43 protein-coding genes and 3 pseudogenes (2 of these 46 running past the window's edge) are annotated in these 57,671 nt (G+C 66.5%); 17 read left to right on the top strand and 29 right to left on the bottom strand.

Features of this window, described 5'->3' with window-relative positions; translation table 11 throughout:
- Window positions 1–1,872, top strand: partial view of a M3 family metallopeptidase gene (locus L0C21_RS16490; protein WP_259279551.1) — the 3' portion only. 180 nt of this gene lie to the left of the window's left edge; only the last 1,872 of its 2,052 coding nucleotides appear in the window; the start codon falls outside the window, past its left edge; it ends in the stop codon at window positions 1,870–1,872.
- 243 nt (window positions 1,873–2,115) lie between these two features.
- Here the strand turns inward: L0C21_RS16490 and L0C21_RS16485 are convergent, their stop codons facing one another.
- The 8 genes and pseudogenes from L0C21_RS16485 to L0C21_RS16450 form a co-directional block, all read right to left on the bottom strand.
- A complete protein-coding gene (locus L0C21_RS16485; protein ID WP_259279550.1) occupies window positions 2,116–2,409 on the bottom strand; it encodes a TonB-dependent receptor in 294 nt (97 codons plus the stop codon).
- A 179-nt stretch (window positions 2,410–2,588) separates the two neighbouring features.
- A pseudogene (locus L0C21_RS16480) lies at window positions 2,589–4,001 on the bottom strand (TonB-dependent receptor); the annotation flags it as partial.
- A 179-nt stretch (window positions 4,002–4,180) separates the two neighbouring features.
- The gene (locus L0C21_RS16475) at window positions 4,181–4,810 is read right to left on the bottom strand and encodes an SCO family protein (protein ID WP_259279487.1); all 630 of its coding nucleotides are present in this window, start codon (window positions 4,808–4,810) and stop codon (window positions 4,181–4,183) included.
- The gene (locus L0C21_RS16470) at window positions 4,797–5,315 is read right to left on the bottom strand and encodes a copper chaperone PCu(A)C (protein ID WP_259279486.1); all 519 of its coding nucleotides are present in this window, start codon (window positions 5,313–5,315) and stop codon (window positions 4,797–4,799) included. The genes L0C21_RS16475 and L0C21_RS16470 overlap by 14 nt, the downstream gene beginning before the upstream one ends.
- A gap of 65 nt (window positions 5,316–5,380) precedes the next feature.
- Window positions 5,381–5,806: a hypothetical protein gene (locus tag L0C21_RS16465; protein WP_259279485.1), complete on the bottom strand. Its 426-nt coding sequence runs from the start codon at window positions 5,804–5,806 to the stop codon at window positions 5,381–5,383.
- Window positions 5,807–5,874: 68 nt separating this feature from the next.
- Entirely contained in the window at window positions 5,875–6,006 is a 132-nt protein-coding gene (locus tag L0C21_RS16460) for a DUF2474 family protein (protein WP_259279484.1), read from the bottom strand.
- Window positions 6,006–7,013: a cytochrome d ubiquinol oxidase subunit II gene (gene cydB / locus L0C21_RS16455; protein ID WP_259279483.1), complete on the bottom strand. Its 1,008-nt coding sequence runs from the start codon at window positions 7,011–7,013 to the stop codon at window positions 6,006–6,008. The genes L0C21_RS16460 and cydB overlap by 1 nt, the downstream gene beginning before the upstream one ends.
- Before the next feature lie 7 nt (window positions 7,014–7,020).
- Window positions 7,021–8,466, bottom strand: a complete 1,446-nt coding sequence (locus tag L0C21_RS16450; RefSeq protein WP_259279482.1) for a cytochrome ubiquinol oxidase subunit I — start codon at window positions 8,464–8,466, stop codon at window positions 7,021–7,023.
- 293 nt (window positions 8,467–8,759) lie between these two features.
- Between L0C21_RS16450 and L0C21_RS16445 the strand changes: the two genes are divergently transcribed.
- From L0C21_RS16445 to L0C21_RS16425, 5 genes are all read left to right on the top strand, one after another.
- Window positions 8,760–9,485 (top strand): GntR family transcriptional regulator, encoded by a 726-nt coding sequence (locus L0C21_RS16445; protein ID WP_259279481.1) that lies wholly within the window; start codon window positions 8,760–8,762, stop codon window positions 9,483–9,485.
- A gap of 1,186 nt (window positions 9,486–10,671) precedes the next feature.
- Window positions 10,672–11,694 (top strand): autotransporter assembly complex protein TamA, encoded by a 1,023-nt coding sequence (locus L0C21_RS16440; protein WP_259279480.1) that lies wholly within the window; start codon window positions 10,672–10,674, stop codon window positions 11,692–11,694.
- Window positions 11,694–12,941: a translocation/assembly module TamB domain-containing protein gene (locus tag L0C21_RS16435; protein WP_259279479.1), complete on the top strand. Its 1,248-nt coding sequence runs from the start codon at window positions 11,694–11,696 to the stop codon at window positions 12,939–12,941. Before L0C21_RS16440 ends, L0C21_RS16435 begins: the two co-directional genes overlap by 1 nt.
- A complete protein-coding gene (locus tag L0C21_RS16430) occupies window positions 12,938–15,925 on the top strand; it encodes a translocation/assembly module TamB domain-containing protein (protein ID WP_259279478.1) in 2,988 nt (995 codons plus the stop codon). The genes L0C21_RS16435 and L0C21_RS16430 overlap by 4 nt, the downstream gene beginning before the upstream one ends.
- Window positions 15,926–16,657: 732 nt before the next feature.
- Window positions 16,658–16,942, top strand: coding sequence for an SWIB/MDM2 domain-containing protein (locus L0C21_RS16425; RefSeq protein WP_259279477.1), 285 nt, complete (start codon window positions 16,658–16,660; stop codon window positions 16,940–16,942).
- A 250-nt stretch (window positions 16,943–17,192) separates the two neighbouring features.
- On the opposite strand, the gene L0C21_RS16420 is transcribed toward L0C21_RS16425, so the two are convergent.
- The 3 genes from L0C21_RS16420 to L0C21_RS16410 form a co-directional block, all read right to left on the bottom strand.
- Window positions 17,193–18,452: a mechanosensitive ion channel family protein gene (locus tag L0C21_RS16420; RefSeq protein WP_259279476.1), complete on the bottom strand. Its 1,260-nt coding sequence runs from the start codon at window positions 18,450–18,452 to the stop codon at window positions 17,193–17,195.
- Between the two features lie 123 nt (window positions 18,453–18,575).
- Entirely contained in the window at window positions 18,576–19,091 is a 516-nt protein-coding gene (locus L0C21_RS16415; RefSeq protein WP_259279475.1) for a YidH family protein, read from the bottom strand.
- Between the two features lie 57 nt (window positions 19,092–19,148).
- Window positions 19,149–20,132 carry a sterol desaturase family protein gene (locus L0C21_RS16410; protein ID WP_259279474.1) on the bottom strand — a complete coding sequence of 328 codons (984 nt, stop codon included), beginning with the start codon at window positions 20,130–20,132 and terminating at the stop codon, window positions 19,149–19,151.
- A gap of 347 nt (window positions 20,133–20,479) precedes the next feature.
- Here L0C21_RS16410 and L0C21_RS16405 point away from each other — a divergent pair, with 347 nt between their 5' ends.
- Window positions 20,480–20,743 (top strand): DUF3297 family protein, encoded by a 264-nt coding sequence (locus tag L0C21_RS16405; protein WP_259279473.1) that lies wholly within the window; start codon window positions 20,480–20,482, stop codon window positions 20,741–20,743.
- A gap of 151 nt (window positions 20,744–20,894) precedes the next feature.
- Here L0C21_RS16405 and L0C21_RS16400 read toward each other — a convergent pair whose 3' ends face one another.
- Window positions 20,895–23,162: an NADP-dependent malic enzyme gene (locus L0C21_RS16400; protein ID WP_259279472.1), complete on the bottom strand. Its 2,268-nt coding sequence runs from the start codon at window positions 23,160–23,162 to the stop codon at window positions 20,895–20,897.
- 519 nt (window positions 23,163–23,681) lie between these two features.
- Here L0C21_RS16400 and ybaL point away from each other — a divergent pair.
- A complete protein-coding gene (ybaL, locus tag L0C21_RS16395) occupies window positions 23,682–25,475 on the top strand; it encodes a YbaL family putative K(+) efflux transporter (protein WP_259279471.1) in 1,794 nt (597 codons plus the stop codon).
- Window positions 25,476–25,534: 59 nt separating this feature from the next.
- Here ybaL and L0C21_RS16390 read toward each other — a convergent pair whose 3' ends face one another.
- Window positions 25,535–28,060 carry a vitamin K epoxide reductase family protein gene (locus tag L0C21_RS16390; protein WP_259279470.1) on the bottom strand — a complete coding sequence of 842 codons (2,526 nt, stop codon included), beginning with the start codon at window positions 28,058–28,060 and terminating at the stop codon, window positions 25,535–25,537.
- A 183-nt stretch (window positions 28,061–28,243) separates the two neighbouring features.
- On the opposite strand from L0C21_RS16390, the gene L0C21_RS16385 reads away from it, so the two are divergent.
- Both L0C21_RS16385 and L0C21_RS16380 read left to right on the top strand, forming a co-directional pair.
- A complete protein-coding gene (locus L0C21_RS16385; protein WP_259279469.1) occupies window positions 28,244–28,606 on the top strand; it encodes a copper-binding protein in 363 nt (120 codons plus the stop codon).
- Window positions 28,607–28,717: 111 nt separating this feature from the next.
- On the top strand, window positions 28,718–29,221 hold the full coding sequence (locus tag L0C21_RS16380; protein ID WP_259279468.1) for a YybH family protein: 504 nt from the start codon (window positions 28,718–28,720) through the stop codon (window positions 29,219–29,221).
- A 94-nt stretch (window positions 29,222–29,315) separates the two neighbouring features.
- Here the strand turns inward: L0C21_RS16380 and L0C21_RS16375 are convergent, their stop codons facing one another.
- The 4 genes and pseudogenes from L0C21_RS16375 to L0C21_RS16360 form a co-directional block, all read right to left on the bottom strand.
- The gene (locus L0C21_RS16375; protein ID WP_259279467.1) at window positions 29,316–30,131 is read right to left on the bottom strand and encodes a DODA-type extradiol aromatic ring-opening family dioxygenase; all 816 of its coding nucleotides are present in this window, start codon (window positions 30,129–30,131) and stop codon (window positions 29,316–29,318) included.
- Between the two features lie 149 nt (window positions 30,132–30,280).
- Window positions 30,281–31,697, bottom strand: a pseudogene (locus L0C21_RS16370) (efflux transporter outer membrane subunit).
- Window positions 31,694–34,834, bottom strand: coding sequence for an efflux RND transporter permease subunit (locus L0C21_RS16365; protein WP_259279466.1), 3,141 nt, complete (start codon window positions 34,832–34,834; stop codon window positions 31,694–31,696). The pseudogene L0C21_RS16370 and the gene L0C21_RS16365 overlap by 4 nt, the downstream one beginning before the upstream one ends.
- Window positions 34,835–34,844: 10 nt before the next feature.
- Window positions 34,845–35,978: an efflux RND transporter periplasmic adaptor subunit gene (locus L0C21_RS16360; protein WP_259279465.1), complete on the bottom strand. Its 1,134-nt coding sequence runs from the start codon at window positions 35,976–35,978 to the stop codon at window positions 34,845–34,847.
- Window positions 35,979–36,441: 463 nt separating this feature from the next.
- Between L0C21_RS16360 and L0C21_RS16355 the strand changes: the two genes are divergently transcribed.
- Window positions 36,442–37,170, top strand: coding sequence for a response regulator transcription factor (locus tag L0C21_RS16355; protein ID WP_259279464.1), 729 nt, complete (start codon window positions 36,442–36,444; stop codon window positions 37,168–37,170).
- A gap of 10 nt (window positions 37,171–37,180) precedes the next feature.
- Window positions 37,181–38,552: pseudogene (locus L0C21_RS16350) on the top strand (ATP-binding protein).
- A 214-nt stretch (window positions 38,553–38,766) separates the two neighbouring features.
- Here the strand turns inward: L0C21_RS16350 and L0C21_RS16345 are convergent.
- From L0C21_RS16345 to L0C21_RS16320, 5 genes are all read right to left on the bottom strand, one after another.
- Window positions 38,767–40,152 carry an efflux transporter outer membrane subunit gene (locus tag L0C21_RS16345; protein ID WP_259279463.1) on the bottom strand — a complete coding sequence of 462 codons (1,386 nt, stop codon included), beginning with the start codon at window positions 40,150–40,152 and terminating at the stop codon, window positions 38,767–38,769.
- Window positions 40,149–41,348 (bottom strand): HlyD family secretion protein, encoded by a 1,200-nt coding sequence (locus tag L0C21_RS16775; protein ID WP_310593410.1) that lies wholly within the window; start codon window positions 41,346–41,348, stop codon window positions 40,149–40,151. Before L0C21_RS16775 ends, L0C21_RS16345 begins: the two co-directional genes overlap by 4 nt.
- A complete protein-coding gene (locus L0C21_RS16330) occupies window positions 41,345–43,033 on the bottom strand; it encodes an MFS transporter (protein ID WP_259279462.1) in 1,689 nt (562 codons plus the stop codon). The genes L0C21_RS16775 and L0C21_RS16330 overlap by 4 nt, the downstream gene beginning before the upstream one ends.
- A 114-nt stretch (window positions 43,034–43,147) precedes the next feature.
- A complete protein-coding gene (locus L0C21_RS16325) occupies window positions 43,148–44,686 on the bottom strand; it encodes an alkaline phosphatase D family protein (protein WP_259279461.1) in 1,539 nt (512 codons plus the stop codon).
- 88 nt (window positions 44,687–44,774) lie between these two features.
- Complete coding sequence (locus L0C21_RS16320) at window positions 44,775–47,426, bottom strand: TonB-dependent receptor (protein ID WP_259279460.1); 2,652 nt, start codon at window positions 47,424–47,426, stop codon at window positions 44,775–44,777.
- Between the two features lie 720 nt (window positions 47,427–48,146).
- Here L0C21_RS16320 and ahpC point away from each other — a divergent pair.
- Both ahpC and ahpF read left to right on the top strand, forming a co-directional pair.
- The gene (gene ahpC / locus L0C21_RS16315; RefSeq protein ID WP_259279459.1) at window positions 48,147–48,710 is read left to right on the top strand and encodes an alkyl hydroperoxide reductase subunit C; all 564 of its coding nucleotides are present in this window, start codon (window positions 48,147–48,149) and stop codon (window positions 48,708–48,710) included.
- A gap of 89 nt (window positions 48,711–48,799) precedes the next feature.
- Complete coding sequence (gene ahpF, locus L0C21_RS16310) at window positions 48,800–50,383, top strand: alkyl hydroperoxide reductase subunit F (RefSeq protein WP_259279458.1); 1,584 nt, start codon at window positions 48,800–48,802, stop codon at window positions 50,381–50,383.
- Between the two features lie 93 nt (window positions 50,384–50,476).
- On the opposite strand, the gene L0C21_RS16305 is transcribed toward ahpF, so the two are convergent.
- Window positions 50,477–50,944 carry an alkyl sulfatase C-terminal domain-containing protein gene (locus L0C21_RS16305; RefSeq protein WP_310593409.1) on the bottom strand — a complete coding sequence of 156 codons (468 nt, stop codon included), beginning with the start codon at window positions 50,942–50,944 and terminating at the stop codon, window positions 50,477–50,479.
- A complete protein-coding gene (locus L0C21_RS16770; protein ID WP_310593408.1) occupies window positions 50,896–51,183 on the bottom strand; it encodes a winged helix-turn-helix transcriptional regulator in 288 nt (95 codons plus the stop codon). The genes L0C21_RS16305 and L0C21_RS16770 overlap by 49 nt, the downstream gene beginning before the upstream one ends.
- Window positions 51,184–51,236: 53 nt before the next feature.
- Here L0C21_RS16770 and L0C21_RS16300 point away from each other — a divergent pair, with 53 nt between their 5' ends.
- Complete coding sequence (locus L0C21_RS16300) at window positions 51,237–51,686, top strand: VOC family protein (RefSeq protein WP_259279457.1); 450 nt, start codon at window positions 51,237–51,239, stop codon at window positions 51,684–51,686.
- Window positions 51,687–51,775: 89 nt separating this feature from the next.
- Window positions 51,776–52,267: a VOC family protein gene (locus L0C21_RS16295; RefSeq protein WP_259279456.1), complete on the top strand. Its 492-nt coding sequence runs from the start codon at window positions 51,776–51,778 to the stop codon at window positions 52,265–52,267.
- 12 nt (window positions 52,268–52,279) lie between these two features.
- Here L0C21_RS16295 and L0C21_RS16290 read toward each other — a convergent pair whose 3' ends face one another.
- The 5 genes from L0C21_RS16290 to hmgA form a co-directional block, all read right to left on the bottom strand.
- The gene (locus tag L0C21_RS16290) at window positions 52,280–53,200 is read right to left on the bottom strand and encodes an NAD(P)/FAD-dependent oxidoreductase (protein WP_259279455.1); all 921 of its coding nucleotides are present in this window, start codon (window positions 53,198–53,200) and stop codon (window positions 52,280–52,282) included.
- Window positions 53,201–53,204: 4 nt separating this feature from the next.
- Complete coding sequence (locus L0C21_RS16285) at window positions 53,205–53,645, bottom strand: Rrf2 family transcriptional regulator (RefSeq protein WP_259279454.1); 441 nt, start codon at window positions 53,643–53,645, stop codon at window positions 53,205–53,207.
- Between the two features lie 64 nt (window positions 53,646–53,709).
- Entirely contained in the window at window positions 53,710–54,348 is a 639-nt protein-coding gene (maiA, locus tag L0C21_RS16280; RefSeq protein ID WP_259279453.1) for a maleylacetoacetate isomerase, read from the bottom strand.
- A gap of 11 nt (window positions 54,349–54,359) precedes the next feature.
- The gene (gene fahA / locus L0C21_RS16275; protein ID WP_259279452.1) at window positions 54,360–55,676 is read right to left on the bottom strand and encodes a fumarylacetoacetase; all 1,317 of its coding nucleotides are present in this window, start codon (window positions 55,674–55,676) and stop codon (window positions 54,360–54,362) included.
- A 2-nt stretch (window positions 55,677–55,678) separates the two neighbouring features.
- Entirely contained in the window at window positions 55,679–56,950 is a 1,272-nt protein-coding gene (hmgA, locus tag L0C21_RS16270) for a homogentisate 1,2-dioxygenase (protein ID WP_259279548.1), read from the bottom strand.
- A gap of 544 nt (window positions 56,951–57,494) precedes the next feature.
- Between hmgA and L0C21_RS16265 the strand changes: the two genes are divergently transcribed.
- Window positions 57,495–57,671, top strand: partial view of a 2Fe-2S iron-sulfur cluster-binding protein gene (locus L0C21_RS16265; protein ID WP_259279451.1) — the 5' end (the start) only. 324 nt of this gene lie beyond the right edge of the window; 177 of the gene's 501 nt are visible here — the first part of the coding sequence; the start codon lies at window positions 57,495–57,497; its stop codon lies off the right edge, out of view.

The following is a 57,671-nucleotide window of genomic DNA, read 5'->3' as shown; positions in this document are numbered from 1 at the left end:
GAGCGGGCGGACTTTGCCGTCAGCCGCGCCTGGGCCCCGGTCTCCCACCTGCACAGCGTCGCCGACACGCCCGAGTTGCGCGCCGCCTATGGCGAGGCCCAGCCCAAGCTCACCGCCCATTATCTGGAGGTGGGCCAGAACCGCGCGCTTTACGCCGCCATTCGCGCCGTGGCGGAGATGGGTAGCCTGAACACCCTTCCGCCCGCCGCGCGCGCCCTGGTGGACCATTCCTTGCGTGACTTTCGCCTCTCCGGCGTCGCGCTGGAGGAGCCGGAGCGCACCCGCTTTCGCGAGATCGGCATTGAGCTCAGCAAGCTTTCCACCGAATTTTCCAACGCCGTGCTTGATGCCACCGAGGCGTGGTCCGAGCACATTACGGACGAGGCGGCCCTCAGGGGTCTTCCTGCGTCGGACAAGGGCGTGCTCGCTGCCTACGCCAAGGCCAAGGAGAAGGACGGCTGGCTGGTGACGCTCCATCAGCCGAGCGTGCAGGCCATCCTCACCTATGCCGACGATCGCAAACTGCGCGAACGCGTCTATCACGCCTTCAACACCCGCGCCTCCGACCAGGGACCGAACGCCGGGGAATATGATAACAGCGCGCGCATCGAGCGTATCGTCGCGCTGCGCCACGAAGCGGCAAGGCTGCTCGGCTTCGCCAACAGCGCGGCGCTGTCGCTGGAACCCAAGATGGCCCGCACCCCGCAGGAGGTGATCGCTTTCCTCCGCGACCTTGCCGCCAAGGCCCGCCCCGTCGCGCAGCAGGACCTGGATGACCTGCGCGCTTTTGCGGCCAGTGAACTGGGGATCAAGGATCTCCAGCCGTGGGATGTGGGCTATGCTTCCGAGAAGCTGCGCCTTGCCCGCTTCGCGGTGAACGAGGAGCAGATCAAGCCCTATTTCCCGCTGCCGAAAGTCCTCTCCGGCGCCTTCGCCCTGTTCGAGCGGCTGTTCGGCATCACGCTCCACCGCCGTACGGACGTGGAGACCTGGCACCCGGATGCGGCCTTTTACGAGTTGCACAATGGGCAAGGCGAGGCGTTTGCGGGCATCTACATCGACCTCTTCGCCCGGTCGGCCAAGCGTGGCGGGGCGTGGATGGGCGTATGCCGCTCCCGCTTCCGCGAGGCGGACAAGGTGCACTGGCCTGTGGCCTATCTCACCTGCAATTTCGCGCCGCCCACGGCCGATACGCCCGCGCTCCTCACCCACCGGGACGTGCTGACCCTGCTGCATGAGTTCGGCCACGCCCTGCACCATCTGCTGACGGAAGTAGACCTGCCCTCCGTCGGCGGCATCACCGGCTTCGAGTGGGACGCGGTCGAACTCCCCAGCCAGCTGATGGAAAACTTCGCCTGGAACAAGGAAGCCCTCGGCCTGCTCTCCGGCCACTACCAGACAGGCGAGCCGCTGCCCGACGAGCTCCTTGAAAAAATGCTCGCCGCCCGCCGTTTCCAGGCGGGGCTGTTCCTGGTGCGCCAGCTGGAGTTCGGCCTGTTCGATTTGCGCCTGCACCTCGAATATGAGCCCGAAAAGCCGGTGCGCGTGCTCGACCTCCTCAACGAAGTGCGGCAGGAGGTGGCGGTCATCATCCCGCCCGAGTGGCACCGCTTCCCCCACGCCTTCAGCCACATTTTTGCCGGCGGCTATGCGGCAGGCTACTACAGCTACCTGTGGGCCGAACTCCTCTCCGCCGACGCCTTCGAGCGGTTCGAGGAAGTGGGCGTGCTCAGCAGCGAGGCAGGCCTTGCCTTCCGCGAACACATCCTCGCCAAAGGCGCATCCCGCCCCGCACTCGACAGCTTCATCGCCTTCCGTGGCCGGGAGCCCAAGCCGGACGCCCTGCTGCGGTCCTACGGGCTGGCGGGGTGATTATTGGGTAGTTTTTTGCAGGAGGGGCTTGCCCCTCCTGCACCTCCCATTTGTATTTCAGGCTGAGCCCGGTCGTTCGGTCAGGGCGCGAATAATCAAAACAAGAGGGACGCGCCCGGTCAAACCCAGGTGCGTCCCTTTTTCCATTTTCCAGTGTGCGCCGGAAACACGCCCCGATAAAACGAATGGGAGGCGCAGGAGGGACCGAGTCCCTCTGCAAAAAAACCTCTCACAAATAAATCATCACAGCCGCACGCGGATCGCTCCATACACGGCCCGCTTCGGCGCGGGGGCGAAGAGGCGCTGCGTGCCGTCGTACCACACGTAGGCGTAATCTTCGCTGGCGAGGTTGTTCACCTGCGCGGAGACCTCGACGGCGGGGGTCAGCTGGTAGGCGGCCTCGAAATTGAGGACCACATAGTCGCCGTAGCGGCCTGCATCGTTGGCGGGGTCCAGTTCGTAGCTGGACTGGCCGTTGCCCCAGAGGGAGAGGCGCAAGGATCGGGTGGGCGTATAGTCGATGCCGCCGGAGAACACATTCTCGGGCACGTGGTCGATCCAGTTGCCGCGCTGGGAGGGCGTTGCCGGGTCCGGCTCCACGATGATGGCGCGCTGGCGCGACCATGCCGCCCACAGCTCGATCTCAGACAGGGGGCGAGGCTCAACTGCACGTCCGTGCCCTTGCGCCGCGTTTGGCCCAGGTTGTCGAAATCGCCGGAGGGGTCATTGAGGCGGCGCTTGATTTCGCCTGTGGCGGTTTGCTTCCATAGGGCGGCGCGCACGGTGAGCCATTTTCCGGCGGCGTACTTCACGCCCGCTTCCCAGCCTTCGTTGATGGAAGGGTCGAGGTCGCGGTCACGCGGCGGCACCTTGTACGCGCCCGAGCCCACGCCGATCTGGAAGGCGCGGCCCCAGTTGCCGTAGACCGTCACGCCGTCGAGAGGACGCACCGCCACGTTGAATTTCGGCTGGCTGATGGTGCCGTAGTCGTTGATGTCATAGGTGGCATTCACCAGCCGGTCGGTGAAATCGCCCGAGACCCGGTCGAAGCGCCAGGCGGGCGTCAGCGTCAGCCACGGCGTCGGCTCGATGATCGCCTGCACATAGCCGCCGTAGACGGTCATGTCGAAACTATGGTCCCGCGTCTGCGCGGTGGGCACGCGCCGGTCCGTTAAGAACCGCAGGCTCTCGTTGTCCTGAATTTGAAAATCCCCGCCCGCCTCGATCATCACGCTGTGCAGGCCCGAGACCACCGGGTGGTAATGCAGCGCGAACAGGCCGCCGTACTGCCATTCCTTGGTGAGCCGCTGCTGCTGGGAAACGCTCTCTGAAAAGCGCACGTAGCGATCATCCCAATAGCCGTTGGCATAGCCCTTGGCGGTAAGGGAAAGCGCGGGCGCAATATCCGCGTCCAGATGCAGGCTGTATTGCTGGAGGCGGCGCTTGCCGCCGTCCGTCTCGGAAATGGCGTAGGACTGGCGGGGGGCTGCTTTGGCATCCTCTTCGGTCAGGTAGCCCGGCTCCTGCGCTTTTGCCCTGGAATAGCGGGCAATGGCGCCCAGCCGGACACTGCCGAAATCATAGAACCATTTGCCTGCGAGGTTGAGGCGGTTGAGGTCCGCATGACGGCGGTAGCTGCCCGTGTCCCGGTAGCCAAGGAAGTAATTCTGGGTGAAATCGCCGCTCTCGTAGCCGGCGGAAACCTGGCCCTCGTAGGTGTCGTAGGCTCCGGCCAGAACCTTTGCATCCAGATAGGTGCCCCCTAAGCGGGTCAGGATATTGGCATTGCCGGCGATGCTGTGCAGGCCATGGCGCGGGTCGGATGTGCCGCGCACCAGCTCGATGCCAGCAATGTCCAGCGGCATCACCATATCGATGAAGCCCATGCCGCCGTCGTTGGCATTGCTGGGGATGCCGTCGATGAGCAGCTTGACCGCGTTGACCTCGCCCTCGCCGTTGAAGCCGCGAATGGAGAAGCGGCCCGAGGTGGTGCCCTGGTCGAAATCGGTGAGCGTCACGCCCGGCAGGCGGGCGAACATTTCCCAGGTGTTGTTGACGCTCTGCCGCTGGGCGATGTCGCTGCCCAGCACGTCGACGGAGGTGAGCACGCCCGCGGTGGAGCGGGCCATGCCGGAGGCGGTGACGACGATATCGCCCACCGTGAAGTTGGTGTCTTGGGCCTGTGCGCTGGGCGCAGCAAGGCAGATGGCGGCCAAGGCGGCGCCAGGAATGTGTTTCATTGCAAAATTTCCCAATATCGCGCTGACGGCGGCGCGGATGGGTGCCCCGCCGCCAGGGAATGACCGGCTCAGGATGAACGGCTGACGAGGCGTTGCAGCTTCCGCAAAGCAACCTCACGGGGTTCATGCATGTCGATGGTGCCGGCAAAATTGCCGTCCGCATCCATCAGGAACACGGTTGCCGTGTGGTCGATGGTGTAGTCGTCGCTGCCCTGCGGCACCTTCTCGAAGAAGACCCGGTAGGCGCGGGCGATTGTTTTCAGCTGCTCGTCCGTGCCGGTGAGGCCGATAATCGGCGCATCGAACAGGGTGAGGTACTGTTTGATATCCTCAGGCTTGTCCTGCTCCGGATCCACCGAGACGAAGACGATGTTCAGCCTGTTCCCGTCCGGCCCCAGCTGCTTGTGCAGCAGGCTGAGGTCGTTGAGGGTGGTCGGGCACACGTCCGGGCAACGGGTGAAGCCGAAGAAGATGGCAAAGGGCTTGCCCTTCAGGGTTTTATCCGTGACCGTGCGGCCTTCCGTATCCGTCAGGGCGAACGGCCCGCCGATGGCGGGGCGGACCAGCGCGGCGGTCTCCTGGGGCATGGGTGCATGGAATTTCTGCCACGCCAGCATGCCGCCGAGCGCTGCCAGAACCACAACCACAGTCGCCCACAGGATGCGCCGCAGCGCGCGCAGGCGATCAGTGGTTGCCATGATGCTCAGCCTCGCCGCGCTTGCCGTGATCCGAAGCCGGGGCTGGCTGGTAGGCGAGGGTTTCCACCTTGAAGGAAACCTCGACCTTGCCCGCCTTGGCGAACTCAAGCGTGGCGGGAATGGATTCGCCTGCCTTGAGCGGCGCCTTGAGGCCGACGAGCATGAGGTGGTAGCTGCCCGGCTTCAACTCCAGCTTGCCGTTGGCGGGCACTTCGACGCCATTGGGTTGCGGGCGCATCCGCATGATGCCGTTGTCCATCGAGACGGCATGGATTTCCAGCTTTTCAGCGGCGGGCGTGGTGCCGCCGAGGAAGCGGTCGGCTTGCCCGCCAGTGTTGATGATGGTCAGATATCCCGCGCCGGTCTTGGCGCGCGGCGCGGTCTCGCGCGACCACGGATGCTTGATGGAAAGCGTGCCGGCTTTGAATTCGTGGGCCACCGCCAGCGGGGCGGCGAGGGTGGAAAGCGCCAGCGCGGCGGCCAGCGTCGAGGTGAATTTGGTCATCTGTTGTCTTCCGTTCCCCGGCGCGCATGGGCGCGCCGCATGTCGACTGAAAAATTGGTTCAGGATCAGGCGCGGGCGGGAACGGGCGGGGCGCGCAGGGGCGGGCGCAGCCAGGAGACGGCGCGGCGCAGCGCGGATGTCGCGCGCCATGGGCTTGCGGTGAGAAGAAACGCCAGGGCGATCGCCAGCAGCGTCGCCGGGGTGGCGGGAAGCAGCGGCAGGCCGAGGCTGGCAAAGGCGCAAACGGACGTGGCAAGGTTCTGCTTGTCCCCCGGTTTACTCGGGGACGTGCCGTCCTGCGGTGCGCCGTTGTCGTCGACCGTGGCGCTCACCAGCCCCTGGCCCGTGCAGAGCGTCACCACCCAGCCATCGCCCAGCCGCTCGGGCATGAAGCCGGCGGGAAGGGCCGCGCGCCAGAACAGCGCAAGCAGGCTCACCAGCAGCAGGGCTGCCTGGAAGCCGCTTGGGCGCATATGGCGGGCACGGGTCATGCCGTTCTCATAGCTCGGTTTTTCAGCAGGGCAAGTTTCCCATGTGTCGCAGGCGTTCTGTCGCAGGGCTACTTCAGCCACAGCCGCAGGATGTAGGCGACGGCGCCAACGACGGCGACGCTTGCCGCCCACAGCCCCACGAACCAGAGCAGCCGCCGCCACAGGGGAGGGGGCGGGTTCGGCGGCGGGGAGGCTGCCATCAATGATAGCCCTCGTGCCCCACCTTGCCCCGGAACACCCAGTAGGCATAGCTGGTGTAGGCGAGAATGAGGGGGATCAGCACGGCCGCGCCCACCAGCATGAACACCTGGCTCTTCTCCGGCGCGGCGGCCTCCCAGATGGTGATCTGGTCGGGGACGATATAGGGGTAGAGGCTGATGCCCAGCCCCGCGAAGGTAAGGGCGAACAGGAACAGCGACAGGATGAACGGCGAGCGCTCGCGCTTGCGCTTGAAGGCGAAGTAGAGCGCCACCGACGTGATGAGAACCAGAAGCGGCACCTGCGCGGTAAAGAGCACGTTGGGCCAGTTGAACCACCGCTCGAAATAGGCTTGGCTGAGGTAAGGCGTCGCGCCGCTGACGACGGCGATGGCGACCAGCAGCAGGCCGGCGAACCAGCGGGCATAGCGGCGGGCCTTGGCCTGCAGCTCGCCCTCGGTCCGCATGATGAGCCAGGTGGAGCCCAGGAGGGCATAGCCGATGGCGACGCTGACGCCGGTGACGACACTGAACGGCGTCAGCCAGTCCCACCAGCCGCCGCCATAGCTGCGCCCGTCCACCCGGATGCCTTGCAGGATCGCGCCGAGCGCGACGCCCTGCGACAGGGCGGCGATGAGCGAACCGCCGAAGAACGCCCCGTCCCAGAACGGCCGGTGACCGGGGTCGCGCCAGCGGAACTCGAAGGCGACGCCCCGGAAGATGAGCGCCAGCAGCATGGAGATGATGGGCACGTAGATCGCCGGCATGATGATGGCGTAGGCCAGTGGGAAGGCGGCCAGGAGGCCGCCGCCGCCCAGGATAAGCCAGGTTTCGTTGCCGTCCCACACCGGCGCGATGGAATTCATGGCGGTGTTGCGCTCCTCCCCCACGTGGAGGGTGGGAAAGAGGATGCCGATGCCGAGATCGAAGCCGTCCATCACCACATAGGCGAACACCGCAAACGCGATGATGAAGGCCCAGAGGGTGGTCAGGTCGAAATTGTATTCCATCTTCGCCTCACTTGGCCGGTGGGATCGGTTGGGTGGCGTGCAGCGAGCGCTCGGGGTTGACCGACGGCGCGGGGGTGATGCCGGCGGTGCGGATCGGCCGGTCGGGGCCTTCCTCCACGCCCGGCTCGCCGCGATGGGGCGGATGGCTCATCAGCTTCAGGATGTACCAGGTGCCAACGCCGAATACCGCGAAGTAGATCACGATGAAGGCGATGAGCGAGGTGGCCACCACCGGGGCGTCCAGCGGCGAGACGGAGTCCGCCGTCCGCAGCAGCCGGTAGACCGTGTAGGGTTGCCGCCCCACCTCGGTCGTCACCCAGCCGGCGATGACGGCGATGAACCCGGCCGGGCCCATAAGGGTGGCGAAGCGGTGCAGCAGCGGCCAGTCGTAGAGCCGCTTGCGCCAGCGGGCGTAGAGGCTGAGGAGGCCGAGCGTGAGCATGAGAAGGCCGAGGCCGACCATGATGCGGAACGACCAGAAGACGATGGGCACCGGCGGCCACTCGGAACGGTCGACCGAATCAAGCCCCTGCAGCGGGGCATTGAGATCGTGGTTGAGGATGAGGGACGATGCGCCGGGAATCGAAATCGCGCCGTGAACCTTTGCCGCCTCCATGTCGGGTATGCCGAACAGGATCAGCGGAGCGTGGCCTTCCGGATGGCTCTCGAAATGGCCCTCCATCGCCGCAATCTTGATCGGCTGGTGGTGGAGGGTGTTGAGGCCGTGCAGGTCGCCCGCGATGATCTGGATGGGCGCGGCGACCACCACCATGCCCATGGCCATGGAGAACATGCGCTGCGCGCCCTTGTTGGCGCTGTTCCGCAGCAGATGCCAGCCGCCGACCGCGCCAACCACCAGCGCCGTCGTCAGGTAGGCGGCCAGAACCGTGTGGACGAGGCGGAAGGGAAAGCTGGGATTGAAGATGATGTCCAACCATTGCTCGGGCAGGAACTGGCCGTTCTCGCCCATCACGTAGCCCCTCGGGGTGTGCATCCAGCTGTTTGCGGACAAAATCCAGAAGGCGGAGATGAAGGTGCCCAGCGCCACCATCAGCGTTGCGGCGAAATGCAGCTTCGGCCCCACCCGGTTCATGCCGAACAGCATGACGCCAAGAAAGCCGGCCTCGAGGAAGAAGGCGGTCAGCACCTCGTAGGCCATCAGCGGTCCCATGACGGGTCCGGCCCGTTCGGAGAACACCGACCAGTTGGTGCCGAACTGGTAGGACATGACGATGCCGGAGACCACGCCCATGGCAAAGGCGATGGCGAAGATCTTGAGCCAGTACTTGAAGAGGTTGAGATAAACCTCGCGCTTGGTGAACAGCCACATTCCCTCCAGCACCGCCAGGTAGCTGGCAAGGCCAATCGAGAATGCGGGAAAGATGAAGTGAAAGCTTACCGTGAACGCGAATTGCGCTCGGGCAAGGAGAAGGGCGAGTTCGGAATCTGCCATGATCCGGCACCTGTCCAGATGAGCCGCCGTGCTTTGCCTTGAGTTTGTACAACGCGAGGATCAGCTGCAAGGCTGCAATACGACGCACTCCGGCGGGCAGGCCGCGCGGCGGATTATTGGGGGCGCGTTCGGCCCGATACGGCGATTCTGCCAGGCAAGAGATTGAATCGTATAATATTTTTTCGAACGCGATGGGTGGCGACCGTCAAGGATTGCGCTATAGAGCGGTCCGGACATAGTTGCGCGTAAGAGGGGGCGGAATGGCGAAGGATGGCAGGAAGGGGGCGATCCCGTTGTATCATCAGATCTTTCTGATGCTGCGGGATGAAATCCTCAGCGGGCAGCGGCCCTTCGGCAGCTTGGTTCCCACAGAGCAGGAGGTGGGCGCGCAGTTCTCCGTCTCCCGCATCACGGCGCGGCGGGCGCTGGACGAGCTTGCCCAGGCCGGGCTTGTCGAGCGGCGGCGGCGCACCGGCACGCGGGTGATCCACCGCTCGACCGGCCGCACGATCGAGGCGGATCTGAACCAGGCGGTCGAAGTGCTCATTACCCCTGGTCAGAACACCAGCCTGCAGATCCTTGAGGAAGTCGTGGAAACGGCCGATCCCGCCATCGCCGCTCGCCTGCGGCTTGAGAGCGGAGCGGAAGTGGTGCGTGTCGTTGGGGTGCGCGAGTTCGAGGGCGCGCCGCTTGGCGAAATCACCAGCTGGCTGCCGGTGCGGTATCGAAGCGCGCTCAACCATCGCGGCATCATCGAGAAATCCATCATGACCCTGCTGCGCGAGGCGGGCGTCAAGATCAGCGGGGCGCACCAGAGCATTGAGGCGCGGGTGGCGGACCCCCATCTGGCCGAGCGGCTGGCCATCGAGGCGCGCGCGCCGGTGCTCCGCATCGAGCGGCTGGTGGAAGACGATGCGGGCCAGCCCGTGCAGTTGACTGTCGCCCATTACCGGGCCGATCGCTACCGCATCAGCCATGATCTGCACTCCAGCTACAAGATGGCCCCTGATCTGCGCTGAGGTTGCGGCGGCGCGCGCAAGGCATCGTGGCGGCGTCCCGCCCCGTGCGACAGCTTTTGACAAGCAGGGCAATTGCCGCCTATGCCCTTCAAACAAGCCTTGGCGAATAAGTCTTGGCAAACAATTGCTTATACAAAGTGGGCAAAGGCGGGACGATGAACAGGCGGGCACCTCTGGCGGGCACTTTGCTCCAAGCTCTGCGTTGGTGAGCTTATGCAGCCGCCTTTCCGTCTGGTTTCCTTGACGTTTTTCGTCTCCTCCAGCCTCCTTTGCCTCTCGGCTCAGGCGCAGGAGGCGGCCGCGCCCCAGCCCGCCCAGCCCGTCTCGCCTAGCCAGCCCCCCGCCGCGCCGGCGCCCGCCGGCCTGCCGGCTATCCCCGATATCAGCGTGCCCTGGCCGGACTTGGATGCCTTTCCCCCGCCGGAGGAGCGGGCGGGGCGGCGGCGTTTCGGCCAGCCGCTGCGCTATACGGTTGAGATCGTGGGGCTGGATCCGCTGGGGCTCGAGGGTCGCTTCCGCGAACTCTCCACCCTCATTGCGGAGAACAAGGGCGAGGCCCTGCCGTCGCAGATCAACCGCCGGGCGAGGGCCGACGCGGATACCATCCGCCAGCTGCTGGAATCGGTCGGCTACTATGCATCGACCGTCGATACGGCCATTGCCCGCCAGCCCGATGCGCCGGAGCGGGCGACCGTCACCCTCACCGTTGCGCCTGGCCCGCGCTATGCCTTCAGCGCCATCCGGCTGCGGTTCCCCCGCGAGACGAGCGAGGCCAACCGCACCGCGATCCGGGAGATGTTCCCGCTCTTCCCCGGCGATCCCATCGTGGCGGCGGATGTGGAAGAAGCCGAAACCCAGCTGCGCCTGAAGCTTCCCCAGCGCGGCTATCCCTTTGCCGAGCTGGGCGCGCGGCAGGTGGTGCTTGACGATCTGGAGCACACCGGCACCTACGCCTTGCCGGTCACGCCCGGCCCGCTCAGCGTGTTCGGGGACTTCCGCATGACCGGCGACCGGCTGTTCGACGAGAAGCACCTCGATGTGCTGGCCCGGTTCAAGTCCGGCGATCCCTACGATGCCCGCGATGTGGAGGACCTGCGCCAGACGCTCGTTGCCACCGGCCTCTTCTCCCGCGTGGCGCTGCGCCCGGTGCTGACCGAGGAGCGCACCGAGGAGGGCCTCGCCGTCGTTGACATGGAGGTGGATACCGGGGCCGGGCCGCAGCGGCGGGTGGCGGCGCGCGGGGGGGTATGCCACCGGCGAGGGCTTCAAGGTGGAAGGCGAGTGGACCCACCGCAACCTGTTCCCGCCGGAGGGCGCGTTCACCGTGCGGGCGACGGCGGGCACCAAGGATCAGAGCCTCGGCGCGGAGCTGCGCCGTTCCAATGCCGGCAAGCGGGCCCGCAGCCTGTTCGTTCTGACCGAGGCCGTGCGGGAAACCCGCGACGCCTACAGCGCCTATGCCCTGCGGGCGGCCGCTGGCCTGCAACGCGAGCCCGACATCGCGCTGGAGCGGCGCTGGGGCTATTCCATCGGTTCCGAGGTGGTGGCCACCAACCAGCGGGACCGCAGCCTCTTCGCCGAGGAGGGGGATACGAACGGCCGCCGCCGCACCTTCTTCATCGTGGCGCTGCCCTTGCAGGGCAAGTACGACGGCTCCAACGACCTGCTCAATCCCACGCGCGGCTTTCGCGTCGCAACGCAGGTGACGCCGGAAGCGGCCTATCAGGATGGCATCTTCGGCTATACCCGCCTGCGGCTGGACGCCAGCGCCTACCTGCCGCTGAGCGGCGAGGACCTGGTGCTGGCCGGCCGCGCCGCCCTGGGGTCCATCCTCGGTGCCAGTCGCGACCGCATCGCCCCCAGCCGCCGGTTCTACTCCGGCGGCGGCGGATCGGTGCGCGGCTTCGGCTTTGAGGAGCTGGGGCCAAAGGACGCGGACAACGATCCGCTCGGCGGCCGCTCGCTGGCGGAAGCGTCAGCGGAGTTGCGCTACCGGTTCGGAAACTACGGCCTGGCGGCGTTTGTTGATGCGGGCCAGGTCTATACCGATGCCCTGCCGACCTTCTCCGACCTGCGCTACGGCGCTGGCATCGGCGCGCGTTACTACACGGCCTTCGGTCCCATCCGGTTCGATGTGGCAACGCCGCTCAACCGGCGCGAGGGCGACCCGAAGGTCGCCGTCTACATCTCGATCGGGCAGGCCTTCTGATGGAAACGGACACCGCAACCCCAGAACCGGCTCCGGCCCCCCGCCCGAAGCGGAAGGCCCGCAAGATCCTGCGCGCCCTGGGCATCGGCGTGGTGGCGCTCGCTGTTCTTGCCGTTGTCCTGGCGCTGGCAATCAACACCGGGCCGGGCCGCGGCTTCCTCGTCCGCCAGATCGGCAATCTGGAGCCGGAGTCCGGCCTTAAGGTCCGCATCGGGCGGATCGACGGCTCGCTCTACAGCCGCTTCACCGTGCATGACCTGCGGCTCTATGATCTGGACGGCCAGTTCCTCGCCATTCCGGAAGTAACGGTCGACTGGAAGCCCGCCCCGCTTCTGAAAAAGCATGTTGTCCTGAACAGCGTGCACGTGCCCAGCCTCACGCTCTCCAGCCTGCCGCGTCTCAACGAGACGCCGAAGGAGCCGGACCAGCCGCTGTTCCCCGATATCGACATCACGCTTGGCGCGTTGAAGGCGAAGACCATCATCATCGGCCCTGCGGTTGCGGGGCGGCAATATGTGGCGACGGCCACGGCCAGCGGCCAGCTGGCCCAGGGGCGGCTCAACCTGCGGGCGGATGCCAGCGCCGACGCCGGAGACCGCATCCGCCTGCGCCTGCTGGCGGAGCCGGACCGCAACCGGCTCGACATCAACGCCCGCATCGATGCGCCCGCCACCGGCCTGGTGGCGGGGCTTGCTGGGCTCGACCGGCCGCTGGCGCTACGGGTGGACGGCGCGGGCCAGTGGAGCCAGTGGGATGGCACGCTGAGCGGCAGGCTCGGCGGCGAAGAGCTGCTGACATTCAACATCCAAGGGCAGGATGGCGCCTTCACCTTCGACGGCCGGGCGGTCCCGTCCCTGCTGCTGCCCGAAGGCCCTGCCGCGCGCCTTGTCTCGCCGGCCGTCGACATCCACCTTACGGCCCGCTTCGCGCAGCCCCGCATCATCACGCGCGTCAGCCTGTCCGCCCCGGCCTTTACCGTTCGCGCGGGCGGCGCCATCGATACCGAAACCAGCCGTCTCAGCATGGTGCGGGTCAATGCGCGCCTGCTGGAACCGGGAACGGTCATGGAGGGCGTGAGCGGGAAGGATATCGCCCTTGATGCCATTCTCAACGGTCCCATGGCGCGGCCGACCGTCACCTACGACCTGACGGCGGCCCGGCTCGGCTTCGAGGGACGGGCGGCGACGCAACTGAAGGCCGAAGGCTCGGTCGTCATGGCGGCCGGGGGCGCATCACCGCGCCGGTGACGCTGTCCGCCGCTGCTGTCGAGGGACTGCCGGAGGCTGCCGGCGGGCTGCTCCGCCGCCTGCGCCTGAACGGCATTATCGAGATCGCGCCGGAGAAGATCGGCGTGGACAAGCTCGCCTTCCGCAGTGACCAGATTTCCGGCCGCGCCACTTTTGCCTACGCGCCCAGGAGCGGCGGCTACAGCGCGGATGTGGATGGCGAGGTGAAGCAATACGCGGTGGCCGGGTTCGGCGTCGTTGCCGCCACGGTCGATGCCCGCATTGCGTCCGACCCGCGCACCGGGGCGCTGCAACTCAGCGGCGACGCAACCGCCCGCGCCCTGCGGCTGGACAACGACGCGGCAAAGGAATTCCTCGGCGGCCTGCCGGTGTTCACCGTCTCGGCCCGCCAGCGTGCTGATGGCGCCATCGTGCTCCGCACCGCCCGGCTGCAGGCCCCGCGCTTCCAGTTCGAAACCCAGCGCGCCGTCTACACGCCCGACGGGCGCATCGACGTGGCGGCCTCCGGCCAGTCCGCCGCCTACGGGCCGTTCACGCTGACGGCGGAGGGCGCGGCAAGCCGCCCGAAGGCAACCCTTGCCCTGCGCCGCCCGAACCTCGGGCTCCGGCTGCATCACGTCACCCTGGCGGCAACGCCAGAGCCTGCCGGTTATTTCGTGGCGCTTGATGGCCGCTCGCCCCAGGGGCCTTTGCGCGGGCGCATTCACGTGGTGCTGGAGGAAGGTCCGCTGGCAGCGCAGATCGATGAGTTGCGTTTCGCCGATCTTGCCCTCAAGGGCCGGGTGCAGCAGACCGAGGCCGGGCCCGTCGCCGGCACGCTGGCGCTGAACGGCGCGGGGCTCAGCGGCCAAGTGCGCCTCGCCGCCGAAGGCGATGTGCAGCGGGCGGATGCCACGCTCCAGGCCTTGCGGGCCCGCCCGCCCATCCTGCCGGCGCTCACCATTGGCCAGGGTTCGCTCGAGGCCAGCCTGCGCCTGCCCGAAGGCGCGCCGGACGTGACCGCGCGCTTCACCGGCCGCCAGATTCGCTACGGCGAGGTCCGCATCGATGAAACCTCCGGCACTGCCAACTATCAGGGCGGCACCGGCAAGGCGAACATCACGCTCGCGGGCCGCTACAACACGCCCTTCGACATGACGCTCTCCGCCGAAATGGCGCCGGAGCGGGCGCAGGTGAGCTTCAACGGTACGCTCGCCAAGCGGCGCATCCGTCTGGAGGCCCCGGCGGTGGCCGAGCGCACCGCGACGGGCTGGCGGCTCAACCCCGCCACCTTGCGGCTGGCCGGCGGCCGGCTGACGGTGCAGGGCGAAACCGGCGAGACGACAACGCTCCAGGCCCAGCTGGCGGGGCTCAACCTCGGCTTCCTTGATGCCATCGACCCCGAACTGGGCTTCTCCGGCGCCATGTCCGGCACGCTGACCATGGCCTTGCCGCCGGCCGGCCAAACGCCGCGCGCCGATGCCCGCCTCGTCGTCAGCCGGTTGCAGCGGGCCGGGCTCGCCACCCAGTCGCCGCCGATCGACCTTGGCATCAACGCCTCCCTTAATGACCGGCAGGCAGCGGTGCGTGCCCTGGTGCGGTATGAAAAGGCCGTGGTTGGCGCGATGCAGGCGCGGCTCGCCCTTGCGCCATCGGCGCAGGAACAGGATTGGACAGCCCGGCTGCGAACCGCGCCGATGGCGGGCGGCCTGCGCTTCAACGGTCCGGTTGAGCTGCTCTGGGCGCTCAGCGCCATGAAGGACCACGAGCTGAGCGGCACGCTCAGCGTTGCGGCGGATCTCGGCGGCACTCCGACCCGTCCCTCCATCCGGGGATCGGTCACCACGGCAGACATGACCTACGAGAACGTCGCCTTCGGCACTCGCCTGCGAAACATCAAACTGGATGCCCGGTTCGATGGCTCGCGCGTGCGCCTTGCCTCGCTGGCCGGCGCGACGCCCGGTGGCGGCGGCTTCTCGGCCAGCGGCTATGCCGATCTCGACCCCGCCCGCGGCTTTCCCATGAACGTGGAGATCAAGCTCGACCATCTGCGGGCAGCCCAGACCGACGCCATGGAGGCCGTGATGAGCGGCCCCATCGTCATTCGCCGGGGGGCGAACGGCGGCATGATCGAGGGGAAGGTTCGCATCAACGAGGCGCGCTATCGCTTTACCGGCGTTGCCGCCGCCGAGGTGCCGCAGCTGACGGTACAGCGGGTGGGCGAGGCGGAGACGCTGCCCCGCGCGCGCCGGCAGGCGCAGGCGGAGGAAGAGGCGCAGCCCTCCGCGCCCGCCTTCAACCTCAACATCGATGTCGATGCCGACAACCGCATCTTCATTCAGGGAATGGGCCTGGATTCCGAGTGGGGCGTTGATCTCAACGTCGGCGGCACCGCGTCCACACCGGTCATCACCGGCACGGTTGAATCCGTGCGCGGCTCCTATTCCTTCGCCGGCCGCCGGTTCGACCTGAGCCGGGGCATCATCCGCTTCGACGGCGATTACCCGCCCGTACCCACGCTCGATATCGAGGCCGCTGCCACGGTCGAGGGCATCGAGGCCCAGCTGCAGGTGACAGGGCAGGCGCTCCAGCCCAGCATCAGCTTCTCCTCAACGCCCGCCCTGCCGCAGGACGAGATTCTCTCCCGCCTGCTGTTCGGCGGCTCGGTCACCGAACTCTCCGCCACCGAGGCCCTGCAACTGGGGGCGGCCGTCGCCTCGCTGCGCGGGGGCGGGGGCGGGCTCAACCCGCTCGGCAAGATGCGCCAGGCCACCAACATCGACCGGCTGCGGATCGTCGGCGGCGATGCGGCCACCGGGCGCAGCACGTCGCTGGCGGTCGGCCAGTATCTCACCGACGACGTGTATGTCGAGGTGGCGAGCGATGCCCATGGCAACACGCTCACCCAGCTGCAGATCGAGCTGACCAAGGCGCTCAGCATCCTCTCGCAGGTGGGCCGCGCGGGCAGCAGCAGCCTCCAGCTCCAGTACGCAAAGGATTATTGAGATAGTCTTGTGCAGGCTGGCTTTCTCGATGGAGCGGGAGACGAGGGCGATCCGGTCATGGGGATTTCCCCCGCCTCCCATCCTTGGATGGACCTTCGGGCGACGCCGAGCAGGGTGGCAAGCCGGCCCTTGGCCAGCCTGAGCCCGCGGGGCCCTCGCGGCCCTTTCGGGTCGCGCGGGTTCCGCCTGGGCTTGCTGCTCGTGGCATCATTTTTTTCCCTTGGCCGTTCCCGGGGAGCGATCCCGCCCCCCGGGTCTGGTCCTTACTTTCTAAACCGGATGTTGATTGTAACCTCTATCCGCTCTAGAATTAGGGCCAGAAGGAGCATCCATTCCAAGGTAGCTCTCCTTCTGGAGCAGAGGGATTAATCCCACCAATCACCGGGTCGGCCTGTCCGATCCGGTGATTTTGCTTTTAGTCGATAAAGACTATTTCCAGAAAGAAGAAAGACCGGTCCTTGCGCGTTTAATGCGCTGCTTCGCTCAGTCGGACATATTGTTTTCGCTTCCAGGTAAGGAGCGCGGGCCGCGAATTTCCCCCTGTCTGCTCCAATTCCAGCGAGCGGGCAGCGAAACTGTGGCTTTTTGGTCGCAACCTGCCCGCAGCCGGAACAGAGCGTGCGGACACAGTTTGGCGGCCGGGCGTTAACCTGCCAGAACGGAGCGGCGTGGCCCGATCATTGGGCCGGGCCGGCGGTCCGCCGTGAGCGAAACAATCCGGGAGAAGAAAGAATGGCGTCCAAAACCGAGAAGGGGAAGTCATCCGGCAACAAGCCCAACGCCTTGCAGCGGCCGGTTCAACCTTCGCAGGAGCTTGCGGCGATCGTGGGCAACGACCCTCTGCCGCGCGCGGAAGTGGTCAGCAAGGTGTGGGACTATATCAAGAAGAACGACCTGCAAAACCCGGAGAACAAGCGCGAAATCCTGGCTGATGATAAGCTGCGCCCGGTGTTTGATAATCGGGATAAGGTCACGATGTTCGAGATGAACAAGCACCTCAGCGCCCACCTGAAGTAATCAATTTTATTGCGGGGGGACGCCGTTCCCTGCGCCCCTTTGTTTTGTCGGGCTGCGTCCAGCGCGAACCAAGGGGACACCGGATTCCCCAAATACGCAACGGCATGACCGGCTGCGTTCTAAAACGGCAATGGAATTCCAAGGGGGTCACGGACCCCCTTGGCAAATCCTGGCGGCTTTTATTGGTCGCGCCTGCCTGCCGCAGGCATGCGCCCGGCTCGAAAACGGCTCTTTAAAAAATCAAATCAGCTTAGCTGTTGGCCAGCAGCGCGATCTTGCGCGCGCCCGGCGCGTCTTCGATTGCCGTCTGGATGTCCCATCCGGTTGGCTGCTGGAACACCTTGAGGCCGAACTCCGGCAGAATGGCGAACAGGTGGTCGAAGATGTCCGACTGGATGGCTTCGTATTCGGCCCAGGCGATCGTTGCCGTGAAGCAGTAGATTTCCAGAGGCACCCCGGTCGGGCCGGGGGCGAGCTGGCGCACCATCAGGGACATGCCCTGGTGGATGCGCGGATGAGCCCTGAGGTAGGCCTGCACATAGGCCCGGAAGCAGCCGATGTTGGTGAGGCGGCGGGCATTGACGGGCTCTGCCGCCCGGTCCGGGTGGCTGGCGTTCCAGGCCTCCAGCTCAGCCTGCTTGGCATCGAGGTAAGGCCGCATCAGCGCGAAGCGCCGCAGCGCGGTGCGTTCGTCCGGCGTCAGGAAGCGGATGCTGGCCAGGTCGATGTTCAGCGCGCGCTTGATGCGCCGCCCGCCGCTCTGCTGCATGCCCCGCCAGTTCTTGAAACTGTCGCTAATCAGCCGGTAGGTGGGAACGGTGGTGATGGTCTTGTCCCAGTTCTGCACTTTCACGGTGTGCAGGGCAATGTCGATCACGTCGCCATCGGCGTTGACCTGGGGCATCTCGATCCAGTCACCCACCCGCACCATGTCGTTGGAGGTCAGCTGGATGCTGGCCACCAGCGAGAGCAGCGTGTCCTTGAACACCAGGGTGAGCACGGCGGCCAGCGCGCCGAGGCTGGAGAGCAGCAGGAGGGGCGACCGCTCGGTCAGGAAGGCGACGGCGATGATCGCGCCCACCGTATAGAGCACGATCTTCAGGAGCTGCAGGTACCCCTTGATCGGCCGGTTGGCGGCGCCGGGGCGGCGCGCGTAGAGATCGTTGACGACATTGAGAAACGCGCCCGTCGCCAGCATCAGCGTGATGGCGGTAAAGGCGGAGGCGACGTTGCGGATGAGGATGAGCAGCACCTCCGGCATGCCGGGCACGAGCCCCGCGCCGGCATGGATGACCAGGGACGGCACCGCATAGGCCAGCCGGTGCACCACCCTGTGCTCCACCAGCAGTTCATCGCCAATGAAGGCGGTGCGCTTTGCCAGCGGGCCGACGACGCGCGCCAGCGTCAGCCGGGTCGCCCCATAGGCGGCCCAGGCGGCCAGGCACAGGGCGGCAAGGCCTATGAGCGTGTAGACAAAAGGATAGGCGTGCAAGAATTCAGAAGGCGTCATCAATCCGGTCGTCGCGTGGAGAATGGGGTTCGCGTCTGGCGCGGCCTTGCCATGGAGACAGGGCCAAGGCTCGCCCAAGGAATGCCCGAGAGCGTCGCAGGGGTCAAGCTTAGGGGACGCGGGCTATTTTTGCGGCACGAAGTCGCCTGACCAGATGCCGTAGAGGGCGGCCAGCGCCACCAGGACGAAGAAGGCGTTGACGCCGATGAGAAGAACGGCTGGCAGCCGGCGCACGTCAGGGATGCCGAGCGGCGCGCCGGGGCGCAGGTAACGCCAGATGCCCGCCACGAAGCAGAAGGCGCTGAGCAGCACCAGCACGGTGCCGGTGGCGATCACCAGCCAGTCCGCCACGATGCCCTCCAGCAGCGCGCGGGCGCCAATGCCGCTGGCCAGCGAGCCCAGCCCGGTCCGAACCCAGGCGGCATAGGTGCGCTCGGCGGCGAAGATGGTGCGATCCCCTGCCAGCGCCGTGCGGCGGTCTGCGCTGTCGGAAGCCTGTTTGGTGTTGCGCTCGACGGCCTTGCTGCTCTCCTCCATGGAGGTCGCGCTTTTCCTCAGCTGCTCCGTCTGGTCCCCGATGCGGCCATCCACGCCCTCCTGCCGGCGAGGGGGTTGCCGTTCGGATAGCGGCGTGGACATAATACCATGAACTCCAGAACAGGCAGGGTGAGGCAAGCGGTCCTGGCTGGCAGCGGCTTACGCCTGGGACGGGGCGCGCAATCTCGCCAGGGCCAGGCGTCCGGTCTCCTTGACCGACTGGCCGATGCGAACGAACGGATAGGCCATCTGCTTCAGGTAATATAACGGTATCTTGACCGGATTGTTGCTGTTCTCCTCGATCCAGGCGGCATTGGGGATGCCGGTGGGCGGGTAGACCTGCCGGTCCGGGCAGTAGGTGCCGAACAGCTTGTCCCAGATCACCAGCCGCTCCCCATAGTTGATGTCGAAATGCTCCTCGAGGGTTGAGTGGTGCACGCGGTGGTATTGCGGGCTGACGATGAAGTTGCCGAGCCAGCCCAGGTTGGTGCGGATGTTGGCGTGGATGAAATAGCCCCAGAAGTTGTTGAGCACCACGAACAGCACCCAGGCTGGGTAGGAACCGCCAACGAAGGCGATGGGAATGGTGCGGATCGCGCCGGAGATGATGGTCTCGATCGGGTGGGTGCGATGAGTGGTCGCCGGGTTCAGGTGCTTCTGCGAGTGGTGGATGGCATGGAAGTACCAGAACCAGCGCACCTCGTGGCGGATGCGGTGCGACCAGTAGAACATGAAATCGCTGACGATGAACGCGCCCAGCGTCTGAACCCACAGCGGCTTGTTATCGAGCAGCCCGGTGTTCAGGAACGGCAGGTAGGTCTTGTAGATGTACATGGCGAGCATCGTGCCGAGCCCGAGAAAGGCCGTCGGGATGAGGATACGCGGAATGGGGTAGAGAAAGTCGAGCAAGAGGCCGCCGGTCCGGTGGGCCTGGTGGGGCGCGGCGGGCCTCAGCCGTTCGATGATGAGGCAGGGAATGAGCGCCATCAGCAATACCTTCGGGTTGGTCAGGTAGGTGATGACATCCCAGGCCTGCTGCCCTCCCGAGGCGATGACGGCCTGCTTGATCGTGGCGACATCAACGCCGATGAATCCCGTAACGGCATCCTGGACGACGTTCAGAGCATCGTTCAATGAAGACATGCGGAAACTCCGGCAATTAATTCCGCTGTATTTTTCAGGAAGAGGCGACAAAAGAATAATAGTCGCGCCCAGCCCATGGGCTGTGACGCAGACAGATAAACGATGGTGGAACAATCGGGTTCCGGAGAAATGCGGTCTTATGCGCCTATATGGCCAGGCTTGCGGGTACTTCCTTTTGAATTAATATCTAGGGCCTGGCCGGAGGGGAAAATAAGCAGCGTTTATTGCAAGGCTTCTGCCGGGGTGCATCGGTTGCCTTGGAGGCCCAATGGCGGCTTGGTTTTGCGCTCCTGCACGGGTATAGGCTTGGACTTTCCCGTTTCTGGCCAATTGAAGAGCAGTCTCGCATGACCGATACGCCTCCGGATCGCCTCTCGATCAACCCGAAAAGCCCCTATTTCAACGCGGCCGTGCTTGAGCGGGGCGTCGGCATCCGCTTCCGCGGCGCCGAGCGCCATGACGTGGACGAATACTGCGTCAGCGAAGGCTGGATTCGCGTGCCGGTGGGCAACACCCGCGATCGCCACGGCTATCCGCTGACGATTAAGCTGACCGGTCCGGTCGAGCCCTATTTCCAGGACGCTGCCGATACGGCCGGCAAGGCCGAATAGCCGTTTCCGTTATTCAAAACAAAAGCGCGTCGCGGGGCGGAACCTCGCGGCGCGCTTTTGCTTTTGGACGGGCGCGGCCGTTCCTGCCCGGCGCGTCCCTATAAATTCCAAGGGGGTTCCTGAGACCCCCTTGGCAAGTCCATTCCCCAATTCACCCCTGAAGCTGGGCGACGCTCAGCGCCGTGATGTTGACAATGCCGCGTGCCGTGGTGCTTGGCACCAGCACGTGCAGCTGCTTGGAGGTGCCGAGCAGCAGGGGGCCGATCAGGTGGCCGTCGTTGGCGGCGGCCAGCAGGGTGAGGCTGATGTTGGCCGCATCCAGCGACGGCATGATGAGCAGGTTGGCCGAGCCGGTCAGCGGGCTCTGGGTCACCATGCGGCTGCGGATGCTCTCGGCCAGCGCGGCGTCGCCGTGCATTTCGCCGTCGATCTCCAGGTCCGGGCAGGCCTCGCGGATGAGCGGCAGGGCCTGGCGCATCTTGCGCGCGCTCGGCGAGTTGCTGGCCCCGAAGTTGGAGTGGGACAGCAGCGCCGCCTTGGGCACCATGCCGAAGCGCCGCACCGTCTGGGCGGCCAGCTGGGTCATTTCCGCCACCTGCTCGGCGGTGGGGTCGAGGTTCATGTGGGTGTCGCAGATGAACAGGACGCCCGTGGGCAGGATCACCGTCGACATGGCGTAGATGCGGCTGACGGAGTCCCGCTTCGGGATGATGGGAAGCACGTCCCGCGTCTGCTGCCACCAGTCGCTGCGGCCGCCGCAAATGGCTGCGTCCACAAAGCCCGCGTCCAGCAGCATGGCCGTGGTGATGTTGGGGCGGCGGCGAATGCGGCGCTCGGAGGATGCGGGCGGCACGCCGCGCCGTTCCACCAGCCGCTGGTAGCGCTCCACCAGCGGCAGGAAGTTGCTGTCGTTCTCGGCCGGGTCCACCACCTCGATGTCGCGGCCGATCTGCAGGCGCAGGCCAAGCTCGCGGATGCGCTCCTCGATGACGCCGCGCCGGCCCACCAGCACCGGCCGGGCGATGCGCTCGTCGATCACGGTCTGCACCGCGCGCAGCACGCGCTCGTCCTCGCCCTCGGCGTAGGCCACGCGCTTGGGCGCGCGCCGGGCCACTTCGAACACCGGGCGCATCAGCTGGCCCGAGCGGTAGATGAAGCGCTCCAGCTCCGTCTTGTAGACCTCGAAATCCTCGATCGGCTTGCGGGCGACGCCCGTGGCCATGGCGGCCTTGGCGACGGCGGGGGCGATCTCCAGCAGGAGGCGCGGATCAAAGGGCTTGGGGATGATATAGTCCGGGCCGAACAGGGGCGCGCTGCCGCCGTAGGCGCTGGCCACCACCTCGCTGGCCTCGGCGCGGGCGAGCTCGGCGATCGCCTCGACGGCTGCCACCTTCATCGCCTCGTTGATCTCGCTGGCGTGCACATCGAGCGCGCCGCGGAAGATGTAGGGGAAGCACAGAACGTTGTTCACCTGGTTCGGGTAGTCCGACCGGCCGGTGGCGACGATGGCATCCGGCCGCGCCTCGCGCACCAGGGCGGGCAGGATTTCCGGCTCCGGGTTGGCCAGCGCCAGGATGAGCGGCTTGTCGGCCAGGAGCGGCAGCCACTCCGGCCTCAAGACGCGCGGGGCAGAAAGGCCGAGGAACACATCCGCCCCCGCCAGCACCTCATTGAGCGCGCGCGCATCCGTCTGCCGGGCATAGCGGGCCATGTTGGCCGGCATGTTCTCGTCGCGCCCCTCATAGACCACGCCCTTGATGTCGGTGAGCGTGACGTTCTCCGGCTTCAGGCCCATGGTGACGAGCAGGTCGACGCAGGCCATGGCCGCCGCGCCCGCGCCGGAGGTGACCAGCTTCACGTCCTCCAGGCGCTTGCCCTGCAGCAGGAGGCCGTTCCGCACGGCCGCCGCGCACACGATGGCCGTGCCGTGCTGGTCGTCGTGGAACACCGGAATGGCCATCTGCTGGCGCAGCCGCTGCTCGATCTCAAAGCACTCGGGCGCCTTGATGTCCTCAAGGTTGATGCCGCCGAAGGTCGGCTCCAGCGCCGCCACCACCTGGCAGAAGTGGTCCGGGTCGCTGGCATCCACCTCGATGTCGAAGACGTCGATGCCCGCGAACTTCTTGAACAGGACCGCCTTGCCCTCCATCACCGGCTTGGAGGCGAGCGGGCCGATGTTGCCCAGGCCCAGCACTGCCGTGCCGTTGCTGATGACGGCCACCAGGTTGCCGCGCGCGGTCATCTCGCGGGCGGCTTCCGGGTCGGACTGGATGGCCTCGCACGCCGCCGCCACGCCCGGCGAATAGGCCAGCGCAAGGTCATGCTGGTTGGCCATGCGCTTGGTCGGCTCCACCGCCAGCTTTCCGGGGCGCGGCAGACGATGATAGTCCAAGGCGGCTTTGCGGAAGTCTTCGTCCATGGTGCATCCTGTCGGCAAACACAACAACTACAACTACGGAAGACCGTTGGTAGCAGTTTCTTTGATCCCTGCGGTAGCAGCCCCGCGCCTTGCGCTCAAGCAAAGCCTGAACATCTGCGGACGGGAAGGCGTTAAAGCCCATAAAGGGGCCGGCGGCCAACGCGTCCCGAGGCGGCGTCACCGGCGCTCCGGCCCGCCGCCGGTGCGCTTGCCCGGCCTTTTGGTTGGAGGGCGGCGCAGAATTACCGCCATGTGCGGCACAATTACAGGCCAATGCTCTGTTGCCATTAGAACAGTTGCCCTGTTTTTGATGTAATTTCTATAATTCAAACCTACGGAGCAAGCATGCGACCGAAGGCCTCACTCACCGCTTCACGCCGAAGTTGCCGTCGCATTCGAACCCTAGGAAAATTCTTTAAGGAAAAACTTGCACTGAAGTGCATATCTTTTTCATAATAGGCATCTCCCTTGATTTGATCATTCCCTGGCCGCACTCTGGAAAGGAGCCCCGACCGACGAATGCCCCATGACACCCCCCTCATCGCCACGATCGTCGGCGGCATCGGCCTTGCGTTCATCCTCGGCACGATCGCCAGCCGGTTCCGAATACCGCCCCTGGTGGGATATCTGATCGCGGGGGTGCTGGCGGGGCCGCACACGCCGGGATTCGTCGCGGACCAGTCGCTTGCGCCTGAACTGGCGGAAATGGGCGTCATTCTCCTGATGTTCGGCGTGGGTCTGCACTTTTCGCTGAAGGATCTCCTGTCGGTGAAAACCATCGCCGTGCCGGGCGCGGTGGTGCAGATCACGGTCGCCACCGCCATGGGCGCGGCGCTGGCGTGGGCGCTGGGCTGGCCGTTGGGCGGCGGCCTCGTCTTCGGCCTCGCGCTGTCGGTTGCCAGTACGGTGGTGCTGCTGCGCGCATTGCAGGAACGCCGCCTCATCGACACCGAGAAGGGGCGTATCGCCGTCGGCTGGCTCATCGTTGAAGACCTTGCCATGGTGCTGGCGCTGGTGCTGCTGCCCGCGCTGGCGGGCCTCATGGGCGGCAGCGCGGCGGGGGTGGCGGGCCATCACGCCGCCACGTCCGGCCTCACCCTTTGGGGCGTGCTCGGCCTCACGCTTTTGAAGGTGGTGGGCTTCGTTGCCTTCATGCTCATTGTCGGCCGCCGGGTCATCCCATGGCTGCTGCATTATGTGGCGCACACCGGCTCGCGCGAGCTGTTCCGGCTGGCGGTTCTCGCCATCGCGCTCGGCGTTGCCTTCGGCGCGGCCAAGCTGTTCGGCGTCTCGCTGGCGCTCGGCGCGTTCTTCGCGGGCATGATCCTCAGCGAATCCGAACTCAGCCACCGGGCGGCCGAAGAAACCCTGCCGCTGCGCGATGCGTTCGCGGTGCTGTTCTTCGTCTCGGTCGGCATGTTGTTCGATCCCATGAGCCTGGTGCGCGATCCGCTGCCGGTGCTCGCCACCCTGCTCATCATCCTCATCGGCAAGTCGGTCGCCGCGTTCTTCATCGTGCTGGCGTTCCGCCATCCGGTGCCAACGGCGCTCGCCATTTCCGCCAGCCTCGCCCAGATCGGCGAATTCTCCTTCATTCTCGCGGGGCTCGGCGTCAGTCTTGACCTTCTGCCCGAGCAGGGGCGGGACCTGATCCTGGCGGGCGCGATCCTCTCCATCCTGCTCAACCCGGTGGCCTTTGCCGCCATTTCCCGGCTGCGCCCCCGGCTGGAAAAGAACGAGCTGCTCGCCTCCATGTCCCACACCGTGCCGGGGCAGGTGGATGGCCCCGTCGCGGCCGCGGCGGCGGCCGCTGCTGCTGCCGCCGCGCCCGAGCCGGAGGAGCATGCGATCACCCGGCTTTCCGGCCACACCGTTCTGGTGGGCTACGGCCGGGTCGGCAGCCTGGTGGGCGAGCGCCTGAAGGAGGCCGGCCTGCCGTTCCTCGTCATCGAGGATGCGGAGAAGGCTGTCTTCGCCCTGCGGGAGGCGAACATCGAGACCATCGCCGGCAACGCCGCCAAGTCGGATATCCTGCGCTCGGCCAATCTGGCGGCGGCGCAGCGGGTCATCATCGCCATTCCCAACGCGTTCGAGGCGGGGCAGATCGTCCAGCAGGCCAAGGCGGCCAATCCGGATGTGGACGTGATCGCCCGCGCCCACTCCGACGCCGAGGTGGACTATCTGGCCAATCTCGGCGCGGATGCGGTCATCATGGGCGAGCGCGAGATCGCCAGGGGCATCCTCGAGCGTGTCTCGCTCATGACATCCGCCGCCGAGGAGGATGACGCGGCGCGGGGCGCCGGGGCCGCCTAGGATCACTTATGTTCCGCAAGCGGTTGGGCTCCCTTTGCGTCTTATAAAGATGCCGTCTCTCACACGATCAAGCGGTCCCAGCGGCCATAGTGGTTGCGGATCGGGCCCTTGGGAATGCTGAGCGCGGCAAGCGCGAGGCCGCAGAGGATGCTCGCGATCATGGATGTGGTGCTGGCGTCATAGAGGAAGGGCGTCACGCACAGCGCCGCGCCGAGCAGGACGTTGAGAAAACGCACCGGCCGGGCCACCTCGGCGCTGGCGATGGAGACGACCGTCAGCGCCAGCGAGCCGATCAGGTGGTCGGCGTTGGCCATGCTGCCGCTGTTGCCCAGCGTCACGCGGGTGAACAGCAGCCACAGGCCGATGAGGGCCGAGGCCGCCAGCGGCCAGGGCAGGCTGACGCCGCCTGCCACCATTTCCCGCAGAACGGCGCCGGGCGCGCGCGCGAACTCGTCCTCCTGTGGCCGGGCGGCCTCGCCTTCGTCCGTGTCGCCGAACAGCAGCACATAGAGCCAGTTGCGCCCGGCCTTTATGCGGCGGCGGAGGAACTGGATGGTCGCCAGCAGTTCGTCGAGCGAATAGGGAATTTGTATCAGCATCACGGCGGCGGCGATGAGCGCCGGCAGGCTCCAGGTGCCGAGCAGGATCGGCTGGATGATGATGAAGAAGATGGAGGTAACGCCCAAGGGCGCGATCATCAGGCCGAAGATCAGCACCAGCCATGGCATGGTGCGCCAGCGCTGGCGCGAGCCGACGATGCCGGTGAGGATTTCGAGCGCATAGGTATAGGCCCCCACGGCCGCATCCGAAACCGGCCAGGCTTCGGAAACCCAGGAGGTAATGATCTCCTCCGTCCCGTTCTTCGGGTCCAGGGGGTTGCCGGTGAACACCGGATCCCACGCGGCCGGGCTGTGGCCCAGCTGGTAGGCGGCCAGGTGGCGGGAGATCATCAGCCCCACGACCGCCAGCGCGATGATGGGGAGGCGCTGCGACCAGGAGGAGGGGTTGTAGTCCCACCCCGGCGGCACGTCGGGTCCGGTGAGCGCCGCGGCGGCCGAGGGGCCCGGCTCCGGGCGGGTGCAGACGGCAAAGCCGAAGATGAGCATGCCCGCCAGCGTGTCGGAGAGGTAATCGGCCCCGCTCGTGGTCCAGAACAGGAAGGGCACGGCCATCGCCACGGCGCCGATGGCGGCGCACACCCAGCGCGCCCACTGGGCCCGCCACGAGACGGCCAGGCTCGCGAACACCATCAGCGCCGCGCCCAGGGCGACCTCCACCCACGCCAGCCCGCGCTCGGGCACGGTGATGACCCACGGCTGCGCCAACAGCCAGAACCCCATGCCGATGTTGGCGAAGTGCGCCCAGCGATAGGCGCTGTGCTCCTGCGCCACCTGGGCCTGCCGGCGCTGGGTCAGGTCGTGGGGGTGGCCCGCGGTCTCGGCCGCCGCATCGGCCGCCGCCTCCAGGGACTCGGGCGGGGTGACGCCGTTGGCCTTGTACCAGCCGATCGGGTCCCGTTTCAGCGCCGCCACCATCTTCGGCAGCTCGGCCTTCAGCCGGTGTTTCGGCTCCCAGCCCAGCCACTGGCGGGCGCGGGTGATGTCGAGCGCATAGTGATCGTCCGCCATCCGCACCATGAACGGCTTGATGAACGGTTTCTCCCCCTGGTCGATCATGTCGGGGATAACCGGCTCCAGCTTGTCCTGCGCCCAGGCCCCGGCCGCGGCGATGGGTTTGGGCAGGCGCAGCGTCGGCCATTCCTTCTCGCCATGGATCAGGTAGCCCAGCTCGTCCTGCAGCGCGTCATAGCCGATGGCGTCCGCCTCGCCGATGAGGATTTCCGCCTCTGGCGGCAGCTGCGCCCGCCGGTCCACCGTGCGGCGGAAGGCATCCAGCATATCCTCCCGATGCAGCATGGACTGGCCGACGAGCGTCGAGCCCGAATAGAAATAGCTCTCCAGGTCCCGCTCGTAGATGCGCGCCATCTGCTGGGCCATGGTGGGCACGGTGGTATGCTCGTCGTAGACGCCGGCCAGCCGCAGGAGCACATAGGGAATCTTGCCGTGCTCGGCCTTGATGACGGCTTCGGCGGCCGCCTTTGACTTCGGGTAGGCCCAGCGTGGGTCGATGGGCTGGGTCTCGTCGATCTGCTCGCCGGGGCGGCAGGGGGCATGCACCAGCATGGTGCTGGAGTAGACGAACTGCTCCACCTCGAAGTTCTGGAGGGAGCGCAGCAGGCACCGCGTGCCCTCCACGTTGACCGACTGGTAGAGCGGGTTCTCCTCGCCGGTGAAGTCGAAGAAGGCCACCAGATGGATGACGCTGGCGATGCGGCTGCCGAACGTCTTTTGCACCTGCGCCAGCGCCTCCCGCAACGAGTCATCGGATGAAAAATCGGCCTCAAGCACCGGAAACCCGACGTCTCTTACCTTCAGGTCGAGGCCGACGATCCGGTAGGCATCGGATAGGGCCCCGGCCAGCGAGCGGCCCAGGTTGCCGGTCGCGCCGGTAATCAGGACCACGGGCTTGCCGGCAGCGGACTGGCCCGGAGCGGATGTCTCGGTGGATGGCCTGGCAGACTCCACGGGTGCGGTTCCCCCAACGTTTCGGCCTTTGCGTGTCAACGCGGGCCGTTGGCCGGGCGTTCCTTGGGGCAGGCCGTTTGGCATCCAAGGCCTGCCCGAAGCGTATCTTCCTTTCAGCCTGCCGGCCGTGCCGCGCGGCGGCGGGGTGTCGCGTTGGATAAACAGATTGCAGGGACCGATGGTATGAAGCGCTCCATCCTGATGTGCGTCACGGCCGCCAGCCTTGGACTGACAGGCCTCGGGCTGATGGCCTGCGGGCAGGCAGAGGAGGCGGAGAACGCCACCGCCACGTCCTTGAGCACGGATCAGCCGGAGGACGACAAGACCTACGCCGCAACCGGCACGATCACGGCCATCGCGGGCAATCAGGTGACGATCGCGCACGGCCCGGTGAAGGATCTGGACTGGCCCGCCCAGACGGCCGACTTCCAGGCGCAGAACCTCGACCAGATCATCAACCTGCGTCCCGGCGACAAGGTGTCCTTCACCTTCAATCAGGCGGGCGGGCAGTACATCCTCGTCTCCATCCAGAAGCGCGGCGACTGACCGGCGCGCAGCGCTCGCCCGTCGCAAACGCCTAGGCGATCCATCAGTCGCCGGCTATTGGCAACGGCAAGCCAAACCATGGCTGCGCGCTAACACGGGGGGACCGTTTCAATGTTGATTTTGAGGCCGTTGCGGCTGCTTGTTCGCCTTGCCATTTCGCTGGCGTTTCTCGGGCTTGCGGCCCCTGTTTGCCTTGCGCCGGCCCATGCGGCCGATGCCGCAGGCGATACCCCCGAGGCGGCGTTCGAGCGCTACCGCACGCTCATCAACACCCACGATTTCGAGCAGTTGGCGGATCAGGTCATTGCGCCGGATGCCCTGTTCGTCTTCACCGAGAAGAGCCATCGCGGGCTGGATGCGGTGCGCGCCGCCTTCCAGAATACCTGGTCCATTCTGCCGGATGAAGTCTACGCCATGAGCCAGCCCGAATGGCTGGCGCGGGACCGCGATACGGCGCTGGTCGTCTTCCGCTACAGCTACAAGGGCACGCTGAAGAGCGGGCAAGCCCTCTCGGGCGGCGGGCACGGCACCAACCTTTACAAGCGCACGCCCGCGGGCTGGCGGCTGGCCTACGAGCACCTGAGCCACGATCCCAAACCCGCCGCCACAAACTGAGGCGGGCCGCAGGGAGGGGCTTAAAGCTTTACTTTAAGTAAACGTAAAATTTACCACAATACAAAGAGTTGTGGCTGGTTTCGCAAGTGTCGCCCTAACCGAAGCGGAAGCCGGAAATCGCCTTGCCGAGGATGCGGTCGTTGAACTCCCGCACGCCCGCGTCCTCCAGGCCCGCGCCGACCGCCACCATCAGCGGCAGCAGGTGCTCGGGCGTGGGGTGCGAGGCGAACCCGCCCGGAGCCTTCTCCCAGCCAAGGAGCCGGCGCCAGCGCGCGGCGGGGCCGCTTCTCGTCAGCGTCTCGTCCAGCCAGGCGTCGAACTGCTCGGAGGATTGGTTGTCCCGCCCGCTCATCAGGTTGGGCAGGTGGTGGTAGCTCATGCCCGAGCCGATGATGAGCACGCCTTCGTCCCGCAGGGGCGCGAGCGCCCGGCCGATGGCCAGGTGGTCCGCAGGGTCCAGATCCTTCTGGAGGGAGAGCTGGAGCACCGGCACGTCCGCCTTCGGGAACATCACCTTGAGCGGAATGAAGACGCCGTGGTCGAGCCCGCGTTCGCTCTCCGTGTCGGTGGGAATGCGGCTGCCTGCCAGCAGCTGCCGCACCCGGCTTGCCAGGTGCGGCGCGCCCGGCGCGGGGTAGGTGAGCTTATAGGTGTGCTCGGGAAAGCCGTAATAATCGTAAAGCAGCGTCGGGCGCGCGGCGACGTTCACCGTCGGCCGGTTGGTCAGCCAGTGGCCGGAGACGACGAGCAGCGCGCTTGGCCGTTGCGGCAGGGTATCGCCAAGGCCGCTTAAGTAGGCCTCCATGCTGTCCCAGGTATCGCGCGGCCAGCCCGGCGGCGGCTCCATGAAGAAGCAGGGGCCCCCGCCATGGGGGATGAAAAGGCTGGGCAAGCGCTTGAACTCAGACATAACGCACACTCCGGTGAGGCACGTCTCGGCGTACGCGAAAGACGTGCGCTTCAATCTGAGATAAGGCTCGCTTGTCCTTTTCGGAAGGGCTGGCGGCGACGAGACGGAATCCGCGTCTGCGAAACAGGTCTCGCCGCCGTGCCGTGTCGTCAGGGCGCCGGCGTGGAGGCCGGCTCGGCTCCGATCGCCCGGTACATGGCGATACGATTGTCGATGAACGCAAGGTCGGTGGCGATCACCGAGCGCCGCGCCGAGTAGAGCGTGCGCTGCGCGTCCAGCGTGGTGAGGAACGGATCGATGCCCGCCTTGTAGCGCTGTTCGGCCAGTTGATAGCTCTGCTCGCTGGCTCGCAGCAGGGCGCGCTGGGCCTCCTGCTGGCGCGTGATGGTGCCGGCGCGCGCCAGCGCATCGGCCACGTCGCGGAAGGCGGACTGGATCGCCCCCCTCATACTGGGCCACGTACATGTCCCGCTGGGCCTTGGAATAATCCAGGTTGGCCCAGTTGGGGCCGCCCAGCAGCGCCATGCTGGCCGCAGGGTTCGCCTGCCAGGTGAAGCTGTCGCCATCGAACAGGCTGTCCAGCGCCGCGCTGGCGAAGCCTGCCGCCGCCGTCAGGCTGATGCGCGGGAAGAAGGCCGCGCGCGCCGCGCCGATGTTGGCGTTGGCCGCCTTCAGCTGGTGCTCGGCCGCCAGCACGTCCGGCCGGTTCAGGAGCACGTCCGACGACAGGCCCGCCGGCACCGGGCTGATGCCCTCCGCCAGCTCGGCCAGGCTTTCGGGCAGCAGCGCCTCGTCCACGGGCGCGCCCACCAGCAGGTCGAGCGCGTTGCGGTCCTGTGCCACCTGGGTGAGGTAAACTTCCACGTCGGCGCGGGCCTGCTGCACCACGGTCTCGGCCTGGTGCACGTCCAGCTTGCCGGCAAGGCCGGCTTGGTTCAGATCCTGCGTCAGTCTGAGGGAGCGCTCGGCGCTCGCCGCCGTCTCCTGGGCCACCTTCAGCAGGTCCTGGTCCGCCGCAAGGGTCGCGTAGGCGCTGGCGGTCTCGGCGATGAGCGCGATGCGGGTGGAGCGCATGCCCTCTTCGGTCGCAAGGTAGCTCTCCAGCGCCGCCCGGCTCAGGTTCCGCACCCGGCCGAACAGGTCGATCTCGAACGCGCTCAGCCCCACGTTGGCGGTGTACCAGGTGTCGCGGCCGTTGCCGCCGCCGCCGCTGCCGAAGCTGGAGCCGGCGTTGCTGTCGCTCACCGTCACCCCGCCATTGGCGGCGATCGTCGGCAGGCGGGCGGAGCGCTGCACCCGATACTGCGCCCGCGCCGCTTCGACGTTGGCGAGCGAGGCGCGCAGGTCGCGGTTGTTGGCGAGCATCTGCCCGATAACGTTACGCAACTTTTCGTGGGTGATGAGCTGCTGCCACGACAGGCCGGGGGCGTCGACCGCCGCCTGCTCGGCATAGGCCGCGCCTTCCGGCCAGGTGGCCGGAACCGGGGCCTCGGGCCGCTGGTAATCGGGCGCGAGGCTGCACGCGCCCAGCATCATCGGCAGGAGAAGAAGATAACCGTGTCTCATGCCTGGGACTCCTGCGCGGCTTCGGGCGCGTCATCGCGCTTGCCGCTGAACAGCCGGGTAACGAGGACGAAGAACAGGGGCACGTAGAAGATGGCCAGCACCGTTGCCGTCAGCATGCCGCCGAGCACGGCGGTGCCGATGGCGATGCGGCTCTGCGCGCCCGCGCCGGTGGCGATGGCGAGCGGAATGACGCCCGCCATGAAGGCCAGCGAGGTCATCAGGATCGGGCGGAAGCGCAGGCGCGCCGCCTCGATCGCCGAGGCGACCGCCCCCTTGCCCTCGCGGTAGGCCATTTCCGCGAATTCCACAATGAGGATGGCGTTCTTCGCCGTGAGGCCCATGGTGGTCAGCAAGCCCACCTGGAAGTAGATGTTGTTCTCAAGGCCCCGCAGGGTGACGGCCAGCACCGCGCCGATGATGCCGAGCGGGATCACCAGCAGCACCGCCAGCGGTACGGACCAGCTCTCGTAGAGCGCGGCAAGGCAGAGGAACACCACCAGCAGCGAGACGCCGTAGAGCAGGGGCGCCTGACCGCCCGAGACCTGCTCCTGGTACGACAGGCCGCTCCAGGCGTAGCTGGTGCCGGGGGCGAGTTCGCGTTGCAGCGCGACCATCCGGGCCATGGCCTCGCCCGAGCTGACGCCCGGCGCCGCCTGTCCCTGGATTTCATAGGACGACTGGCCGTTGAAGCGAGAAACGTTGGTCGGGCCCTTCTGCCAGCTGGTGGTGGCGAAGGCCGAGAACGGCACCATCTCGCCGGTTCTGGCGGAGCGCACGTGCCAGTAGTCGAGGTCGCTCGGCAGGGCGCGGTAGGGCGCGTCCGCCTGCATGTAGACGCGCTTCACCCGGCCCCGGTCCACGAAGTCGTTGATGTAGTTGCTGCCCCAGGCGGAGGAGAGGGTGCTGTTTACGTCGGCCTGGGAGAGGCCCAGCACCGCCAGCTTTTCCTCGTCGATATCGATGTGCAGCTGCGGCGTGTCTTCCAGCGTCGAGGCGCGCACGGCCGAGAGCCTGGGGTCCTGGTTGGCGGCCTCGATCAGCTTGTCGCGCAGCTCCTTGAACCGCTCGCGGCTGAGGCCGCCGGTGTTGAGCAGCTGGAAGTTGAAGCCGTTGGACTGGCCAAGGCCCATGATCGCCGGCGGCGTCATGGAGAAGATCTTGGCGTCGCGGATGGCCGACAGGCTCATCATCGCCCGCATGGCGACGGCCGCGGCGCTGTTTTCCTGGCCCTCGCGCTGCTCCCAGTCCGACAGGTTGATGAAGCCCATGCCCGCGTTCTGCCCCTGGCCGGAGAAGCTGAAGCCGGTCACCGTGAAGAAGGTGTCGATGTTGCCCTTCTCGTTGTTGAGGAAGTAGTCGGTCACCCGCTGTTCCACCTTGTTGGTGCGGGTCTTGGTCGCGCCCGGCGGCAGGGTGTACTGCACCATCACCTGGCCCTGGTCCTCGACGGGCAGGAAGCTCGTCGGCAGGCGCACGAAGAACACCCACAACAGCACGAGCGTCAGCCCGTAGCCGGCGAGGTAGAGCACGCGGCGGTTCAGCACCTGGCGAACGCCGCCAAGGTATTTGCCGGTGATGCGCTCGAACCAGCGGTTGAAGCGCGCGCCGAAGCTGCGCTCGTCCGCGTTGTGCTTCTTGGGCTTGAGCAAGGTGGCGCACAGGGCCGGCGAGAAGATCAGCGCCACGATCACCGACAGCACCATCGAGGAGACGATGGTGATGGAGAACTGGCGGTAGATGACGCCGGTCGAGCCGCCGAAGAAGGCCATGGGCAGGAGCACGGCCGACAGGACGAGGCCGATGCCGACGAGCGCGCCGCCGATCTCGCCCATCGACTTGATGGTGGCCTCGCGCGGGGAGAGGCCCTCTTCCTCCATGATGCGCTCCACGTTCTCGACGACGACGATCGCATCGTCGACGAGAAGACCAATGGAGAGCACCATGCCGAAGAGGGTCAGGGTGTTGATGGAATAGCCGAACAGCGCCAGCACGCCGAAGGTGCCGAGCAGGACCACCGGCACGGCCAGCGCCGGGACCAGCGTTGCCCTGAAGTTCTGGAGGAACACGAACATGACGATGACCACCAGCACCACGGCCTCGATCAGCGTCTTGACCACTTCCTCCACCGACAGCTTGATGAACGGCGTCGTGTCGCGCGGGAAGGAGATGGCGTAGCCGTCCGGCAGGTTGGTGGAGAGTTCGGCAACCTTGGCCTTTACCAGCTCGGCGGTTTTCAGCGCGTCCGCGCCGGGGGCCAGCTGGAGCGCCATGCCCGAGGCCGGGTAGCCGTTCATGCGGGCCGCAACGCCATAGCTTTCGTTGCCCAGCTCCACCCGCGCCACGTCGGACAGGTGGACGATGGAGCCATCGGGCTGGGTCTTGACCACGATGTTGCGGAACTGGTCCACGTTCTGGAACCGCGCCTTGGCGGTCACGGTGGCGTTCAGCTGCTGGCCGGCGGGGAAGGGCTCTTCGCCGATCTGGCCGGCGGAGATTTCCACGTTCTGCGCCTGGATGGCGGCGCGCACGTCGGACGGCATCAGCTTCAGTGCCGCCAGCTTGTGCGGGTCGAGCCAGATCCGCATGGCATATTGCGAGCCGAACACCCGCGACGAGCCCACGCCCTGCACGCGCGCCAGCGGGTCCTGGAAGTTGTTGACCAGGAAGTCGGCGATATCCGCCTGGGTGGAGCGGCGGGTCTTGTCGTAGATGGCCACCACCATCAGGAAGTCTTCCTGCGACTTGGTGACGACCACGCCCTGTTGCTGCACGGCGCTCGGCAGGCGGCTGATGGCCTGCTGCACCTTGTTCTGCACCTGCACCTGGGCGGTGTCCGGGTCGGTGCCCTTCTCGAAGGTCACCGTGATCTGCGCCTGGCCCCGGTTGCTGGAGGAGGAGGAGAAATACATCAGCCCGTCGATGCCGGTGAGCTGCTGCTCCAGCACCTGGGTGACGCTGGTCTCCACCGTCTCGGCGGAGGCGCCGGGGTAGGTGGCGCTGATATTGACCGAAGGCGGCGCGATGCTGGGATACTGGGCGATCGGCAGGGTGAGGATCGAGCCCAGGCCCGCCAGCATGATGCCGATGGCGATGACCCAGGCGAAGATCGGCCGGTTGATGAAGAATTTGCTGAGCATGAAACGCGCCTTACTTCTCGCCTTCGATCAGAACCGGCTTCACCGGCTGGCCCGCGCGCACCTTGTCGGTGCCCTCGACGATCAGCCTGTCGCCGGCCTTGAGGCCCTTCGTCACCAGCCACTTGTCGCCGATGGCCTGGCCGGTCACGATATCCCGCCGCTCCACCTTGTTGTCGGCGGTCACGACGAGCGCGGTGGCGTTGCCCTTGGGATCTCGGGTCACGCCCTGCTGCGGGGCCAGCACCGCGCCCGGCACCACCGCCTGCGGCGCGATCACGCGCACGAACATGCCGGGCAGCAGCAGGCCGTCCGGGTTGGGGAAGCGGGCGCGAATGGTCACGGTGCCGCTGTCCGGGTCCACGATGGTCTCGGCGAACTCCGCCTTGCCCTTCAGCGGATAATCCGTGCCGTCCTCCAGCTTGAGCTGCAAGATAGCGCTGGCCGGCAGCACGTCGCCCTTGGCGAGCGAGCGACGCAGGTCTAGCAGCTTGGCGCTGGACTGGGTGATGTCCACGTAAATCGGGTCGAGCTGCTGCACGATGGCCAGCGGGTCGGCCTGGCTCGCCGTCACCAGCGCGCCGGCCGTCACCGCCGAGCGGCCGATGCGCCCGCTGATGGGCGCGGCCACCTTGGTATAGGCCAGGTTGATGCGGGCGGTCTCAAGCTGGGCCTCGGCCTGTTTCACCGCGGCCTCGGCCTGGCGGGCGGCGGCCAGCGCGTCGTCGATGTCCTGCCGGCTCACCGCCTCGCTGTCCTTCAGCGTCTCGTAGCGGGCGGCCCGCGCCTTGGCGGCGGCCAGGTTCGCCTTGGCGCTCACCAGCTGCGCCTGCGCCTCGTTGACGGCGGCCTCGTAGATCGCCGGGTCGATCTGGTAGAGCGGCTGGCCCGCCTTCACCATGCCGCCTTCCTCGAACAGGCGCTTCTGGATGATCCCGGTCACCTGTGGGCGCACTTCGGCCACCAGAAAGGCGTTGGTGCGGCCCGGCAGCTCGGTCGAGACGGTCACGTTGCCGGTTTCAACGGTGACATACCCCACCTCCACCGTGCTCGGCGGCGGCGCGCTTTGTTCGTTGCAGCCGGCCACCAGGGCCGTGAGCGCTAGCGGCGCGAGCGTTACAATTCGCCAGGTCGAGACGGTAGGCATGGGACTTTTCTCTTCACTTCAATCGAGGCGGCGGAAACGGAAGGGAGCCGGGCCGAGCCGTGGCGGCATTCGGGGCCAACCGCGCGGGTTTGGGATCTGGGGGTCAGGCGTCGTGGCTGCGAAGGTGCGGGGGGAATGCCGGGTGCGGCCGAAACCAGGCCTTCAAGGTCAGCGGACGCGCAGGCAGCAGGGACGCTTCTGCGCCAGCGCTTGGTGCTGGAGGCGCGACCGGAAAACAACGCATGACAGAATCCCCGTAGGTGAAACTCGTTTGCAAAGACATACTGGCGGAGGCACGCCGATCCTTCGGCGCTGCGACCAGGTTTCGCCTGGGCGGGGTTTCGAGTATTTCTTTTGATAACAACAGGGCTTGTGTGTTTTGAACGGTATCGTTGTGTATCAAAGCGTATCAACCTGGCGGCGCTTTGCGGATTTTCGGGCCCACAGGGTTTAGGGTGCCAGCATGGTGACAGGTCAGCAGCCGCAAGAGCGTATTCTGGTTGTCGAGGACGATGAGGACATCCGCGATCTGATTGCCGGCCAGCTCCGCATGGAGCACTACGTCGTCTCCACCGCCTCGGGCCTTGGCGAGATGCGGTCCGTGCTGGGGGCGGAGGCGATCGACCTCGTCATCCTCGATCTCAACCTGCCGGATGGCGACGGGCTCAGCCTGTGCCGCGAATTGCGGGCCGAGGGCGTGGAGACCGCCATCATCATGGTGACGGCGCGCGGCAGCGCCGTTGACCGGGTGCTGGGTCTGGAGCTGGGGGCGGACGACTACCTCACCAAGCCGTTCGAGCCGCGCGAGCTGATGGCGCGGGTCCGCAATCTCCTGCGCCGCACGCGGGGCGGCGGGGGAAGCCCGCCGGCGCGCCAGGCCCGCTATGCCGTGTTCGGCCCGTGGAAGCTGGATCTGCTCCAGCGCCGGCTGGTCGCGCCCGATGGCCAGCTCGTCATGCTCTCCTCGGCGGAGTTCCGCCTGCTCAGCCGCTTCGTGCAGGAGCCCAACACCGTGCTCTCGCGCGAGGCCCTGCTGCCCGAGCGGCGCGCGACCGTCGCCTTTGATCGCTCCATCGATCTTCAGATCAGCCGCCTGCGCCAGAAGTTGGCCTCGGTGAAAGGCGGGGAGGGGCTCATCCTCACCGTCCGCAGCGAAGGCTACGTCCTTGCCTGCATCGTGCGCTACGAATGAAGCAGGCGGCATGAGGCAGGCGGTGTTCAGGCGCGTACATAGCTTCCTCGCCACCATGGCGGGCCACATCATCGTGCTTCTGACGGTGGGCATGTCGCTTGCCGCCATGCTGTCGCTGTTCGTGGCCGAGCAGGCCCGCCACCGGGATTTCGAGCGGATACGCGCCGAGCGCGTGGCGGCGAGCGCCGTTGATATCGCCGGGCGCCTCCAGCACAATCCGGAGGAGACGCAGGCCATGCTCCTCTCCTACCGGATCATGGGCGCGTCCGCCGCGCCGGCCGGCATCGCCATCACCATGCCCGACAAGGGGCTGGAGCGGCTGCTGGCCGAACGGCTGGGGTCCCGCGCCCAGCCGGAGGCGGGGCAGGTGCCCTCCGGTCTGTGCTTTGCCGAATGGACCGCGCGCCTTGCCGGGCGGGCGGCGGGCATTGTCGACCCGCCTCTGCCCGATTGCTGGATCGTCCGTTTCACCGACGTGCGCGGGGGAGCGCCGGGCCCTTGCCATTCACATGCCGGGCCTGTCGTTGCCGCCCAGCTCGCTGCTGAGCCCGCTCTACCTTCTGCTCGTCATCGCCTCGGCAACGCTGCTCTCCATCCTCGTCGCCCGCTTCGCCGCCCAGCCGCTGCGGCGGCTGGAGCGCGCGGCCAAGGCGTTCTCGGTCTCGCTCGATCCCGAGCCGATCCCCGAAACCGGGCCGGAGGAGGTGCGCGCGGCGCTTGCGACGTTCAATCTCATGCAGCGCCGGGTGCGCGATGGCTTTCGCGAGCGCACTCAGCTGCTCGCCGCCATCAGCCACGATCTGCAAACCCCCATCACCCGCCTGCGCCTGCGGCTGGAGCAGGTGGCGGACGAGGACCTGCGCGCCAAGCTGGTGCAGGATCTGGCCGCCATGCACACGCTGGTGCGCGAGGGGCTGGACCTGGCCAGCAGTTCGGATTCCGGCGAGGAGTGGTCGATGGTCGATATCGACAGCCTCCTCACCAGCCTGGCCGAGGACGCGGAGGAGTTCGGCAACGACGTGCGCTTCGTCGCCGGGTGCGGCGGCGTTGTCCGCATCAAGCCCAACGCGCTCACCCGCTGCCTCTCCAACCTTATCGACAATGCGGTCAAGTACGCGGGCAGCGCCGAGATCGGCTGCCGGAAGGAGGGCGGCCACCTCCTCATCAGCGTGCGCGACTACGGCCCCGGCATCGCGCCGGAGCTGCTGGAGAAGATCTTCGAGCCCTTCACCCGTGGCGATCCCGGCCAGCCGGGCGGGCGCAGCGGCACCGGCATCGGCCTCACCATCGCCCGTTCCCAGGCCATGACCTTCGGTGCGACGGTGCGCCTCGGCAATGCCCCCGGCGGCGGGCTGCTGGCCGTGGTTGACGTGCCGCTGTAGGCGACCGCTGTAGCCGACAAGGCCGCGCACGCTGGCGAGGAGCGCACGGACGCACAGCGCGGCCAGCCATGCCATGATGGCCTGCCCGCCCGTCGTCTCCAGCCCCGCTGCCTTTGCCTTCGTCGCCACGGTCCGCTTCCTCCCTCTGGTCGTTCAAAACCAATCGCAATAGGAAAACCATTTTATCGTCCCATTGTCAATAGGCAAAAAACGATCACTGCGGCTTGCCCGTTGTGGGGAACCAGCCGCCGCCCAGCGCGCGATAGAGGTCGATCACGTTGTTGAGCTGGCGCTCGCGCAAGGTGATGACCTCCAGTTCGGTGGAGTAGAGGTTGCGCTGGGCGTCCAGCTCCTCGAGGTAGGAGGCATAGCCCGCCTGGTAGCGGTCGCGGGCCAGCATCAGGGCGCGCTCGAGCGTCGCGCGGCGTCTCATGGCATGCTCCACCTGCTCGCCGTAGCGCACGATGCCGGTCAGCGCATCCTCCACCTCGCCGAAGGCGGTCAGCACCGCGCCGCGGTAGGCGAAGGCGGCCTGGTCCCGCTGGGCCGTCGCCGCCTCCACCTGCGCTTCCAGCCGGCCGCCGGAGAAGAGGGGGGCAAGGATGCTCGCCCCGAGGCTCCAGATGCTCAAGGGATCGTAGTCCAGCGAATTGGTGAGCAGCTGGCCGGCGGCGGCTGAAAGCTGCACACGGGGCAGGAACTCGGCCCGCCGCGCCGCCAGCTGGGCGTCAAGCGCGGCCAGCGTCAGCTCGGCCGCCGCCAGGTCCGGCCTGCGCCGCAGGAGCGCCGAGGGCAGGGTGCCCGGCACGCTCGGCGTCTGGAGTTGGTCGATGACGTTGCGCCCGTCGATCGGCCCCGGCATCCGCCCGGTCAACAGCCTGAGGGCGTTCTCCTGAAGGCGCACCGCCCGCTCCAGCTCGGGAATGGCCTGGAGCACGGCGTCATACTCCGCCTGCGCCTGCGCCAGCTCCAGCTGCGAGGTGTAGCCCAGCCGGGCGCGGTCGGAGGCCACGCGCAGCGCCTCCGCGCGGGACTGGGCGGTCTCCTGCGTCACGAACAGCTGGGCATCGAGCGACAAGAGGGTCACATAGCCTTGCGCCGTTGCCGCCGCCACCGCCAGCCGCACCGCGTCCCGGTCGGCCCGGCTGGCTTCAAGGCCGAGGCGAGCAGCCTCGCGCAGGGTGCGGATGCGCCCGAACAGGTCCGCCTCCCACGCCACCTGCAACTGGGGCTGGATTTGCGTGCCGGTGGTGGGGCCTGTCACCTGCAAGGTGCGGCCGCGCTGCGCGCTCAGCACCGCATTCAGCTGGGGCAGGGCGGCCGAGCGGGCGAGGCGGATCTGAGCCCGCGCCTCCTCGACGCGGGCAAGCGCCGCCGCGACGTCTGTGTTGTTGGCCAGCGCCGCTTCTACCAGCGCCGCCAGCGCCGGGTCGCCGAAGGCGCGCCACCAGTTGGTCTCCACCTGCCCAAGGGCATTGGTGGGCTCGCGCCAGCCTGTGGGCGCCGTCACCCGCGCCTGCGGCGGCACCGGCCGCTCGGGCGGAAGTCCGCACGCAGCCAGCAGCAGCGTCGCGGCGGCAACGGGCAGCCGGGGCATCATCGGGTCTGCCTCCGCCGCTCGGCCCCGTCTTCGGCATTGCCGCTGGTGTCCACCCGCGTCACCACCGACATGCCGGGCCGCAGCCGGGCGGCCAGCGGCTGGCCGGGGTCGATGCGGATTCGCACCGGAATGCGCTGCACCACCTTGGTGAAGTTGCCGCTGGCGTTATCGGGGCGGATGACGCTGAACTCCGAGCCCGTGGCCGGGGCGAACCGCTGCACCCGCCCGGTCAGCCGGGCGTGGTCGAGCGCATCCACCGTGAACCAGGCCTTCTGGCCCACCCGCATGTTGGCGGTCTGGGTTTCCTTGTAGTTGGCCACCACCCACAAATCCGGCGGCACCAGGAACATCAGTTGGGTGCCGGCCGCCACATACTGGCCCAGCCGCACCGAGGCCTCGCTGATCTGGCCATCGCGCGGGGCAGTGATTACCGTATTGGCCAGGTCGATGCGCGCAAGGTTCAGCTGGGCTCCTGCCTGCGCCACCTGGGCTTCCAGCCGCTTCTGGGCAACGCGGGAGGCGATGAGGGTCTCCTCGGCGATGTCGATGGCCGCGCGGGCCTTCTGTACGTTGGCCGCCGCCGCCTTTGCCCCGGCGCGCACCTGGTCCCGTTCCCGCAACGCGACCGAGCCCCGCGCCGCCAGTTCCTCCACGCGCCGCTCGTCCGCCTGCGCCCGCTCCAGCTCCGCCTCCGCCGCCATCAGGTCGGCCTGGCGCGCGCCCAGCGTCGCCTCGTTCTGGGCGATGGTCTGGGTGGCGTTGGCCAGCTCGGCCCTGGCGGCGGCCAGCTGGGCCTCGGCCTGCTCCACCCGCGCCCGGTAGATGCGATCATCGATCCGCACCAAGGGCTGGCCCTTCCTCACGTGTTGGAAGTCCTGCACCGCAACGTCGGCGATATAGCCGTTCACCTGCGGGGCCAGCACGGTGATCTGCCCGCGCACATAGCTGTTCTCGGTCGTCACCATGCTGGTCTCGAACGGCCACAGCTTCCACGCCCACAACACCATCAAAATGCCGGCGAGCGCCACCACCGCCATGATGAGTACGGTCTGCCGGCTGGGGCGCAGGATCTTGGGCGTCTCCTCGCCGGCCTCAGCCGTCTGGGCCTCCTGCGGGCTCGCCGCGTCGGTGTCGTCGTCATTCCACTCCGGCGGCCTGGGCGTCTCGGATGGGTCTGGAGCGTCTCGCTCGGTCATCTCGGGTTCCCTTGTAGAGCCGGTCCCTGGCCGGGTCCGGCGCTTGCCTGGGCCTCCGCCCTGGCGCGCCGCGCCCGGCCGACCACGAAAATCAGGGACCAGGCCAGGTAGGCCATGGCCATTGCCCCGGTCAGAAGGAAAACGTCGTTGTAGGCAAGGACGTTGGCCTCGCGCGTTGCGATTTGCCCCAGCTGCGCGGTGCCCTGCGCCTGGCGCCGCACCGGGTCGGTCATCACCCGGCCGTAGATCTGCCCCTGCAATTGCAGCCGCCCGGCCACCACCGGGTTGGTGGGGTTGATGTCCGCCGTGATCTCGCTGGAATACTCATGCTCGCGGAACTGCTGGAAGGTGTTCAGCAAGGCCGGCCCCGCCAGGCCGCCCAGGTTCTGGGTGATGGAGAACAGCACCACGAAGGTGACGATGTAGTTGGGGCCTTGCTGCAGGGCCCGGTTGAAGCCGGCCAGCAGCATCGGGCCGAAGAATAGCCCGCCCGCGATCGCCATCAGAAACTGGCTGAAGAAGAACTGCTGGGGCCGGTCCAGGCTGGTGGCGGTCGCATCGATGAAGCTGGCAATGCAAATGAGCGCGACGGAGACGAGAATCTGCGGGACGATCGCCTCGCGGCTGAAGGTCGTCGCGCTCGTAACCAGTCCGACGAGGATGCCGGCGAGGATGACTGCATAGAGCGATTGCAGCTGGTCCGGTCCCATGCCGAGGGTTCGCAGCATGCCGACCGCGCCGAAGGTCTGCTCGGCCAGCAGAAAGCGGATGGTGAGCGCGCCGAGGGTAAATCGCGCCATGGGCAGGGTGCCGAGCCATCGGGTTTGGATCAGCGGGTTGCGGCGGTGATGCTCGATCAGGAAGGCCGCGCTCAGGAGCACGATCGCGGCGATGATGGCCCAGGCCATCCACGGCTGGTCGCTCCACCACTCGACCCGCCCCTGCGCCAGCACGGCGCCGATGAGGGCAAGGGCCGGGGCCGCCAGCAGGAAGGTGAGGAAATCGAGCGGCTCGAACACCTGGATCCGCATGCCCCTTGGCAGCTTCAGCACCACCACTGCGGCCAGCGACAGGAACGCCAGCCCGCTTTCGAACACGTAAAGCGCGTTCCATTCCCCAAGGTCCAGCAGCGCGGGCGAGAGCACCCACGCCAGCGGCGTTGCCAGCTGTGAAATGCCGAAACCGACGACGATGGCCCGCCCTATGTCCTTCTTCTTGAAGGCCTGGATGGCATAGAGCAGCCCCAGCGATGTCATGGGCGCGCCCGCAAGGCCGCTGGCCGCGCGCACGAACAGCGCCATGGGATAATCCCGCACCACCACATGCAGCAGCGTCAATATGGCGTAGAGGGTAAGGCCGATCTCCGCGAACAGGCGGATGCCGAACTGCTGGCGGAATTTGAACACCAGCAGGTTGGCCGAAACCGTGACCATGATGTAGGCCGCCGGCAACCATGCGCCCTCCACCGGGGTCAGCCCCAGCTCGCCCTGGATGGTCGGCAGGTTGGCGGTCACCAGGGCATTGCCGAGGCCGCCCGTGATGCCAACCAGCACCGCCGTGCAGATGTAGGCGGCCCGAACCCTGGGGCTATGCTCCAGCTTGGCCGGCGAGCCCGGAATGACCGGCCGTTCCTCCGGCGTCCACTTCGGCAGGGGCTCCAGCAGTTTGTAGGGAGGTTCCGCCAACGCCGCCTCCTCCCGGCGATACCTGACACTTCGGCAACCAGCAGCGTGGCCAAAGGTTGCAGGTCCGCCGCGCAGGAGGCGATGTCGGCGCGAAATGCGGGGCGTGCCGGGGCCTTAGTCGAGGCCCGGCTTCTCCGGATCGACGGAGAACCGCGCAAGGGTGGAAAGGGTTCCGCCCAGGGTCGAGACCTTGTCGACCACCCGCACGTCGGTGTGCCATTCCTTTGGCGTAACGTTCAACACCTGATAGCCCCGCTGGCCGTTGAACAGCTTGCAGTGCGGGTTGTTGGCGGGCACGTCCCGCCAGCTGGCGGGCAGCGCTTCCCCGTCACCGTCCGAGCTAATGGAGGTGGCGACGAACTCTGTCGCGATGGCGGGGCCGGTCAGGTCCTCGTCGCGTAACGGCAGGTTGCCGGCGTGGTGCTTGTGCACGTCGCCCGTGGCGATCACCACGTTGGTGAGCCTGCGCTCCTCGATCTGCTGCACGAGGCGGCGGCGGGCCTCAGGGTAGCCGCTCCAGGAATCGTTATTGACCGGGCCCGCCTTGCGGGAGGCCGGGTAGGCCATCGGCATCACCATCACCTGCTGGGCGAGCAGGTTCCAGCGGCTGCCGCCCGTCAACCCTTCGCCCAGCCAGCGCTCCTGGCGCTCGCCCAGCATGGTCTCCACCGGGTCCGCGTCACGGCGGCACGGCTTGGTCTCGTTTGCGCTGCAGCGCTGGTCGGTGCGGTATTGCCGGGTATCGAGAATGTGCACGCGCAGGAGGCTGCCGTAATCCAGCCGGCGGAACATGGTCAGCTGGCCGTTGGCCGGCAGCTGCGCGCGGCGCACCGGCATGTTCTCATACCATGCCTGCATGGCAGCAAGGCGGCGCAGCAGGAAAAATTCCGGCGGCGTGCCATCCTGGTCGTGGGTCGATGCCCAGTTGTTGTCCACCTCATGGTCGTCGTAGGACGCCAGGAACGCCGCTGCGGCATGGGCCGCCTGCAAATCCGGATCGGTCTTGTACTGGGCGTAGCGGCGGCGGTAGTCATCGAGGCTGTAAATCTCGTCGCCCGCATGGGCGCGCACGCGCCCCTTCTTGCCGGGGTTGCCGGAGCCTTCGTAGATATAGTCGCCGTAGTGAAAAATAGCGTCCAGCTCCGGCTCCTTGGCCAGATACTGGTAGGCGGTGTAAAATCCGCTCTCGTAATGCTGGCAGCCCGCCACGCCGAGGCGCACCCGGTCAACCATCGCGCCTTGCGCCGGGGCGGTTTTTACCGTGCCGACCGGGCTTACCTCGCCGCCTGCCGAGAAGCGATACCAGTAGCGCCGGCCCGGTTGCAGCCCGCTTGCCTCCACATGCACCGAATGGCCCAGCTCCGGCCGGGCCTCCGCCGTGCCGGTTGCAACGATGCGGCGGAAACCCTCGTCCTCTGCGATTTCATAGCCCACCGGCACGATCGCCATGGGCATGCCGCCATGCTCCTCAAGCGGCTTTGGGGCGAGGCGGGTCCACAGCACGAAGCCGCCCGGCCAGGGATCGCCCGAGGCGATGCCAAGGGTGAAGGGATAGGCTCCCAGCGATTTCGCCCACGTCATGTGGGGCGCAAGGCCGGAGAAAATCGCCAGGCTGCCTGCGGTCTTGAGGAGCGAGCGACGGTCAAGCTTCATGGTGGCGCATCCTTGAAAGCGAAAAACGCAACGGCGAAAAAGGGGAAGGGCGAGGGGCATTTTCGCCGCCTCGCCCGTCCCCGCATTTTTAGAGGGGCTTGTAGATCAGGTTGATGAAGAAGGACCGGCCGGTCTTGATCGCCGCGCGGCGGATCGACAGGTCCTCCGTGTAGCCCAGGTACATTTTTTCATCCAAAATGTTGTTGGCCTGAAGCTTGACGATCCAGTCCTCGCCCACGCCGAGGCGGACGGAGGCATCCAGCCGCCCACGGCCCTGCGGGCCCCGGTTCAGCCACGGGCTTGCACCCACGCCGTCGATGTAGTCGCTCTGGTAATTGTAGGCGACGCGCACCTCGCCCTTGTTGGGCAGCTGGTAGAACACCGCCGCGTTGCCCATCCACTCGCGCTGGAACATCATGCGGTTGAGGTGCTGCTCGATGTCGCCGGACTGGAAGTCCATGTCGCCCCAGGTGCGGGTGACATTGAACGACACGCCCAACCGGTCCTTCAGGAAGCCCGGCAGGCCGGGGATGCGGTTGTTGACGTATTGGAACTCAAGGCCGCGCATTTTCGAGGTGTTGGCGTTCATCGGCGTGCTGACGGTCCAGCTCACGCCGTCGATCAGCTGCTCGGTCTTCAAGTCGTAAATGTCGTCCTTGATGAACTTGGCGAACGCGCCGAAGCTGACGAAGCCCTGACCCTGGTTGAAATAATATTCCAGGTTGGCATCGAGGTTGTCGGAGACGCGCGGCTTCAGGTCCGGGTTGCCCCGGCTGATGGAGAAGCTGTCCTCGTTCACGGTTTCCGGCTGGGCGATGTCCTGCGGGGCCGCGCGGCCAACCGTGCGGCTGTAGGAGGCCTTAAGGCGCAGGTCGTCGCGGAACGCGTGGATGACGTGCAGCGAGGGCAGGAAGTGCTTGTAGTCGCCGTCGTAGTCCTTGAACGTCGTCTGGTAGACGCCGCCCACGGCGTAGGGCACCGCCGCGTTGTAGTCCGCCGCATCGAAGCGCACGCCGGCGATCACGCGGGTGGTGTCGGTGGCGTAGGACGCCGAGGCGTAGGCGTAGGCGATGGTCTCGCCGTAGGAGTAATCACCGCTGATGCCGTTGTTGGCTGAGGCGGTTTCGTTGACGGCGAGGCCCGGTTTTACGGTGTTGGCGAAGGCCTCCTGGTCGATCCACAAAACCGGCGCGTTGAACATCCACGGCGTGTAGTTCGGGTTGTAGGCGATATCGCCGAGCACCGATTTATCGGAGACGTAGTTGAGGTAGCTCTTGTCCCGGTTCATCGACATGTCGCGCACGCCGCCGCCGAGCTTGTAGCCGAAGCCCGTGCTGTCCACGTCCAGGTTGTGGGTGTAGTCCAGCTTGATTTCCCAGGTCTCGGCCCGGGCCCGGTTCCACATGTCGCGGGCGGAGAGCAGGGTATAGCTGCCGGCGTCCGTCAGATATTCCGGGTGGTTGAGCGTGAAGGTGTCGGTGCCGCCGCTGGCGTCGTAATTGACCAGCAGGTCCCCCGGCTTGGCCTGGTAGATCGCCTCGTTGAAGTCGTCGTTGAAGTAGGACTTCACATAGCCCGCGCGGAACTGGATGTTCGAGACCGGGTCAAAGTCGTGGCAGGTCTTGAAAATCGCGCCGCGATTTTCGGTCTCCCAGCGGTCGTACTGATATTCGGTGCGGATATCGGGCACCTCGAGCGTGCCGCCCGTATCCGTCTGGTTGGTGATGTTGCGGAAGGCGCGCAGCGTCGCCGCGTTCATGGTCTGGTGCTCGATCTGCTTGTAGTCGAACACCATCAGCGAGGCGTACCAGTCGATCGACGGGCGATATTCCAGCATCGCCGAGCCGCCGAAATTCCGCACCAGGTTGGTATAGTCGTAGCTCACGAACGCCTGCGGCGCCGGGTAGAGGCCGTTCCAGTCCGGGCTGTCCGGCGAGGTGCTCTCGCCGTCGGCCGTGTAGTAGGTGCGCCCGTTCGGATTGAACTTGGTCTCGTCGTAGGATTTTTGCTGGAACGTGCCGCTCAGCACGATGCCGAACTGATCGTCCGCGCCGAAGGTCTTGGTCCACAGGCCCTTGATGCCGCCGCTCCACGGCGAGCCGGTGTATTTGCGGCTGTTGCCGCCCGGCACGTCGTCATAGTCCCGGTAATTGGCGAAGGCGTCGACGAAGAATTTCCCGTCACGGCTGTCAAAGGCGCTGTGCGGCACGATATTGATGATGCCGCCGACAGCGCCCGATTCCTGGTCCGCCGTGAAGGTCTTGTAGATTTCCGTCTTGCGCGCGGCCTGGGCAGGGATCAGCGCCAGGTCGACGCGGCGTTCCGCATTGCCGCCGTTGGAAAGCGAGGCCATGCTGATGCCGTCGATCGATACGTGGTTGAGGTCCGGCGTGATGCCGCGCACCGCCACGTAGGTGCTTTCGGTTTCGGCGTAGAGCACCTGCATGGTGGACACGCCGACGACGCGGGTCAGCGCTTCGGAAAGGGATTGGTCGGCAAGGTCGCCCGTGTCGTCCTGCGCCAGGGTGTCGACCACCACCAGCGAGTTGCGGCGGGTGGCGATTTCCTCGGCATTTTTATAGGCGCTGCCGGTGACGGTAATCTGGTCAAGCGCTGCGGTCTCGGCAGTGTCCGCCTCGGCGGCGAAGGCGGGCGCGGCCTGAAGCAGCCCAGCCACCAGGGCGATGGCGGAAGCCGCGCGCCCATAAAGCAGGCGCGCGCGGTCAGCACGGTCAATCATGATACATCCTTGATTGTCGGTAAGGGAATTTTCGGATTTTTGCGATGCGGCCGATGCGGCATCGCGGCGAATTTCTGCGCGGCGAATTTCTGCGCGGTAAATTTCTGAGCGGTTGGATGCGCTGCTCCCACCCTCGGCGGGGCCGATCCGGGCGGGGGATTTTTTCTCGGCTCGCCAGGAGCCATCATCCGAAAAATACATTTTGCAACGCCACCACTACGCTTCGTGTTGGCGTGCTCATGTTCGACGACTGTTACAGTTTAATGATTCTCATCCTGAAACGATGGCAGCCACGCGCGTGCCGGCATGAGCGTGATAAAAATACAATGAAGGATTTATGACGAAGGCGGGGTGGATGAGGGGAGGAAGGATCGGTGTTCGCCGCCCTGGCTGAATGGACGGTATCGGGCCACGGCGACTCATCACCGGTAGCAACGGTTCGTTTCCCTCGGCGGCTTTGCCGTGGCGGCCAGGGCGGCGTCTGCCCGCCGCAGGCCTTGGCAGGGCCGCCCTTCGTGATCGTTGCTCCTCTGCAAGCAATCTCGGGAAGATTTCTGGCGTTGTTGTGATACTGTCCGCCCGCGTCCGGCCCTGGTGGGCTTAAAACAATCGATTGATCGATTCAGTCGATATTTAAGTCCAGTTATATCAATTTTGACATTGAGAGCCGGGCTGCTACATCACAATCCGTTCAACCAACCAAACACAAAGGGAGCTTCCATGGCGCTCATCAACACCGAGATTAAGCCGTTCAACGCCCAGGGCTATCGCGACGGCAAGTTCGTCACCGTGACGGACGCCGACGTGAAGGGCAAGTGGGCCGTGTTCTTCTTCTATCCGGCTGACTTCACCTTCGTGTGCCCGACCGAGCTGGAAGACCTGGCCGACAACTACGAGACCTTCCAGAAGCTGGGCGTGGAGATTTTCGCTGTTTCCACCGACACCCACTTCTCGCACAAGGCCTGGCACGACACCTCGCCGGCGATCGGCAAGATCAAGTTTACCATGCTGGGCGACCAGTCCGGCACCATCACCAACAACTTCGAGGTGATGCGTCCGGGCCAGGGCCTGGCTGACCGCGCCACCTTCCTCGTCGATCCGGACGGCATCATCCAGTTCATGGAGATCACCGCCGAGGGCATCGGCCGTAACGCTGCCGAGCTGATCCGCAAGATCAAGGCTGCTCAGTACGTCCGTTCGCACCCGGGTGAAGTCTGCCCGGCCAAGTGGGAAGAAGGCGAGAAGACCCTTGCTCCCTCTCTCGACCTCGTCGGCAAGATCTAAGCCGCAAGGTTGATGCTTGTCCCGGCACCGGACCGGCTCCGGTGCCGGGGCGTTTCTCCCCCGTGTAGTTTAGACGTTGGAACCCGATCATGTTGGATGCGAAGCTCCAGGAACAACTGAAGGCCTACCTTGCGAATATCACGGCGCCCGTAGAGCTGGTCGCGTCACTTGACGATGGGGCCAAGTCTCAGGAAATGCAGCAGCTGCTGGAGACCATTGCCGGTCTCAGCGATAAAATCAGTTTCGTGCGCGCCGATGATGACGCGCGCAAGCCCTCCTTCCTCATTCGCCGTGCGGGCACGGACATCGGCGTGCGCTTCGCCGGCATTCCGCTCGGCCACGAGTTCACCTCGCTGGTGCTGGCCCTGCTGCAGGTCGGCGGCCACCCGCCCAAGGTAAGCGAGGATGTGATCGACCAGGTGAAGGCGCTCGACGGCGATTTCGTCTTCGAGACCTTCTTCTCGCTCTCGTGCCAGAACTGCCCGGATGTGGTGCAGGCGCTCAACCTGATGAGCGTGCTCAATCCCCGCATCCGTCACGTCGCCATCGACGGCGCGCTGTTCCGCGAGGAAGTGGAGGCCCGCAAGGTAATGGCGGTGCCCACCATCTTCCTGAACGGTCAGGAATTCGGCCAGGGTCGCATGGATATCGAGCAGATCCTCGCCAAGCTGGACACCGGCGCGATTGCCCGCGCCGCCGAGAAGATCAAGGCCAAGGAGGCCTTCGATGTTCTGGTGGTCGGTGGCGGCCCGGCCGGCGCGGCTGCGGCCATCTATGCCGCCCGCAAGGGCATCCGCACCGGCGTCGTGGCCGAGCGCTTCGGCGGCCAGGTGCTCGACACCATGGCGATCGAGAATTTCATCTCGGTGCCCTACACCGAAGGTCCCAAGCTCGGCACGGCGCTGGAGCAGCACGTGAAGGAGTATGACGTTGATGTCATGAACCTGCAGCGCGCCACCAAGCTCATTCCGGCTTCCGAGCCCGGCGGTCTTGCCGAGGTGCAGCTGGAGAGCGGCGCGAGCGTGAAGGCCAAGACGGTCATTCTCTCCACCGGCGCGCGCTGGCGGCAGATGAACGTGCCCGGCGAGGATGAATACCGCAACAAGGGCGTGGCCTACTGCCCGCACTGCGACGGCCCGCTGTTCAAGGGCAAGCGCGTTGCGGTCATCGGCGGCGGCAACTCGGGCGTCGAGGCGGCGATTGACCTTGCCGGCATCACGGCCCACGTGACGCTGATCGAGTTCGACAGCAAGCTGCGCGCCGACGAGGTGCTGCAGCGCAAGCTGCGGAGCCTGCCCAATGTCACCATCATCACCTCGGCGCTGACCACCGAAGTGCTCGGCAACGGCGAGAAGGTGGTGGGCCTGACCTACAAGGACCGCAACAGCGACACCGAGCACAGGCTGGAGCTGGAGGGCATCTTCGTCCAGATCGGCCTGGTGCCCAATACCGAGTGGCTGACCGATACCATCGCGCTGACCCCGCGCGGCGAAATCGAGATCGACCATCGCGGCCAGACCTCGGTGGCAGGCGTGTTCGCGGCGGGCGACGCGACGACCGTGCCCTACAAGCAAATCGTCGTCGCCATGGGCCAGGGCGCGACCGCGGGCCTGTCGGCCTTCGATTACCTGATCCGTCTGGCGCCTGCCGATAAGAAGGTGCAGGCGGCCTGAGGCAAGGCTGAGCCTTCGGGCAAAGAACGGTTTCTCCCTGCCGCCCCGTTCCCGGTCTCTCAAGGCCGGGGCGGGGCGGTTCCGTTTTCGGCCTTACCCTTCCTCGCCGACTTTCGGCGGCAGCGGGAACAGGGTGGCGAACCGCTCCGCGAGCGCGCGGTCGCCCGTCACCTTAAGCGCGCCGCCGGCCTCCATGCCGGCGAGCGGCAGGCCGCCATAGATTGCCGCCACCAGGGCCGAAACCGGCCCCTCAAACACCACGTCCGCGCCCTCCGGCTCGCCGCGCGCTACCTCCAGCCGCCCGCTCTCCAGGCGGCCGACATAGCTTTGCGCGCCGAAGCGGAAGCCGATGACGCCCTTAAGGCCCTCGGCCCGGCACGGGTCGAGCATGGTCCGCAGCGAGAGCAGGAAGCCGGTCTCGGTCAACGGCAGGCTCGGGTCGTGGTGCGGCGAGCGCGCCGCCCACCGCCCCAGCACCTGGAGAATCGGCTCGGCCTCGTAGCCCCATGGCGTCAGTTCATACACCTGCACCGAGGCGGGCGGCGGCAGCTTGCGCCGCAAAGAATGCCCACGGCCTCCAGTTCCTCCAGCCGCTGGGTGAGCACATTGGCGCTGATGCCCGGCAGGTCGCCGCGCAAGTCGCTGAATCGCTTGGGGCCCAGCATCAGCTCGCGCACCACCAGCAGGGCCCAGCGGTCGCCCACCAGCTCCAGGCCGTGCGCGGCGCCGCAGGCGTCGTCATAGCGGCGGCGCGGGCCTGAAGCTTTTTTGGTTGTTTTTTCTAACTTCATACTTTTCATTCATAACTCATTCTGGTACACCCGGCAAGCAATGAGAGGAGGGGGGAACCCCAATGCAACGCATGATCTTCGTAAACCTGCCTGTCCGCGATCTGGCTCGGGCGACCAGCTTTTATCAATCCATGGGTTTTACCAAGAACGACCAATTCTCCAATGACGATGCCGCATGCATGGCCCTGTCTGAGACCATCATCGTCATGCTGCATACCCCGGAGCATTTCATGCGCTTCAGCCCCAAGCCGATCGCTGATTCCTCCAAGGTCTGCGAGGTGCTGCTGTGCGTGTCGGAGGAAAGCCGCGCAGCGGTCGATGGCTTTGTGGACAAGGCGATTTCGGCCGGTGGCGTGGTCGATCCGTGTCCGCGTCAGGATTACGGCTTCATGTACGGCCGCAGCTTCGAGGACCCGGATGGCCATATCTGGGAAGTGATGTGGATGGACCCGGCCGCCGTCGAGCGCGGCTGCGCGGAAAATGCCGCCATGGCCGAGGCTGAAACCGCCTGAACCTGCCCTTTCCCAACCTGCTTTCCTGAGCCGGGCGATCGCCATGCCGTTTGGTGGCGTCGCTCCGCCGGAAGCGAGGAGAAAACACCATGACGAGCATTTCCACCTGCCTCTGGTTCGACGGCAAGGCGGAGGAGGCAGCGCGCTTCTATGTCTCCGTGCTGCCCAATTCCCGCATCGATGCCGTGCTGCCCTATACGGTCGAGACGCCGGGCGGCAAGCCCGGCGACGTCATGGTGGTGGAGTTCACCGTGGCGGGCCAGTCCTGTATCGCGCTCAACGGCGGGCCCTACCAGACCTTCACGCCCGCCATGTCCCTGTTCATCACGGTGGACAGCCAGGAGGAGATCGACCAGCTGTGGGAGGCGCTGACCGAAGGCGGCGCGCCCGTCCAGTGCGGCTGGCTGACCGACCGCTACGGCGTCTCCTGGCAGATCGCACCCCGGCAGTTGATGGAGATGCTGCGCGATCCGGACACTGACCGGGTCGTCCGCGTTACCCAGGCGATGCTCGGCATGGTCAAGCTCGACCTGCCCACACTGATCGCCGCCTATGAGGGCAAGGGGCCGGTCGCAGGCTGACCGGGGCGCGGCTCAGCGGGCGGCTGTGCCGCCCGCCTCGGCCATTACCAGCCCCATGTGGAGGCTTGCGCCCGCCACCACGCCATCGGCCGCCGCAACCGTGATGGCGGCGCGCGGGTTGGCGGCATCTCCGGCCGCATAGACGCCAGGGATGCTGGTCTGCTTGCTCTCATCCGTGCGGATGAGCGTGCCGACCGGCGTCTCGTCAAAGGCGCAGCCAAGCTGCTCGGCGAGCGGGCTCGTCATGCGGACCGGCGCGGCGACGAACAGGGCGCGGATGGGCGCCAGCCGGCCGTCGGTCAGGCGGATGCCGCTCAGTTGCGGCGCCTCGCCTTCAAGGCCCGCCACCGGTGTTTCCTCGATCAAAACCCCGCGATTGGCGAGCATGGCCCGGCTTGCAGCATCCGGCGTGATCTCGCCATTGGTAAAAAGGGTAACATCGCCCCAGTCGGCAACGAGTGTGGCCTTGTGAACGGCCATGGCGTTCGTTGCCAGAACGCCGATGGGCCCGCCGCCAATCTCGTAGCCGTGGCAGTAAGGGCAGTGGAGAACGGTTGCGCCCCAGCGCTCGTGCAGCCCCGGCAGGTCGGGCAGATCGTCCGCAACTCCGGTGGCGAGCAGCAGGCGCTTGGCCGAAACCGCGCCGCCGTCCACCAGCCTTACCTCGAACCGGCCCTCCTCACCCGCGGCGGAGAGGGCTTCGCCCGTTTGCAACTCGCAGGTGGGGTAGGCGGCCAGCTGGGCTCGGGCGTCCCTCAGAATGTCCTGCCCAGGCCGGCCGTCCTGGCCGATGAGGCCATGGGAATGGCTGGCAAAGCGGTTGCGAGGACTGCCCGCATCGACCACCAGCACCCGGCGGCGTGCGCGGGCAAGCATGGTGGCGGCGGCAAGACCGGCAAAGCTGCCTCCAACGATCACAGCGTCATATGTCACGAGGTTACCCTTCCTTGGAGCAGTGCTTGCGGCGTTTGGCGATATCGGCAGCCAGCGCCGCCAGGGTGATTGTCTCGAAGCGGGACATCAGCAGGGCGCGGGCTTCTTCGAAGGCGTCTTCCATGGCCCCGTTGACGGCCTGCTCAACAATGCAGCCGGGGCTTTCGGTATGCGGGGCCATCTGAAACACCATCGGCTCGCCAAGGGCGGCATAGACGTCGCGCAGGGAAATGCGGCCGGGCTCCCGCCGCAGGCGCCAGCCGCCGCCGTGCCCTCGTTCGGAGGCAACAAGGCCCGCCTCGCGTAGGCCCGCCATGGTACGGCGGATGACCACCGGGTTGATTTGAAAGCAGGCGGCCAGTTCTTCCGAGGTCAGGGGTTCGGCTCGCTCCGTCATATGGAGGAGAGCGTGAAGGGCAACGGAGAGCTGGCTGTTCCTTTTCATGTAACTATTGATATTACGAAACTGCCCGCCCGTCAACGGGGGGCGAAGCAGCCCGGCTCAGCAGTCAGTCAGCGTCGGGCTGATTGTCGGGATGGGCGGCAGCAAAAGCGGGCAGGCTGCGCGCCAGCGAAGCCGCTTCCATCAGCTTCGGATAGGGGGAGAGATCAACCCCGAACCGCTCGGCGGAATAGACCTGTGGCACCAGGTAGCAGTCGACCAGCGTCGGCGCGTCGCCATAGGCGAAGCCTTGGCCATGACGGGCGATAGCCTGCTCCAGCGCCGCGAAACCGTCGCCGATCCAGCGGGCGATCCAGCTGTTCACCTGCTCCTGGCTCGCGCCCAAGCTGCCCTTCAGCGCCTTCAAGACCCGCAGGTTGTTGAGCGGGTGAATATCGCAGCCGATGGTGGCGGCCATCGCCCGCACGATGGCCCGCTCGTCCATAGTCTTCGGCAAGAGCGGCGGCTCGGGAAACCGCTCTTCCAGCCACTCCAGAATGGCCGGGCTTTGCGTCAGCGTCGCGCCGTCCACCTCCAGCGCGGGCAGCAGCCCTTGCGGGTTGAGCGCCTTGTACTCAGGGCTGTTCTGCGCCCCGGCGCGCAGGTCGAGCGTCGTCTGCCGGTAGCTCAGGCCCTTGAGGTTAAGGGCAATCCGCGTCCGGTAGGACGTGCCGGAGCGCCAATAACCGTAGAGGACGATTTCCATAAAACCAGTCCTTACGCCGCCGGGGCTGGGATGATGATGCCGTGGCAGGGGCCAAAGCCGATCGGCACATATCCCTCTCGCTGCGCCCGGCCACTCAGGAACAGTTGGTCGCCATCCTGCAGGAAGGTGCGTGTCTCGCCTGTCGGCAGGGTGATGGGCTGCTTGCCGCCACGGGTGATTTCGAGAAGGCTGCCGAAGCCGTCGTCCGTCGGGGCCGAGATGGTGCCTGTGCCGAGCAAATCGCCCGGTTGCAAGTTGCAGCCGTTCGAGGCGTGGTGGGTGATGATCTGCGCTGCCGTCCAGTACATGTTGCTGGCCGGGCCCCGGCTCAGCCGCATCGGCGGTACGCGCTCCTCCCGCATCCTGGCGGAAGCGATGGAGACCTCAAGCTCGATGGCGAAGGCGCCCGCCTTCTGGTCCTCCTCGCTCCACAGGTAGGGCAGGGGTCGGGGGTCGCCCTCGGGCCGGGGCGGTTGGGCAATGCGGAACGGGGCCAGCGCCTCGGCCGTCACAATCCACGGCGAGATGGTCGTCAGGAAATTCTTGGCGAGGAACGGCCCCAGCGGCTGGTATTCCCACGCTTGCAGGTCGCGCGCCGACCAGTCGTTGAGGAGACACAGCCCGGCGATGTGCCGGTCCGCCGCCTGGATCGGGATGGGCTCGCCCAGTTCATTGCCTTCGGCGATCCAGATGCCCATTTCCAGCTCATAGTCGAGCCGCTGGGAGGGGCCGAAGGTGGGCGCATCCGCGTCCGGGGCCTTGCGCTGGCCGTTGGGGCGGCGCACCGGCGCGCCCGAGGCGCGGATGGACGAGGCCCGCCCATGGTAGCCGATCGGCACGTGCTTGTAGTTGGGCAGCAGCGGGTTATCCGGACGGAACACCCGCCCGACGTTGGTGGCATGGTGAATGCCCACGTAAAAATCCGTGTAGTCGCCAATGCGGGCAGGCAGGTGCATGGCGCAGTCCTGCGCCCTGTGCAACAGCGGCTCCACCTTGGTGCGCTCCGGGCTGCCCTCGGCGAACAGGGCGGAGAGGCGGCGGCGCAGCGCCCGGCGCGGCTCCGCCTCCATCGCCAGCAGCGGGTTGAGCGTATCGCCCATGGCGGCGCGTGCCGCCAGCAGCGGCACGCCTTCGAACAACCCGGCTTCCACCGCGCCCGCCAGATCGAGGATCATATCGCCGATGGCAACGCCGCCGCGCGGCACCTGGCCGGGCGGGCTGAAGATACCCAGCGGCAAGTTCTGGATGGGGAAATCCGCATGGCCGTTGGCCGAGGCGACCCAGCTTTTGAGGGCCGGGTCGTGGGTTTCATCAATAACAACCGTCATAATTACAATTTCGCCTTCTCAAATCCGCCCCAGCACGCGTCATAATCCTGTTGCAGCAGCGGGGTCTCCAGCGCCCAGCGGGTGGGGCGGATGACCCAGCGGCTCTCGAACATGAACGCCATGGTGTTCTCGATCTTGTGCGGCGCAAGCTCGGCCGCAACCGCCTTCTCATAGCTCGCCTTGTCCGGGCCGTGGCCGGACATCTGATTGTGCAGCGACGCCCCGCCCGGCAGGAAGCCCCCAGCCTTGGCGTCGTAAGCGCCGTGGATCAGCCCCATGAATTCGTTCATCACGTTGCGGTGGAACCACGGCGGGCGGAAGGTGTGCTCGGCCACCATCCAGCGTGGCGGGAAGATGACGAAATCGCAGTTGGCGGTGCCGGGCGTCTCCGAGGGCGCGGTCAGCACCGTGAAGATCGACGGATCCGGGTGGTCGAAGCTCACCGTGTTGATGGTGTTGAACCGCCTGAGGTCATAGCGGTAGGGCGCAAGGTTGCCATGCCAGGCCACTACATCGAGCGGCGAGTGGTCGAGCGCCATCGTCCACAGCCGCCCCTGGAATTTCTGCACCACTTGCGTCGGTTCGTCCCTGTCCTCGAACCATGCCTGCGGGGTCTCGAAGTCGCGCGGGTTGGCAAGGCCGTTGGAGCCGATCGGCCCCAGCTCGGGCAGGCGAAACGGCGCGCCGTAGTTCTCGCACACATAGCCTGTCGCCGCGCCGTCCGGCAGTCTCACGCGGAAGCGCACGCCGCGGGGAATGACGGCAATCTGCTGCGGCTCGACCTCGAAAGCGCCCAGTTCTGTCTCCAGCCCCAGCCGGCCGGATTGCGGCACGATCAGCAGTTCGCCGTCCGCCGAATAGAACACCCGGTTCTCCATCGACTGGTTGGCGGCATAGAGGTGAATGGCAAGGCCAGCGCCCGTGCCCACGTCTCCATTGCCCCCGTAGGTGACAAGGCCATCCACGAAATCGGTTGGCTCCGCCGGCATCGGCAGCGGGTCCCAGCGCAAACGGTTGGGCGGGGGCGGGGCCTCCTCGAACGGGGCGGCGCGCAGGAGCGTCTCGCGCGCATAGGGCTTGTAGGCCGGGTGGCTGGCGGTGGGGCGCAGGCGATACATCCAGGTGCGCCGGTTCTCCGCCCGCGGCGCGGTAAAGGCCGTACCCGAGATCAGTTCGGCGTAGAGGCCGAAGGGCACCTGCTGCGGCGAATTCTGGCCGATGGGCAGCGCGCCCGGCACCGCCTCCGTGGCGAAGTGGTTGCCAAAGCCGGGCATTCCCACCGAGCCCGTATTCCGTGACGCATGGACCACCCTGTCCTCAGCCGTCGCTGTCGCCATTTCGGTCTCCCTCCTGTGCATGGCCAGCCATTTGCCCGGTAACCGGGTCCTTCCGGGCCGCAGCCGCCACCTCTATGTTCTGCTCAGCAACGCAACCAGCCACAAGACTTGCCAGGGTCGCAAACCACAGGGTGTATCTTGCCATCCGTTGTCGGCGTCTGGAACGACCGGGGATTACCCGGTTCTCCCCAACCGGGCCGCGTCCCATGCCAATTCTTGATGGTTTCAAAGGCTTACCGTCCGGTCGAGGAATTTGCCAGCCTTGTTTGCAGGCAACCGCAGGCCTGGGCGCCGGCCATTGCCGCTTCCTCGGGCGGCTTGGTGAAGACGATATTGTAAGCGGATGTATTGATGACGGCCGAGCCCGGCCTTAGGTGCGTCAAGGCCACAGCCTGCCCTACAAGAGGATAAGAAACCGGAACCAGCGGAAACCATACTGCGAACGCGCGTTCACCCCGTCAGGAAACGAGTGGGGGGCGACATGCGCTTCATCGTCAACAACACGCCATATGAAGTAAACGCAGATGTCCGCACATCGCTTCTCGATCTGCTGCGCGAGCATCTGGGGCTGACCGGCACCAAGAAGGGCTGCGATCACGGGCAATGCGGGGCCTGCACCATTCTGGTCAACGGCCGGCGCATCAATTCCTGCCTCACC

It is taken from the genome of Pedomonas mirosovicensis (genome assembly GCF_022569295.1).
Taxonomy (GTDB): domain Bacteria; phylum Pseudomonadota; class Alphaproteobacteria; order Sphingomonadales; family Sphingomonadaceae; genus Pedomonas; species Pedomonas mirosovicensis.
The sequence above is the reverse complement of the archived record's forward strand: the minus strand, read 5'-3'. Positions and strand labels throughout refer to the sequence as shown.

Excerpts from the sequence above, each read along its gene's own strand:
- L0C21_RS16475 (WP_259279487.1), bottom strand. The coding sequence starts at position 4,810 with ATGGCAACCACTGATCGCCTGCGCGCGCTGCGGCGCATCCTGTGGGCG.
- L0C21_RS16470 (WP_259279486.1), bottom strand. The coding sequence starts at position 5,315 with ATGACCAAATTCACCTCGACGCTGGCCGCCGCGCTGGCGCTTTCCACC.
- L0C21_RS16465 (WP_259279485.1), bottom strand. The coding sequence starts at position 5,806 with ATGACCCGTGCCCGCCATATGCGCCCAAGCGGCTTCCAGGCAGCCCTG.
- L0C21_RS16460 (WP_259279484.1), bottom strand. The coding sequence starts at position 6,006 with ATGGCAGCCTCCCCGCCGCCGAACCCGCCCCCTCCCCTGTGGCGGCGG.
- cydB (WP_259279483.1), bottom strand. The coding sequence starts at position 7,013 with ATGGAATACAATTTCGACCTGACCACCCTCTGGGCCTTCATCATCGCG.
- L0C21_RS16450 (WP_259279482.1), bottom strand. The coding sequence starts at position 8,466 with ATGGCAGATTCCGAACTCGCCCTTCTCCTTGCCCGAGCGCAATTCGCG.
- L0C21_RS16435 (WP_259279479.1), top strand. The coding sequence starts at position 11,694 with ATGGAAACGGACACCGCAACCCCAGAACCGGCTCCGGCCCCCCGCCCG.
- L0C21_RS16425 (WP_259279477.1), top strand. The coding sequence starts at position 16,658 with ATGGCGTCCAAAACCGAGAAGGGGAAGTCATCCGGCAACAAGCCCAAC.
- L0C21_RS16420 (WP_259279476.1), bottom strand. The coding sequence starts at position 18,452 with ATGACGCCTTCTGAATTCTTGCACGCCTATCCTTTTGTCTACACGCTC.
- L0C21_RS16415 (WP_259279475.1), bottom strand. The coding sequence starts at position 19,091 with ATGTCCACGCCGCTATCCGAACGGCAACCCCCTCGCCGGCAGGAGGGC.
- L0C21_RS16410 (WP_259279474.1), bottom strand. The coding sequence starts at position 20,132 with ATGTCTTCATTGAACGATGCTCTGAACGTCGTCCAGGATGCCGTTACG.
- L0C21_RS16405 (WP_259279473.1), top strand. The coding sequence starts at position 20,480 with ATGACCGATACGCCTCCGGATCGCCTCTCGATCAACCCGAAAAGCCCC.
- L0C21_RS16400 (WP_259279472.1), bottom strand. The coding sequence starts at position 23,162 with ATGGACGAAGACTTCCGCAAAGCCGCCTTGGACTATCATCGTCTGCCG.
- ybaL (WP_259279471.1), top strand. The coding sequence starts at position 23,682 with ATGCCCCATGACACCCCCCTCATCGCCACGATCGTCGGCGGCATCGGC.
- L0C21_RS16385 (WP_259279469.1), top strand. The coding sequence starts at position 28,244 with ATGAAGCGCTCCATCCTGATGTGCGTCACGGCCGCCAGCCTTGGACTG.
- L0C21_RS16380 (WP_259279468.1), top strand. The coding sequence starts at position 28,718 with ATGTTGATTTTGAGGCCGTTGCGGCTGCTTGTTCGCCTTGCCATTTCG.
- L0C21_RS16375 (WP_259279467.1), bottom strand. The coding sequence starts at position 30,131 with ATGTCTGAGTTCAAGCGCTTGCCCAGCCTTTTCATCCCCCATGGCGGG.
- L0C21_RS16365 (WP_259279466.1), bottom strand. The coding sequence starts at position 34,834 with ATGCTCAGCAAATTCTTCATCAACCGGCCGATCTTCGCCTGGGTCATC.
- L0C21_RS16360 (WP_259279465.1), bottom strand. The coding sequence starts at position 35,978 with ATGCCTACCGTCTCGACCTGGCGAATTGTAACGCTCGCGCCGCTAGCG.
- L0C21_RS16355 (WP_259279464.1), top strand. The coding sequence starts at position 36,442 with ATGGTGACAGGTCAGCAGCCGCAAGAGCGTATTCTGGTTGTCGAGGAC.
- L0C21_RS16345 (WP_259279463.1), bottom strand. The coding sequence starts at position 40,152 with ATGATGCCCCGGCTGCCCGTTGCCGCCGCGACGCTGCTGCTGGCTGCG.
- L0C21_RS16775 (WP_310593410.1), bottom strand. The coding sequence starts at position 41,348 with ATGACCGAGCGAGACGCTCCAGACCCATCCGAGACGCCCAGGCCGCCG.
- L0C21_RS16325 (WP_259279461.1), bottom strand. The coding sequence starts at position 44,686 with ATGAAGCTTGACCGTCGCTCGCTCCTCAAGACCGCAGGCAGCCTGGCG.
- L0C21_RS16320 (WP_259279460.1), bottom strand. The coding sequence starts at position 47,426 with ATGATTGACCGTGCTGACCGCGCGCGCCTGCTTTATGGGCGCGCGGCT.
- ahpC (WP_259279459.1), top strand. The coding sequence starts at position 48,147 with ATGGCGCTCATCAACACCGAGATTAAGCCGTTCAACGCCCAGGGCTAT.
- ahpF (WP_259279458.1), top strand. The coding sequence starts at position 48,800 with ATGTTGGATGCGAAGCTCCAGGAACAACTGAAGGCCTACCTTGCGAAT.
- L0C21_RS16770 (WP_310593408.1), bottom strand. The coding sequence starts at position 51,183 with ATGAAAAGTATGAAGTTAGAAAAAACAACCAAAAAAGCTTCAGGCCCG.
- L0C21_RS16300 (WP_259279457.1), top strand. The coding sequence starts at position 51,237 with ATGCAACGCATGATCTTCGTAAACCTGCCTGTCCGCGATCTGGCTCGG.
- L0C21_RS16295 (WP_259279456.1), top strand. The coding sequence starts at position 51,776 with ATGACGAGCATTTCCACCTGCCTCTGGTTCGACGGCAAGGCGGAGGAG.
- L0C21_RS16285 (WP_259279454.1), bottom strand. The coding sequence starts at position 53,645 with ATGAAAAGGAACAGCCAGCTCTCCGTTGCCCTTCACGCTCTCCTCCAT.
- maiA (WP_259279453.1), bottom strand. The coding sequence starts at position 54,348 with ATGGAAATCGTCCTCTACGGTTATTGGCGCTCCGGCACGTCCTACCGG.
- fahA (WP_259279452.1), bottom strand. The coding sequence starts at position 55,676 with ATGACGGTTGTTATTGATGAAACCCACGACCCGGCCCTCAAAAGCTGG.
- hmgA (WP_259279548.1), bottom strand. The coding sequence starts at position 56,950 with ATGCCCGGCTTTGGCAACCACTTCGCCACGGAGGCGGTGCCGGGCGCG.